The organism is Streptomyces sp. UF-297, assembly GCF_058245575.1.
This window is the reverse complement of the sequence record NZ_JBSIBZ010000050.1, coordinates 1-57,094: the sequence shown is the minus strand read 5'-3', so window position 1 is coordinate 57,094 and position 57,094 is coordinate 1. Positions and strand designations below refer to the sequence as shown.

General features: G+C 71.0%; 50 protein-coding genes (1 of these 50 cut by a window edge). 16 read left to right on the top strand and 34 right to left on the bottom strand.

Translation table 11 applies throughout. The features are described 5' to 3' along the window. The 3 genes from AC4IJH_RS25755 to AC4IJH_RS25745 all read left to right on the top strand — a co-directional run. Positions 1-922, top strand: the 3' portion of a protein-coding gene (locus AC4IJH_RS25755) for a 2-oxoacid:ferredoxin oxidoreductase subunit beta (RefSeq protein ID WP_490854230.1). 188 nt of this gene lie to the left of the window's left edge; 922 of the gene's 1,110 nt are visible here — the last part of the coding sequence; its start codon lies beyond the left edge, outside the window; the stop codon is at positions 920-922. A 216-nt stretch (positions 923-1,138) separates the two neighbouring features. Further along, positions 1,139-2,107 carry an EamA family transporter RarD gene (gene rarD, locus AC4IJH_RS25750; protein ID WP_490854229.1) on the top strand — a complete coding sequence of 323 codons (969 nt, stop codon included), beginning with the start codon at positions 1,139-1,141 and terminating at the stop codon, positions 2,105-2,107. A 223-nt stretch (positions 2,108-2,330) separates the two neighbouring features. Then, entirely contained in the window at positions 2,331-3,710 is a 1,380-nt protein-coding gene (locus AC4IJH_RS25745; RefSeq protein WP_490854228.1) for a M28 family metallopeptidase, read from the top strand. A 158-nt stretch (positions 3,711-3,868) separates the two neighbouring features. Here the strand turns inward: AC4IJH_RS25745 and AC4IJH_RS25740 are convergent, their stop codons facing one another. From AC4IJH_RS25740 to AC4IJH_RS25715, 6 genes are all read right to left on the bottom strand, one after another. Beyond that, positions 3,869-4,804 carry an ABC transporter permease gene (locus tag AC4IJH_RS25740; RefSeq protein ID WP_490854227.1) on the bottom strand — a complete coding sequence of 312 codons (936 nt, stop codon included), beginning with the start codon at positions 4,802-4,804 and terminating at the stop codon, positions 3,869-3,871. Beyond that, positions 4,791-5,879, bottom strand: coding sequence for an ABC transporter ATP-binding protein (locus AC4IJH_RS25735; RefSeq protein WP_490854226.1), 1,089 nt, complete (start codon positions 5,877-5,879; stop codon positions 4,791-4,793). Before AC4IJH_RS25735 ends, AC4IJH_RS25740 begins: the two co-directional genes overlap by 14 nt. A 228-nt stretch (positions 5,880-6,107) precedes the next feature. Next, complete coding sequence (locus AC4IJH_RS25730) at positions 6,108-7,406, bottom strand: LolA family protein (RefSeq protein ID WP_490854225.1); 1,299 nt, start codon at positions 7,404-7,406, stop codon at positions 6,108-6,110. A gap of 398 nt (positions 7,407-7,804) precedes the next feature. Then, positions 7,805-8,818 carry a polyprenyl synthetase family protein gene (locus AC4IJH_RS25725; RefSeq protein WP_490854224.1) on the bottom strand — a complete coding sequence of 338 codons (1,014 nt, stop codon included), beginning with the start codon at positions 8,816-8,818 and terminating at the stop codon, positions 7,805-7,807. 446 nt (positions 8,819-9,264) lie between these two features. Further along, positions 9,265-10,467: an FAD-dependent oxidoreductase gene (locus AC4IJH_RS25720; RefSeq protein ID WP_490854223.1), complete on the bottom strand. Its 1,203-nt coding sequence runs from the start codon at positions 10,465-10,467 to the stop codon at positions 9,265-9,267. Positions 10,468-10,515: 48 nt separating this feature from the next. Continuing rightward, the gene (locus AC4IJH_RS25715) at positions 10,516-11,769 is read right to left on the bottom strand and encodes a carboxylate--amine ligase (RefSeq protein WP_490854222.1); all 1,254 of its coding nucleotides are present in this window, start codon (positions 11,767-11,769) and stop codon (positions 10,516-10,518) included. A 355-nt stretch (positions 11,770-12,124) separates the two neighbouring features. On the opposite strand from AC4IJH_RS25715, the gene fahA reads away from it, so the two are divergent. The 3 genes from fahA to AC4IJH_RS25700 all read left to right on the top strand — a co-directional run bounded on the left by fahA (position 12,125) and on the right by AC4IJH_RS25700 (position 14,706). Then, entirely contained in the window at positions 12,125-13,354 is a 1,230-nt protein-coding gene (gene fahA, locus AC4IJH_RS25710) for a fumarylacetoacetase (protein ID WP_490854221.1), read from the top strand. Positions 13,355-13,366: 12 nt separating this feature from the next. Further along, the gene (locus tag AC4IJH_RS25705; protein WP_490854220.1) at positions 13,367-14,065 is read left to right on the top strand and encodes a GOLPH3/VPS74 family protein; all 699 of its coding nucleotides are present in this window, start codon (positions 13,367-13,369) and stop codon (positions 14,063-14,065) included. 128 nt (positions 14,066-14,193) lie between these two features. Beyond that, positions 14,194-14,706 (top strand): hypothetical protein, encoded by a 513-nt coding sequence (locus AC4IJH_RS25700; RefSeq protein WP_490854219.1) that lies wholly within the window; start codon positions 14,194-14,196, stop codon positions 14,704-14,706. Between the two features lie 99 nt (positions 14,707-14,805). Here the strand turns inward: AC4IJH_RS25700 and nuoN are convergent, their stop codons facing one another. The 14 genes from nuoN to AC4IJH_RS25630 are packed head-to-tail and all read right to left on the bottom strand — an operon-like array spanning position 14,806 to position 30,904. Beyond that, on the bottom strand, positions 14,806-16,422 hold the full coding sequence (gene nuoN / locus AC4IJH_RS25695; protein ID WP_490854239.1) for an NADH-quinone oxidoreductase subunit NuoN: 1,617 nt from the start codon (positions 16,420-16,422) through the stop codon (positions 14,806-14,808). A 50-nt stretch (positions 16,423-16,472) separates the two neighbouring features. Further along, the gene (locus AC4IJH_RS25690; RefSeq protein WP_490854238.1) at positions 16,473-18,098 is read right to left on the bottom strand and encodes an NADH-quinone oxidoreductase subunit M; all 1,626 of its coding nucleotides are present in this window, start codon (positions 18,096-18,098) and stop codon (positions 16,473-16,475) included. A gap of 12 nt (positions 18,099-18,110) precedes the next feature. Beyond that, a complete protein-coding gene (gene nuoL, locus AC4IJH_RS25685; protein ID WP_490854218.1) occupies positions 18,111-19,994 on the bottom strand; it encodes an NADH-quinone oxidoreductase subunit L in 1,884 nt (627 codons plus the stop codon). A 12-nt stretch (positions 19,995-20,006) separates the two neighbouring features. After that, on the bottom strand, positions 20,007-20,306 hold the full coding sequence (nuoK, locus tag AC4IJH_RS25680; protein WP_490854217.1) for an NADH-quinone oxidoreductase subunit NuoK: 300 nt from the start codon (positions 20,304-20,306) through the stop codon (positions 20,007-20,009). Beyond that, the gene (locus AC4IJH_RS25675) at positions 20,303-21,190 is read right to left on the bottom strand and encodes an NADH-quinone oxidoreductase subunit J (RefSeq protein WP_490854216.1); all 888 of its coding nucleotides are present in this window, start codon (positions 21,188-21,190) and stop codon (positions 20,303-20,305) included. Before AC4IJH_RS25675 ends, nuoK begins: the two co-directional genes overlap by 4 nt. After that, a complete protein-coding gene (nuoI, locus tag AC4IJH_RS25670; protein WP_490854215.1) occupies positions 21,190-21,813 on the bottom strand; it encodes an NADH-quinone oxidoreductase subunit NuoI in 624 nt (207 codons plus the stop codon). Before nuoI ends, AC4IJH_RS25675 begins: the two co-directional genes overlap by 1 nt. Further along, positions 21,806-23,185 (bottom strand): NADH-quinone oxidoreductase subunit NuoH, encoded by a 1,380-nt coding sequence (gene nuoH, locus AC4IJH_RS25665; RefSeq protein WP_490854214.1) that lies wholly within the window; start codon positions 23,183-23,185, stop codon positions 21,806-21,808. Before nuoH ends, nuoI begins: the two co-directional genes overlap by 8 nt. Then, positions 23,182-25,698 carry an NADH-quinone oxidoreductase subunit G gene (locus tag AC4IJH_RS25660; RefSeq protein WP_490854213.1) on the bottom strand — a complete coding sequence of 839 codons (2,517 nt, stop codon included), beginning with the start codon at positions 25,696-25,698 and terminating at the stop codon, positions 23,182-23,184. The genes nuoH and AC4IJH_RS25660 overlap by 4 nt, the downstream gene beginning before the upstream one ends. Further along, positions 25,695-27,077, bottom strand: coding sequence for an NADH-quinone oxidoreductase subunit NuoF (gene nuoF, locus AC4IJH_RS25655; protein ID WP_490854212.1), 1,383 nt, complete (start codon positions 27,075-27,077; stop codon positions 25,695-25,697). The genes AC4IJH_RS25660 and nuoF overlap by 4 nt, the downstream gene beginning before the upstream one ends. After that, complete coding sequence (gene nuoE / locus AC4IJH_RS25650; RefSeq protein ID WP_490854237.1) at positions 27,077-27,886, bottom strand: NADH-quinone oxidoreductase subunit NuoE; 810 nt, start codon at positions 27,884-27,886, stop codon at positions 27,077-27,079. The genes nuoF and nuoE overlap by 1 nt, the downstream gene beginning before the upstream one ends. Positions 27,887-27,912: 26 nt before the next feature. Beyond that, the gene (locus tag AC4IJH_RS25645; protein WP_490854211.1) at positions 27,913-29,235 is read right to left on the bottom strand and encodes an NADH-quinone oxidoreductase subunit D; all 1,323 of its coding nucleotides are present in this window, start codon (positions 29,233-29,235) and stop codon (positions 27,913-27,915) included. After that, positions 29,235-29,984 (bottom strand): NADH-quinone oxidoreductase subunit C, encoded by a 750-nt coding sequence (locus AC4IJH_RS25640; protein ID WP_490854210.1) that lies wholly within the window; start codon positions 29,982-29,984, stop codon positions 29,235-29,237. The genes AC4IJH_RS25645 and AC4IJH_RS25640 overlap by 1 nt, the downstream gene beginning before the upstream one ends. Then, entirely contained in the window at positions 29,981-30,535 is a 555-nt protein-coding gene (locus AC4IJH_RS25635) for a NuoB/complex I 20 kDa subunit family protein (protein ID WP_490854209.1), read from the bottom strand. Before AC4IJH_RS25635 ends, AC4IJH_RS25640 begins: the two co-directional genes overlap by 4 nt. 9 nt (positions 30,536-30,544) lie before the next feature. Further along, positions 30,545-30,904: an NADH-quinone oxidoreductase subunit A gene (locus AC4IJH_RS25630; protein WP_030262580.1), complete on the bottom strand. Its 360-nt coding sequence runs from the start codon at positions 30,902-30,904 to the stop codon at positions 30,545-30,547. Positions 30,905-31,743: 839 nt separating this feature from the next. Here AC4IJH_RS25630 and AC4IJH_RS25625 point away from each other — a divergent pair. Next, entirely contained in the window at positions 31,744-32,598 is an 855-nt protein-coding gene (locus AC4IJH_RS25625) for a C40 family peptidase (protein ID WP_490854208.1), read from the top strand. Between the two features lie 86 nt (positions 32,599-32,684). Here the strand turns inward: AC4IJH_RS25625 and AC4IJH_RS25620 are convergent, their stop codons facing one another. Beyond that, a complete protein-coding gene (locus AC4IJH_RS25620) occupies positions 32,685-32,900 on the bottom strand; it encodes a hypothetical protein (RefSeq protein WP_490854207.1) in 216 nt (71 codons plus the stop codon). A gap of 266 nt (positions 32,901-33,166) precedes the next feature. On the opposite strand from AC4IJH_RS25620, the gene AC4IJH_RS25615 reads away from it, so the two are divergent. Next, positions 33,167-33,946 (top strand): alpha/beta fold hydrolase, encoded by a 780-nt coding sequence (locus AC4IJH_RS25615; protein WP_490854206.1) that lies wholly within the window; start codon positions 33,167-33,169, stop codon positions 33,944-33,946. Between the two features lie 421 nt (positions 33,947-34,367). Further along, positions 34,368-35,228 carry a helix-turn-helix domain-containing protein gene (locus AC4IJH_RS25610; RefSeq protein ID WP_490854205.1) on the top strand — a complete coding sequence of 287 codons (861 nt, stop codon included), beginning with the start codon at positions 34,368-34,370 and terminating at the stop codon, positions 35,226-35,228. Positions 35,229-35,265: 37 nt separating this feature from the next. Here the strand turns inward: AC4IJH_RS25610 and AC4IJH_RS25605 are convergent, their stop codons facing one another. From AC4IJH_RS25605 to AC4IJH_RS25595, 3 genes are all read right to left on the bottom strand, one after another. Next, on the bottom strand, positions 35,266-35,490 hold the full coding sequence (locus AC4IJH_RS25605; protein WP_490854204.1) for a DUF397 domain-containing protein: 225 nt from the start codon (positions 35,488-35,490) through the stop codon (positions 35,266-35,268). Between the two features lie 462 nt (positions 35,491-35,952). Then, positions 35,953-37,095 (bottom strand): serine hydrolase domain-containing protein, encoded by a 1,143-nt coding sequence (locus tag AC4IJH_RS25600; RefSeq protein ID WP_490854203.1) that lies wholly within the window; start codon positions 37,093-37,095, stop codon positions 35,953-35,955. A 183-nt stretch (positions 37,096-37,278) separates the two neighbouring features. Beyond that, positions 37,279-38,583 (bottom strand): geranylgeranyl reductase family protein, encoded by a 1,305-nt coding sequence (locus AC4IJH_RS25595; RefSeq protein WP_490854236.1) that lies wholly within the window; start codon positions 38,581-38,583, stop codon positions 37,279-37,281. A 103-nt stretch (positions 38,584-38,686) separates the two neighbouring features. Between AC4IJH_RS25595 and AC4IJH_RS25590 the strand changes: the two genes are divergently transcribed. After that, entirely contained in the window at positions 38,687-39,208 is a 522-nt protein-coding gene (locus AC4IJH_RS25590; protein WP_490854202.1) for a GNAT family N-acetyltransferase, read from the top strand. A gap of 46 nt (positions 39,209-39,254) precedes the next feature. Here AC4IJH_RS25590 and AC4IJH_RS25585 read toward each other — a convergent pair whose 3' ends face one another. From AC4IJH_RS25585 to AC4IJH_RS25570, 4 genes are all read right to left on the bottom strand, one after another. Then, positions 39,255-39,953: a demethylmenaquinone methyltransferase gene (locus AC4IJH_RS25585; RefSeq protein WP_490854201.1), complete on the bottom strand. Its 699-nt coding sequence runs from the start codon at positions 39,951-39,953 to the stop codon at positions 39,255-39,257. Positions 39,954-40,211: 258 nt separating this feature from the next. Then, positions 40,212-40,763, bottom strand: coding sequence for a hypothetical protein (locus AC4IJH_RS25580; RefSeq protein ID WP_490854200.1), 552 nt, complete (start codon positions 40,761-40,763; stop codon positions 40,212-40,214). A 7-nt stretch (positions 40,764-40,770) separates the two neighbouring features. Then, positions 40,771-41,970: a cyclic dehypoxanthinyl futalosine synthase gene (mqnC, locus tag AC4IJH_RS25575; RefSeq protein WP_490854199.1), complete on the bottom strand. Its 1,200-nt coding sequence runs from the start codon at positions 41,968-41,970 to the stop codon at positions 40,771-40,773. Positions 41,971-42,080: 110 nt separating this feature from the next. Next, complete coding sequence (locus AC4IJH_RS25570) at positions 42,081-44,018, bottom strand: serine/threonine-protein kinase (protein WP_490854198.1); 1,938 nt, start codon at positions 44,016-44,018, stop codon at positions 42,081-42,083. A 248-nt stretch (positions 44,019-44,266) separates the two neighbouring features. On the opposite strand from AC4IJH_RS25570, the gene AC4IJH_RS25565 reads away from it, so the two are divergent. Next, a complete protein-coding gene (locus AC4IJH_RS25565; RefSeq protein ID WP_490854197.1) occupies positions 44,267-45,451 on the top strand; it encodes an alpha/beta hydrolase in 1,185 nt (394 codons plus the stop codon). 72 nt (positions 45,452-45,523) lie between these two features. Here the strand turns inward: AC4IJH_RS25565 and AC4IJH_RS25560 are convergent, their stop codons facing one another. Beyond that, positions 45,524-46,426 carry a menaquinone biosynthetic enzyme MqnA/MqnD family protein gene (locus AC4IJH_RS25560; protein WP_490854196.1) on the bottom strand — a complete coding sequence of 301 codons (903 nt, stop codon included), beginning with the start codon at positions 46,424-46,426 and terminating at the stop codon, positions 45,524-45,526. A gap of 249 nt (positions 46,427-46,675) precedes the next feature. Between AC4IJH_RS25560 and AC4IJH_RS25555 the strand changes: the two genes are divergently transcribed. Further along, the gene (locus tag AC4IJH_RS25555) at positions 46,676-46,879 is read left to right on the top strand and encodes a cold-shock protein (RefSeq protein ID WP_003984261.1); all 204 of its coding nucleotides are present in this window, start codon (positions 46,676-46,678) and stop codon (positions 46,877-46,879) included. Positions 46,880-46,979: 100 nt separating this feature from the next. Here AC4IJH_RS25555 and AC4IJH_RS25550 read toward each other — a convergent pair whose 3' ends face one another. Continuing rightward, positions 46,980-48,788: an AMP-dependent synthetase/ligase gene (locus AC4IJH_RS25550; protein ID WP_490854195.1), complete on the bottom strand. Its 1,809-nt coding sequence runs from the start codon at positions 48,786-48,788 to the stop codon at positions 46,980-46,982. 178 nt (positions 48,789-48,966) lie between these two features. On the opposite strand from AC4IJH_RS25550, the gene AC4IJH_RS25545 reads away from it, so the two are divergent. Beyond that, positions 48,967-50,040: an AraC family transcriptional regulator gene (locus tag AC4IJH_RS25545; RefSeq protein ID WP_490854194.1), complete on the top strand. Its 1,074-nt coding sequence runs from the start codon at positions 48,967-48,969 to the stop codon at positions 50,038-50,040. Positions 50,041-50,125: 85 nt separating this feature from the next. Then, positions 50,126-51,322: a lipase family protein gene (locus tag AC4IJH_RS25540; protein WP_490854193.1), complete on the top strand. Its 1,197-nt coding sequence runs from the start codon at positions 50,126-50,128 to the stop codon at positions 51,320-51,322. Between the two features lie 99 nt (positions 51,323-51,421). Here the strand turns inward: AC4IJH_RS25540 and AC4IJH_RS25535 are convergent, their stop codons facing one another. Further along, positions 51,422-51,721 (bottom strand): hypothetical protein, encoded by a 300-nt coding sequence (locus tag AC4IJH_RS25535; RefSeq protein ID WP_490854192.1) that lies wholly within the window; start codon positions 51,719-51,721, stop codon positions 51,422-51,424. A 125-nt stretch (positions 51,722-51,846) separates the two neighbouring features. Next, positions 51,847-53,805: an AMP-dependent synthetase/ligase gene (locus AC4IJH_RS25530; protein WP_490854191.1), complete on the bottom strand. Its 1,959-nt coding sequence runs from the start codon at positions 53,803-53,805 to the stop codon at positions 51,847-51,849. Positions 53,806-54,195: 390 nt separating this feature from the next. Between AC4IJH_RS25530 and AC4IJH_RS25525 the strand changes: the two genes are divergently transcribed. After that, the gene (locus tag AC4IJH_RS25525; RefSeq protein ID WP_490854190.1) at positions 54,196-54,828 is read left to right on the top strand and encodes a hypothetical protein; all 633 of its coding nucleotides are present in this window, start codon (positions 54,196-54,198) and stop codon (positions 54,826-54,828) included. Between the two features lie 105 nt (positions 54,829-54,933). Here the strand turns inward: AC4IJH_RS25525 and AC4IJH_RS25520 are convergent, their stop codons facing one another. Beyond that, on the bottom strand, positions 54,934-55,641 hold the full coding sequence (locus AC4IJH_RS25520; RefSeq protein ID WP_490854189.1) for a TetR/AcrR family transcriptional regulator: 708 nt from the start codon (positions 55,639-55,641) through the stop codon (positions 54,934-54,936). A gap of 147 nt (positions 55,642-55,788) precedes the next feature. Between AC4IJH_RS25520 and AC4IJH_RS25515 the strand changes: the two genes are divergently transcribed. After that, complete coding sequence (locus AC4IJH_RS25515; protein WP_490854188.1) at positions 55,789-56,697, top strand: alpha/beta fold hydrolase; 909 nt, start codon at positions 55,789-55,791, stop codon at positions 56,695-56,697. Between the two features lie 70 nt (positions 56,698-56,767). Here the strand turns inward: AC4IJH_RS25515 and AC4IJH_RS25510 are convergent. After that, positions 56,768-57,094: cation:dicarboxylate symporter family transporter (locus AC4IJH_RS25510; RefSeq protein WP_490854187.1), on the bottom strand; the 327-nt coding region annotated here is incomplete at its 5' end.

Here is a 57,094-nt window from a genome sequence, read left to right as displayed (position 1 = left end):
GAACATCGTCTTCGTCTCCGGGATCGGCTGCTCCAGCCGCTTCCCGTACTACATGAACACCTACGGGATGCACTCCATCCACGGCCGCGCCCCGGCCATCGCCTCGGGACTGGCCTCCTCCCGCCGCGATCTGTCGGTGTGGGTGGTCACCGGCGACGGAGACGCCCTCTCCATCGGCGGCAACCACCTCATCCACGCGCTGCGCCGCAATGTGAACCTCAAGATCCTGCTGTTCAACAACCGGATCTACGGCCTGACCAAGGGCCAGTACTCCCCGACCTCCGAGGTCGGCAAGATCACCAAGTCGACGCCGATGGGCTCGCTGGACGCGCCCTTCAACCCCGTCTCCCTCGCGATCGGCGCCGAGGCGAGCTTTGTGGCCCGGACCGTGGACTCCGACCGCAAGCACCTGACCCAGGTGCTGCGCGAGGCCGCCGCCCACCCCGGCACCGCCCTGGTGGAGATCTACCAGAACTGCAACATCTTCAACGACGGCGCCTTCGAGGTCCTCAAGGACAAGCAGCAGGCCGAGGAGGCCGTCATCCGCCTCGAGCACGGCAAGCCCATCCGCTTCGGCAGGCCCTTCGCCGAGGAGGACGGCGGCGACGGCCTGGGCTCCAAGGGCGTGGTGCGCGATCCGGCCACCGGCGACCTGCGGGTCATCGACGTGACGAAGGAAGGGGCCGCGGCGGTGCTCGTCCACGACGCGCACAATCCCTCCCCCACCACCGCCTTCGCCCTCTCGCGCCTGGCCGACGCCGACACCCTGCACCACACGCCCATCGGCGTGCTGCGCAGCGTGGACCGCCCGGTCTACGACACCGAGATGAGCGACCAGCTGGACGCCGCCATCGAGCACAAGGGCAAGGGCGACCTCGCCACCCTCCTCGCGGGCAACGACACCTGGACCGTGGTCGGGTAGCGGCCCGAGCCGCACCATAAGCCCACGGGCCGCAGCGGGTGCCCGTACGGACGTCGGACGACTTTCCGTACGGGCACCCGTCGGCGTGTGCGCAGGTCATGGGCCCGGTGACGGTGCCGAGGAGTACGTCATGACCGTATATCGATACGCGCATGACAGCCGGGGCCGACCGGCGCTACCTTCGTAGCGTCCACGCACCACCCCGGGAGGGCCACCGTGCAGCCTCAGAGCGAACAGCGCGCAGGACTGGCCTACGGCCTCGCCGCCTACTGCATGTGGGGCCTGCTCCCGCTGTACTGGCACCAGTTGGACTCCGTCGCCCCCGTCGAGATCCTGGCCCACCGCATGCTGTGGTCCCTGCCGGTGGCGCTGGTGATCCTGGCCGTCATGCGCCGCTGGGCCTGGATACGCCCGCTGCTGCGCCAGCCCAAGAGGCTCGCCCTGATCCTGCTGGCCGCCACGGTGATCTCCGGCAACTGGTTCCTCTACATCTGGGCGGTCAACGCCGGGCACGTCCTGGAGGCCTCGCTCGGCTACTTCATCAACCCGCTGGTCAGCATCGCCTTCGGCGTACTGGTGCTGCGCGAGCGGCTGCGGCCCCTGCAGTGGACGGCGGTGGGCGTGGGCGCGGTGGCCGTCGTCGTCATGACGGTCGCCTACGGCAAGGTGCCCTGGATCGCGCTCGGACTGGCGCTGTCCTTCGCCACGTACGGACTGGTCAAGAAGGGCATCAAGCTCGACGGCATCGAGGGCTTCACCGCCGAGACGGTGGTGCAGTTCCTGCCCGCCCTGGGCTTCTTGGTCTTCCTCGGCGCCCGCGGCGAGTCCGGGTTCACCTCCGGCGGCCCCGGCACCGCCCTGCTGCTGGCCGCCTGCGGGCTGGCCACCGCCGTTCCGCTGATCGCCTTCGGCGCGGCCGCGGTACGGCTGCCGCTGACCACGACCGGAATGCTCCAGTACCTGGCCCCGACCTTCCAGTTCGTCCTCGGGCTCGTGGTCTTCCACGAGGAGATGCCGCCCGAGCGGTGGGCCGGCTTCGCGCTGGTGTGGGTGGCGCTGGCGCTGCTGACCTGGGACGCGCTGCGTACCGCGCACCGGGGGCGCGCCGAGCTGGCCGAGGCGGCGGCGCAGGCCTCGCAGAAGCAGGCGGCGGCGCGGGAAGCGGAACCGAAGGCGACGGCGTAGCGGGACCGATGGCGAGGGCGTCCTGGGCGTCTCGACTGCCGTGACCGCTTCGGCCCGCAGGGTCCGAGCGCCGCATTCCGCTCGGCCGTCCGATGAGGGGGACGGTCGATAACCGGCACCACGTGTCCGGTTTCCGTCTTGCCAACGGGGCGTACCGCCCCGACGATCGGCTTCGCGTCACGCTCGATCCGTCCCATTCCCATACGGAATCCGGAGACCCCTCATGTCATCGAACGCCGAAAGACGCACCGCCGAAACCCCCCGAAGATCCTGGTCGCGCCAGGCCGCGACCGCCGCGGCAGCGGCCGGCGCACTGGTCCTGGGACTGCTCGCCGCGGCCCCTGCCGCCTCAGCCACCACCGCTGCCACTCCCCACACCCCGGCAGCAGCCACCCCGACCGTCGCCGCGCCCGACATCCCCGTGGCCAACGTCAAAGCCCATCTGAGCCAGCTCCAGTCGATCGCCTCCGCCAACGGCGGCAACCGCGCCCACGGCCGGGCCGGATACCGCGCCTCGATCGACTTCATCAAGGGCAAGCTGGATGCGGCCGGCTACACCACCACCCTCCAGCAGTTCACCACCAGCGGCGCCACCGGCTGGAACCTCATAGCCGACTGGCCCGGCGGCGACCCCAACCAGGTCCTGATGGCCGGCTCGCACCTGGACTCCGTCAGCGCGGGGCCCGGCATCAACGACAACGGCTCCGGCTCGGCCGGGGTGCTGGAGACCGCGCTCGCCGTGGCCCGCGAGGGCCTCAAGCCCCAAAAGCACCTGCGCTTCGGCTGGTGGGGCGCCGAGGAGCTGGGGATGCGCGGCTCCACGTACTACGTCAACAGCCTTCCCGGCACCGAGCGTTCGAAGATCAGCGGCTATCTGAACTTCGACATGATCGGCTCGCCCAACCCCGGCTACTTCGTCTACGACGACGACCGGGAGCTGGAGGGCGTCTTCAAGAGCTTCTTCGCCGGCAAGAACGTCCCCACCGAGATCGAGACCCAGGGCGACGGGCGCTCCGACCACGCGCCGTTCAAGAACGCCGGGGTGCGCGTCGGCGGCCTGTTCACCGGCGCCGAGGGCCGTAAGACCGCGGCACAGGCGCAGAAGTGGGGCGGCACGGCCGGGCAGGCCTTCGACCGCTGCTACCACTCCTCCTGCGACACCACCGCGAACATCAACGACACCGCCCTGGACCGCAACAGCGACGCCATCGCGCACGCGATCTGGACCGTCGGCGGCACCGGCACCCCGCCGGGCGGCACCGTCTTCGAGAACACCGCCGATGTGCAGATCCCGGACGCGGGCACCGCGGTGACCTCGCCGATCGACGTCACCGGGCGCACCGGCAACGCTCCCGCCACCCTCAAGGTCGGCGTGGACATCAAGCACAGCTACCGCGGGGACCTGGCCATCGACCTGGTCGGGCCGGGCGGGACCACGTACCGGCTGAAGAACTCCAGCGGTTCGGACTCGGCGCCCGACGTGGTCGAGACCTACACCGTGGACGCCTCCAGCCAGCTCGCCAACGGCTCCTGGAAGCTGCGGGTGCAGGACCTGGCCGCGCAGGACAGCGGCTACATCGACAGCTGGAAGCTCACCTTCTGAACGGCGCTGCCGCAAGGCTCAGGTTCTGAGCGCAAGGCTCGGTTTCCGAGCGCAAGGCTCGGTCTCCGAGCGTAGAGCTCGGTTTCCGATCGGCGCTCCCGTAGAGCTCAGCTCCTGAAGCACACGGGTTGCGCAGGTGATCCACGCGACGCGGGGCATCAGGCCGTGATGTCCCGCGTCGTGAACCGCGCCCACGCCGCCGAGCCGAAGACCAGTGCGTACAGCGCCTGCAGGCCCAGATTCCGCTGGATCTGGTCCCAGTAGACGGGGTCGCGCAGCAGGTCGGCGAAGGACAGCCAGTAGTGCGGGAAGAGGTAGGGCTGGATGGCGTGCAGCTGCGGGATGGTGTCCAGGATCTGCACGGTGATCAGCAGGCCGACGGTGGTGGCCATGGCCGCGATGCCGCTGCTGGTGAGCGTGGAGACGAACAGGCCCAGCGCCGCCACGCCGATCAGCGAGAGCGCCACCACGGCGGCGACCCCCAGCGCGCGCAGCAGCCCGTCGCCGAAGGACACGGTCGTACCGGAGAGCAGGGTGACCTCGCCCAGCGGGAAAAGCAGCGCGCCGGTGGCCAGCGCCGAGAGGGCCACGACCAGGGTGCCCAGGGCGCAGAAGACCATGGTGGTGGCGTACTTGACCAGCAGCAGGCGGGTACGGCCCGCGGGCGCCACCAGCAGATAGCGCAGGGTGCCGTTGTGGGCCTCGCCCGCGACCGCGTCGCCCGCGATCACCCCGATCGCCATCGGGAGGAAGAAGGGCAGCGTCGCGGCGAGGGAGGTGAAGACCAGGAAGAGGCCGTTGTTGGTGACCTGGGAGATGAAGGCCGGTCCGCCGCTCGGCCCGCCGCCCCCGCCGTCGTCACCGGTCTCGATCTTTACGGCGATCCCGACCAGGACCGGTACGCCCGCCAGCACGGCCAGCAGCGCGAGGGTGCGCCAGCGCCTGAGGGTGATGGCGATCTCGCTGCGCAGCAGGCCGAGGGACCACAGGGGGCTCGGTTTGGCGCCGCGGCCCGATGCCGCTGCGGGGGCTGCGTCCGCGAGCACCGCGGCCCGTCGCGCATCGGCCTTGGCCCTCGTCTCAGCCCGCGACATCGAAGCCCTCCCCGGTGAGTTGTACGAAGACGTCCTCCAGGGAGGCCTGTTCGGTGCCGAAGGCCCGCACGCGTACGTCCGCGCGGACGAGTGCGGCGTTGAGGTCGGCGAGGTCCGGGGGCGGGGCGGGCGCCGGTGGCGGGGCGGCGGGCGCGGGGAGTTCGCCGGTCACCCGCTCGTCCAGGACGACGAGGTCACTGACGCCGTGCTCCTTCAGGACGCGGACCGCCTCCGCGGTGTCGGGTGTGGTCACGGCCAGCCGGCCGCGGGTGCCGCGGGAGAGGTCGGCGACCGTGCCCTGGGTGATCAGGCGGCCCCTGGCCATCACCGCGGCGTGGGTGCAGACCTGCTCGATCTCGTCCAGGAGGTGGGAGGAGAGGAAGACGGTGGTGCCGTCGGCCGCCAACTCCCTTATCAGCGTGCGGATCTCGCGCATGCCCTGCGGGTCCAGGCCGTTGGTCGGCTCGTCCAGGACCAGCAGGTCGCGGGGCCTGAGCAGGGCGGCGGCCAGGCCGAGGCGCTGCTTCATGCCCAGGGAGTAGGCGCGGGCCTTCTTGCCGGCCGCGGCGGCCAGGCCCACCCGGTCCAGGGCCGTGGCGACCCGCCGGACGCGGGTGCGGGGGTCGGCGGTGGGGTCGGCGGCGTCGTAGCGCAGGAGGTTGTCCCGGCCGTTGAGGAAGCCGTACAGGGCCGGTCCCTCGATGAGGGCGCCGACCCTGGGCAGTACGCGGCGGGCGGCCCGTGGCATCGGCTCGCCCAGCAGCCGGGCGGTGCCCGAGGTCGGCTCGATCAGCCCCATCAGCATGCGGATGGTGGTGGTCTTGCCGGAGCCGTTGGGGCCGAGGAAACCGAAGACGCTGCCGCGCGGGACGCGCAGGTCCAGCTCCGCCACGGCCCGCTGGCCGCCGCGGTAGACCTTGGTCAGGCCGCGGGTCTCGATGACGTGGTCGGCCGGCCTACTGCCGCCTGCGGTGCCGCCTGCGGTGCCGCCTGCGGCAGGGGCACCGGGCGTGCGGTCCCCGCTCCCCGCTCCCCCGGCGGCGCGCTCCCGGTCCTCGGCGGACGGCTCTCCCATCGGGTCCCCCAGATTCGCTCGTATACGGGCGCTCCCACTCGTGTACGGACAGTCTCGCTCGTATACGGGCGCTCCCGCTCGCTTACGGGCACTCCCGCTCGGCTACGGGCGCGGACGCGCCGCGGAGCCCAGGCGGCCGGGGCGCCGGACGGGCCGGTGGTTCCTGCCCGTCCGGCGCCCGTGGACCGGTGGCGGTGCGGCACCCCGGCGGGCGCCGCACGGCGTCGGCTACTTGGCGGTGCCGGCCGCGTTCGCCGCGTTGATCAGCGACTGCTTGTCGACGGCGCCGACGTAGACCGTGCCGTCGTCCGTGAGCAGGGCGTTGACCAGGCGGGTGCTGAAGACACGGCCGGAGCCGAAGCGGCCTTCGACCGCGTCGCCGAAGCTGTCCAGGAGCTTCTCCGCCTCGGGGGGCAGGCTCTCCTGGCCGCCCTTGCCCTTGGCCGGGGAGCCGCCGGTCAGGCCGGCCGCGCCGGTGCCCTTGACCGTGGCGATGGAGGTCCAGCCCTCGCCGATGACCTTCATGCCGGAGCCCGCAAGGCCCGCGCCGCCGAGGAAGTCCCGGCCCTTGGAGCCGTCGTGCCCCTTGCCGGAGCCTTGCGTGCGCAGCTCGTCGCCCTCGACGACCTTGGCGCCCTTGGGCGGGGTGAAGGCGAAGGTGCCCGCGTCGGGCTTGGCGAAGTCCACGGAGGTGAAGCCCACGTCGATCGCGGCCGCGCCACCGCTCTTGGGGGTGAGGGTGAACTTCAGCGGGACGCCGTTCTGGGCGTCCACGGCGATACGGATCGCACCGACGGTCGAGCCGGACTGCTTGGGCTTGACGGTGAGCTGGTAGGCGTCGCGGCCGGCGACCTTGGCCGTGCCGTCGACGGCGACCGAGGTGGTGTCGCCCGCGGCGTCCAGGGCCTTCTTGGCGAGCTCCTGCGGGGTGGCGTTCTTCAGGTCCTGGGGCAGCTGCTTCTTGGAGTCCTTGGCGCCCTTGCCCGCGTCGGCCGGGGCCTTGGCGTGGAAGACGGTGTTGCTGCCGCTGTCGTAGCCCCACACCTCGCCGCCGTTGTGGATGAGGCTGTACTCGGCGGACTTCTCGACCAGGGAGATCCGCTGCTTGTCCGGGCCGTCGGCGGCCACCCGCAGGGTGTGCGTACCGGAGGCCAGCTCCATCAGCTTGTCCTGGGGCGCGGTGGCGCCCGAGCCCTTGCCGCCGCCGTGGCCCTTGCCGTCCCCGCCGCCGAACATGCCCGCTCCGGCGCCGCCGGGCAGGGAGGGCAGGCCCAGGTCGGTGCTGACCTTGACCGTGCCGGACAGCTGCTCGACCTTGGAATCAGCGATCTTGGCTATGAGGTCCTGTGCAGAGATCTTCGGCAGATCGGGGTCCGAGGAGCCGGCGAACGCCGGGACGAGCCCGATCGTCGCCGCCGCCACCCCCGCCACCGCGACCGGGACCGCATACCGCGCCACCTTGCGGTGCTTGGCGGGGCGCCCTCCGTCCCATTCGTCGGTGACCTGTGTCGGTTGGTTCCGTGGCATGTGCCCTACCTCCGTCGTAGGCGGCGGTCTCAACGCATCGCACTCGTCCACCCCTCGGGCTCATTGTGACCCGATCCGCCGTGGCGTGGTGCTAGTAATCCCACCAAATCGGCCGGGAAAGCGCGTCAGCCCGCGGGAGCAACCTTCTCTCCTGCTACGGGATGATCCCCGCGCGCCGCATGGGGGAGCGCATACAGCCAGAGGCTGAGGCTCCCCTAGGGAATACCTGCCGAAGGTCATAGGCGGGCCACAGGGGCCCGCGGAAGGGCCCGCTCAGGGGCGGTGCGGGGCACCGGCCGGGCCGGTGGGCGGCGTACGCCCGGCCGGGGCGTGGGCCGGGGCCTCCCAGGCATGGACCGAGCCTTCTCGGCCCGGCCGGGGGCGTGGAGCGAGCCTTCTCAGCCCGCCCGGTGCACCACCGCGTCGCACAGCCCCTCCAGGGCCGACTTGGCCATGCAGGAGGGCAGCGGCGCCAGGGTGGCCCTGGCCTCCTCCGCGTAGCGCACGGTGTCCCTGCGGGCCTGCTCCAGCGCCGGGTGGGCGCGCAGGCGGGCCAGCGCCTGGGCGTGCCGGTCGTCGTCGGTCAGGTCGGAGGCGAGCAGCTCGCACAGCGCCCGGTCCTCGGCGGTGGCCGAACCGGCCTCCGCCAGCGCTCTCAGGTGCAGGACCGGCAGGGTGGGGATGCCCTCGCGCAGGTCCGTGCCCGGCGTCTTGCCGGACTCGTGGGAGTCGCTGGCGATGTCCAGGACGTCGTCGGCGAGCTGGAAGGCGGTGCCCAGGCGCTCGCCGTACTGCGTGAGGATGTTGACGATGGACTCGTCGGCGCCGGACATCATCGCGCCGAAGCGGCCCGCCACGGCGATCAGCGAGCCGGTCTTGCCCGCGATGACGTCGAGGTAGTGCTCGATGGGGTCGCGGCCGTCGCGCGGTCCTGCGGTCTCCAGGATCTGGCCGGTGACCAGGCGCTCGAAGGCCTCGGCCTGGATACGGACCGCCTCGGGCCCCAGGTCGGCGAGGATGTGCGAGGCGCGGGCGAAGAGGAAGTCGCCGGTCAGGACGGCGACGGAGTTGCCCCAGCGGGCGTTGGCGCTCTCCACGCCGCGGCGCACATCGGCCTCGTCCATGACGTCGTCGTGGTAGAGCGTGGCCAGGTGCGTCAGCTCGACGACGACGGCCGAGGGCACGACGCCCGGCGCGTGCGGATCGCCGAACTGCGCGGCCAGCATCACCAGAAGCGGCCGGAACCGCTTGCCGCCCGCGCGTACGAGATGCTGCGCGGCCTCGGTAATGAACGGCACGTCGCTTTTGGTGGCCTCCAGCAGGCCCTCCTCGACAGCCGCCAACCCGGCCTGGACATCGGCCTCAAGAGCCTGGTCCCGCACGCTCAGCCCGAAGGGCCCGACGACGGTCACGAGGGGTACTCCTGTCTGCTGACGATCAAACGGATTGTCGATCTGTCGCTGTCTCCACCATTGGCCAGCGTATCCGGTCGGACTTCGATCACTGTGAGCGCCCGCCCTCTCACGGCTCGGCAAGCGGCCCCGAAGGCCGTCCCATACGTTCCGGATCTCCTATTGATCATGATTTGCGGGGGCGAACCGGAGCGGCCGGGACCGGGATCGGATCAGCCGACGCCAGGCAGGGCGTACCGGATATCAATGACATAACGGCGATAAATCGCAGCAGGAACCGGCGAATCGGCGCAGCGCGCGGACCCGACGCGCCATCGGGTCCGCGCGCGGTGCGCGCAGTGTGCAGAGAGCCGTCCGCCGCGTCCGGGGCCCGTACCGATTCCGCTTACGGATCCGGCCACCTCGTCCGGAAGTCGCATCCAGGCGCCGACGACGGCCCCCGCCGCTCAGCCGTGCGCCCTGGCGAGAGCCCGGGCCAGCCGCGGAGAGGCGAACTCCGTGCCGCACACGAAGCGCATGACCGGGCCGAAACTCGCCGCGGCCGGCAGGCCCGTGAAATACAGGCCCGGCACCGAGGAGCCGAAGCCGGCGTCCAGGCGGGGCCCGCCGCCGCTCACCGCGACCTCCGTGCGCAGCCCCTGGCCCAGGAAGTCCATCGCCGCGAGGTCGACGCGGTAGCCGGTGGCGGCCAGCACATGGTCGGCGGCCAGCTCGCCGCCCTTGCCGTCCGGGCCGCGCAGCGACAGCACCGGACGCCCGTCCGCCAGCCGCGCCCCGGCGATCCGCTGCCCCTGGCTGACGCGGACCCGGTCCGTGAAGCGCTCGCGCAGCCACCACGCGCCGAGCGGCCCCAGCACCCGCTTGACGAAGTACCGGCGGGCCGGCGCGGGCAGGGAGCGGAAGGCCTGGGCGTAGTGGGTGAAGGCGTACAGGGACCAGGCGTTGCCGAAGGGCGTGGCCGGGCGCAGGCGCGGCTGGCGGTCGGGGGGAGCGCCGAAGCGCACCGCCGTGCGCCCGCGCGCCACGATCCGTACGGAAGCCGCTCCCGCCTCCGCGAGCAGCACCGCGCTCTCCAGCGCCGACTGCCCGGCGCCGACGACGAGCACCTCACGGCCCGCGAAGCCGGACAGGTCGCGGTGCTGGGAGCTGTGCGAGACGGGCCCGGTGGGGGACGGCCCGTCCGGCACGGCAGCGGCCAGCTCACCCGGAAGGTGGGCGAAACCGCTCAGCCCCGTGGCGACGACGACCGCTCGCGCCCGGAACTGTTCGCCGCTGTCCAGCTTCAGCTCGAAGCCGCCCTCGCGCCGGTCCACGGACACCACCCGCACCTGCTCCAGGTCGGGCACCAGCTTGTCCTGGAACCACTGTCCGTAGCGCACGAAGGTCTCCACCGGGACGATGTCCCAGTCGGTCTCGTAGCGCCGCTCCCCCACCGCGTCGCAGAAATCCACGAGCCGGCTGCCCGGGTGCGGGGCATCCAGATTCGACGCCACGGGCGTCGATTTGAGCAGCATGCCCGCGGGCATGTGCTCGCGCCAGCTGACCATCGGCCTGCCGAAGACCCGTACGGGCAGCCCGCGCGCCCGTAGATGGGCTGCCGTCGACAGGCCGTACGGACCGGCCCCGATGACTGCTACTGGAGTGTTCACTGGCCCCTCCCCAGAGTGGTGCGATCACATGCACACGGCCGCGGAGCCTCACCCGCGGCCGCGGGTGCGCCGTCCGGCGCGCCACAGTTGCAGCAGATGCCTGGCACCCGGCCGCACGAACCGGACGAGCATGGTGAAGAACGGTTTGAGGTCATCGCCCGCCAGCCAGGCGAGTTCGGTGTCCGTGGCGCGGCGCGGCGCGTGCGGAGTGGTGTAGCCGCTGCGGCGGTAGGCGAGCAGGGCGGGCAGGTCGATGTTCTCCACGACGAAGCGGTGCCCGGGGCGCTGTTCGGCCTCGGGCACCTTGCGCCCGGTCAGATGCAGATGCTGGGCGCGTACGACGTCCACGCCCGCCTCGTTCTCGAAGAGCCGGAACTGGGCGCCCATCCGCGGGTTGAAGTCCAGGAGTTTGTAGCGCCCGTCGCGGCGGTCGAAGCGCCAGTCCAGATCGACGGTGCCGCTGAAACCGATGCGCTTGATGAACTGGGCGGTCATATCGGCCAGTTCGGGGTTGTCGACGACGTACGCGCAGGCCGTCATGCCCGCGTGCGGGGGCCAGGAGCGCACCTTGACGCCGGTGAACATCGCCAGCGCCGCGCCGTCCGCGTCGAAGTAGGCGTGCACGATCCAGTCCTCGGCCTCCTCCCGGGGCAGATACTCCTGAAGGATCACCCCGGGCCGCGGGCCCCAGTCCCTTGCCAGGTCCAGGAGTTGGTCCGGACCCGCTATACGCGTCGTACCGCCGACCGCGGGGCGGTGGCGGCGCTGGAAGGCCTCGCGGTTCTTGGCGACCACCGGGAAGGAGGCCCGCGCGGCGAAGTGCTCGATGTCCTCGTAGGACCGCGGGAACGCGGCGGCGGGGGACGGCACGCCGTGCTCCACGCACAGCTCGTGCAGCCCCTGCTTACTTGCCAGCCGGCGGGGCAACTGCGGTGCGGTGCGCGGGAAGAGAAAGAACTCCTGCAGCACATCGGCCTGCTCGGCGATCAGTACGGCGGCCTCTTCGTCGGTGGGTATCAGCACCGTCGGACGCCCTATGCGCCGGCCGATGCGCAGCAGGCCCTCCAGCAGCTGCCCGGGATCCTCCCGGCCCGTGGTCGGCCACACGAAGCGGCCGTGCAGATAGCGCGAGGCGGCGGCGGGGGTGAATCTGTCCTCGGTGATGGCGTACACGGGCACGCCCAGGCGGCCCAGGCTGCGGATCGCGCCGACGCCGCCGTGATGCAGCGGGTAATTCCCGATCTTCACGATCAGCGCCGGAACGGACCGGTCGACCGTGAGCAGAGCGCTACTGCGAGCCACCTGTCCCCCCAACGGCAACGGCCCCACCCCGGCCGTGCCCCGCAAGGACGCTAGGCCCGAATTACGGGGCGCGGCAAGGCTTTTCCGGACATTACGAACTCTTTAGGCACCTGCCGCTGCTCTTTGCCGCGGCCCGCCCCTGCGGTGCGTTGCCCACATGAGGGGAGGTTGCGACAACGGGGGGGCCGTTGAAACCCTTTGGGGGCACTGCGGGCGGGTAACGCGCGCTTGGGGGGCCTCCCCTCCCCCACCCCCTCCCCACCCCCTGGACGTAATCTGATCGGTGAGCCCACCGGCTCGCAGGACTGCCGTGTTTTCCCGTGTCACCTGCGACGACGAATGCGAGGAGCTGTCCATGCCCGAGCAGAGCCCGGAGCTGAGCCCGCTCGACCTGCCCGAAGGCGACCCCTTCGGTCCGTACAACCTCCCTTACGGTGTCTTCAGCACGGCCGACGCGCCGGAGCGGCGCCGTATCGCCGTGCGCTACGGCGGATACGCACTGGACCTGAGCGCGCTGGCCACCACCTCCGGCTCCCCGCACGCCGAACTGCTCGCCGCGCCCACCCTCAACCCCCTTATGGCAGCGGGCCGCGAGACCTGGCAGGCCGTACGCGAGGCCGTACGCGGCGCGGTGGACACCGCGCTGGCCGACCCCGTGCACCGCACCACCCTCGAGGCGCTGATGCACCCGCTGGACGCGGTGCGCCTGCATCTGCCCTTCGAGGTGGCGGACTACGTCGACTTCTACGCCAGTGAGCACCACGCCACCAACGTCGGCCGGATCTTCCGCCCGGACAGCGCCGCGCTGCCCGCCAACTGGAAGCATCTGCCGATCGGTTACCACGGCCGCTCCGGCACCGTGGTCGTCTCCGGAACGCCGGTGGTACGGCCCAACGGCCAGCGCAAGTCTCCATCGGATTCCGCTCCTTGCTTCGGCCCCTCGCTCCGTCTGGACATCGAGGCGGAGGTCGGGTTCGTGGTGGGGGTGCCTTCATCTGTTCCTACACCGGTCGGGCTGGAGGGGTTCCGCTCGCACGTCTTCGGTGTGTGCCTGCTCAACGACTGGTCCGCGCGCGACGTCCAGGCCTGGGAGTACGTGCCGCTGGGCCCGTTCCTCGGCAAGTCCTTCGCCACCTCCGTCTCCGCGTGGATCACCCCGCTCGACGCGCTGGAGCAGGCCCGCACCGCCCCGCCCGCCCGTGACGTCCCGCTGCTGCCCTACCTCGACGACGCCGCCTGCGAGCCCGGCGGCTACGACCTGCGCATCCAGGTCGACATCAACGGCGAGACCGTCTCCAACCCGCCCTTCTCCGCGATGTACTGGACCGCCGCCCAGCAGCTGGCCCACATGACGGTCAACGGCGCCACGCTGCGCACCGGCGACCTCTACGGCTCCGGGACGGTCTCGGGCCCTGAGCCCGACCAGCTCGGCTGCCTGCTGGAACTCACCGGCGGCAAGGGCCCGTACCTGGAGGACGGCGACGAGGTGACCCTCACCGCCTGGGCGCCGGGCCCGCAGGGCTCCCGTATCGGCCTGGGCGAGGTCACCGGCCGCATCCTGCCCGCCGTCCCGCCCGCCTCCTGAGGCGGTGGCCGCGTGAAGAGCGGGCCCGGGCGGCCCTGGGCGGCAAACGGGCCGGGCTCCGAGGCCCTGACGCTCCCCGAGGAACTGCTCGCGCTCGCCCTGGACCGCGAGCGCGGCCGGCAGCTGGGCAGCGGCAGCTACCTCCGGTACGGGGTGGCCGGCGCGGCGCTGGCGGAGCTGGAGCTGGCCGGGCGGATCGCCGGGGAGCGCGGCGGGCGGATCGTGGTACTCAGCCCGCTGCCGGTGGGCGATGCGGTGCTGGACGCCGCCCTGGCCGCCCTCCCGGGCCCCGGCAAGGGCCGCGGCCCCAAGGCCCAGCGCTGGGTGCGCGGCCCGGGCCGGGTCGTACTGGAGCGCTGCTGGGAGCGGCTGGAGGAGCGCGGCGCGGTGCGCCGGGAGGTCCGCCGCGCGCTGGGAATCTTCCGCTACGTACGCCACCCTGCCGGGCCGGTGGACCTCACCGGCCCGGCCCGGGCCCGCTTCAAGGCCGCGCTGGAGGCCGGGCTGCCGGACCGGCGCTCGCGCGCGCTGGCGGCGCTGGTCTCGGCGGCCGACCTCGCGCCCCGGCTGCTGCCCGGCCGCCCCCAGTGGCCCGCACGCCGCGGTCTGCGGCGCCTGGTGGGCCAGGAGTGGACCGCGCTGGCCGTACGGCGGGCCGTCCAGCAGGACAAGAGCGCGGGGTCCGGGGGCGACGGTGGCGGCGGGGACTGACCCCGGCGTCGCACAGACACCCCACCGCACCCCCTCAACCATCCCATAACGCCCATAAGTTCATCACTTTCGCGCCATGGCCTGCTGCTAGCCTCACCTCTCCCTGTCCCACTACGGAGGAGACGTACGTGCGCAAGGCAGCGCAGATCGCCGGGGCGGCCGCCATGGCCGCGTTGTTGCTCAGTGCCTGTGGAAGCGGCGGCGGCAGCGGCGAGGGCAACGCCAAGGACGGGGGCAGCACCGCGCCGAGCGCACCGCAGTCGGCCCCCGCGGGCGACGGCAAGCCCGCGAGCGCAGTGGAAGGCGCCTGGGAGACCAAGGCGGACGGGGAGCGGCTGATCCTCGTCGTCATGAAGGGCACCGCGAGCCTGAGCGAGGGCCACAAGACGGCCTGTATCGGCAAGGTGCAGGAGCTGGGCGGGGTGACGGCCGCCGCCTTCAAGTGCACCAAGGGCGGCACCACCCGCACCATGGGCACCCTCAAGCCCGCGGCCGACGGCTCGTCGCTGACGGTGAAGTGGAAGGACGGCCCGACCGACACCTTCACCAAGTCCACCGACGGCAAGGTGAAGCTGCCCGATCTGCCCCAGCTGCCCTCCGGCATACCGTCGGATCTGCCGACCGTCCCCGGCACCAACTGAGCCGCGCGGTAGGCCTTTTCGCGGCACACGACGCACCGATGCCCGGCGCCTGAGAAGGCACCGGGCATCGTCGTACGCAGGCATCGCTGCCCGTACGGGCTACCGCACGAAGACCCCCGCCTGGCCCGCCAGGTCCAGGAAGTACTGCGGCGCCAGACCCAGGACGAGCGTGACCGCGACACCGACCGCGATGGCGGTCATCGTCAGCGGGCTGGGCACGGCGACGGAGGGGCCGTCCGCCTTGGGCTCGCTGAAGAACATCAGCACGATCACCCGGATGTAGAAGAACGCGGCGATCGCCGAGGAGATCACACCGATCACGACCAGCCAGCCCGCGCCGCTCTCCGCCGCCGCCTTGAACACCGCGAACTTCCCCGCGAACCCGGAGGTCAGCGGAATGCCCGCGAAGGCCAGCAGGAAGATCGCGAAGACCGCGGCCACCAGCGGCGAACGGCGGCCCAGACCCGCCCACTTGGACAGATGGGTGGCCTCGCCACCCGCGTCGCGCACCAGGGTGACCACCGCGAAGGCGCCGAGCGTCACGAAGGAGTACGCGCCCAGGTAGAACAGCACCGAGGAGACGCCGTCCTCACTGGTGGCGATGACACCGGCGAGGATGAACCCGGCGTGCGCGATGGAGGAGTAGGCCAGCAGGCGCTTGATGTCGGTCTGGGTGATGGCCACGATCGCGCCGCCCAGCATCGTGACGATCGCCACGCCCCACATCACCGGGCGCCAGTCCCAGCGCATCCCGGGCAGGACCACATACAGCAGGCGCAGCAGCGCGCCGAAGGCGGCGACCTTGGTGGCGGCGGCCATGAAGCCGGTGACCGGGGTCGGTGCGCCCTGGTAGACGTCGGGCGTCCACATGTGGAAGGGCACCGCGCCGACCTTGAAGAGCAGGCCCATCAGCACGAGCGCGGCGCCGATCAGCAGCAGCGCGTCGTTGCCCATGGTGTTGGCCAGCGCCGGGTCGATCTGCTTGGCGCCGTCGCCGATGACCTGGGCGATGCCGGAGTAGGTGACGGTGCCGGCGTAGCCGTACAGCAGGGCGATGCCGAAGAGCAGGAAGGCCGAGGAGAAGGCGCCGAGCAGGAAGTACTTCACGGCCGCTTCCTGGGACAGCAGCCGCTGGCGGCGGGCCAGGGCGCACAGGATGTACAGCGGGAGGGAGAAGACCTCCAGGGCGATGAAGAGGGTCAGCAGGTCGTTGGCGGCGGGGAAGACGAGCATGCCGCCGACCGCGAAGAGCGCGATCGGGAAGACCTCGGTGGTGGTGAACCCGGCCTTCACGGCGGCCTGTTCGGCGGCTCCGCCCGGTACGGCGGCGGCCTGGGCGGCGAAGGAGTCCACCCTCTTGCCGTGTGCCGCCGGGTCCAGCCTGCGCTCGGCGAAGGTGAAGACGGCGACCAGCGCGACCAGCAGGATCGTGCCCTGCAGGAAGAGCGCGGGGCCGTCGACGGCGATCGCGCCCATCGCGGCGATCTGCGCCTTGGTGGTGCCCGAGCCGCCGGCCGCGAGGCCGATGACGGCGGCGAAGGCGGCGGCCAGGGCCAGGACCGAGAGCAGCACCTGGGCGTAGTAGCGGCTGCGGCGCGGCAGGACGGCTTCGAGGATGATGCCGAGGACGGCGGCGCCCAGCACGATCAGTGTCGGTGACAGCGCGGCGTACTCGATGTGCGGCGCCGGGATCTTGCCGGGCTCCTCGGCCGCCATCGAGGCGCCGGGGAGCGCTGTCAGCAGACTGTGGACATGTGCCACGGAACTCACTTCGCGGCCTCCGCATCTCGCACGGGAACGTCAGGCTTGGGGTCCTGCTGGTCGACCACGGACAGGGTGTGGTCCACCGCCGGGTTCACGAGGTCGGTGAGCGGCTTGGGGGAGACGCCCAGGAAGATCAGCAGGGCGATCAGCGGGGCGACGACGGCCAGTTCGCGGGCCTTGAGGTCGGGCATGGTGCGCACCTCGGCCTTGACCGGTCCGGTCATGGTGCGCTGGTAGAGCACCAGGACGTACAGCGCGGCCAGCACGATGCCGACGGTGGCGATGATGCCGATGACCGGGTAGCGGCTGAACGTGCCGACCAGGACCAGGAATTCACTGACGAAGGGCGCGAGTCCCGGCAGGGAGAGGGTGGCCAGCGAGCCGACCAGGAACGTCCCGGCCAGGACGGGGGCGACCTTCTGCACGCCGCCGTAGTCGGCGATCAGGCGCGAGCCGCGCCGCGAGATGAGGAATCCGGCCACCAGCATCAGCGCGGCCGTCGAGATGCCGTGGTTGACCATGTAGAGCGTCGCGCCGCCCTGGCCCTGGCTGGTCATCGCGAAGATGCCCATGATGATGAAGCCGAAGTGGGAGATGGAGGCGTAGGCGATCAGGCGCTTGATGTCCCGCTGGCCGACCGCGAGCAGCGCGCCGTAGATGATGGAGATCAGGGCCAGTACGAGGATGACGGGCGTGGCCCACTTGGACGCCTCCGGGAACAGCTGGAGGCAGAAGCGCAGCATGGCGAAGGTGCCGACCTTGTCCACCACTGCCGTGATCAGTACGGCGACCGGTGCGGTGGCCTCGCCCATGGCGTTGGGCAGCCAGGTGTGCAGCGGCCACAGCGGCGCCTTGACCGCGAAGGCGAAGAAGAAGCCGAGGAAGAGCAGGCGCTCGGTGGTGGTGGCCATGGTCAGCTCGCCGCTGGCGCGGGCCTGGGCGATCTCCTGGAGGGAGAAGTTGCCGGCGACGACGTACAGACCGATGACGGCGGCCAGCATGATCAGGCCGCCGACGAGGTTGTAGAGCAGGAACTTCACGGCCGCGTACGAGCGCTGGGCCGCGGCGGCCTGTTCGCCCTGGGCGTGCGCCCGGTCCCCGAAGCCGCCGATGAGGAAGTACATCGGGATGAGCATGGCTTCGAAGAGGATGTAGAAGAGGAAGACGTCGGTGGCCTCGAAGGAGAGCACCACCATCGCCTCGACCATCAGGATCAGCGCGAAGAAGCCCTGGGTGGGGCGCCAACTGTAGTGGCGGTTGGGCTTCCCCGCGGCGGAGCCGCTATCAGACGCGGCTTCCAGGGGGTCGGCGTCGTGCCAGCCCGCGAGGATCACGAACGGGATCAGCAGCGCGGTCAGCGCGATCAGCGCGACCCCGATGCCGTCCACGCCGAGTTCGTAGCGGACCCCGAAGTCCTTGATCCAGGCGTGGGATTCGGTGAGTTGGTAGGGGTCCTTGGCGCCGGGGTCGAAGCGGACGGCGACCAGGACGGCCAGGACGAGGGTGGCCAGGGAGAAGAGCAGCGCCAGCCATTTGGCCGCGGTGCGCCGGGCCGCGGGCACGGCCGCGGTGACGATCGCGCCGAGCGCCGGGACCGCGGCGGTGACCGTCAGCAGGGGAAAGGACATATCCGCCATGGGTCAGACACCCCTCATCAGCAGGGTCGCGGCGATCAGTACGGCCGCACCGCCCACCATCTGGACCGCGTACGAGCGGGCGAAGCCGTTCTGGAAGCGGCGCAGCCGGCCGGAGAGGCCGCCGACGGAGGCCGCGGTGCCGTTGACCGCGCCGTCCACCAGGGAGTGGTCGAGGTAGACCAGGGTGCGGGTCAGGTGCTCGCCGCCGCGTACCAGGACGACGTGGTTGAAGTCGTCCTGGAGCAGGTCGCGGCGGGCGGCCCGGGTGAGCAGGGAGCCGCGCGGGGCGGTGACGGGCACCGGCTTGCGGCCGTATTGGAGCCAGGCCAGCGCGACGCCGATGACCAGCACCACGATGGTGGACGCGGTGACGGTGGTGGCGCTGAGCGGGGAGTGGCCGTGGTCGAAGGAGGTGACCGGCTCCAGCCACTTCACGAACGCCTCGTTGACGCTGAACAGCCCGCCGGCGAAGACCGATCCGAAGGCCAGCACGACCATGGGGATGGTCATGGACTTGGGCGACTCGTGCGGGTGTGTCGTCTTCTCGTCCCAGCGCTTCTCGCCGAAGAAGGTCATCAGCATCACCCGCGTCATGTAGTACGCGGTGATCGCGGCGCCCAGCAGGGCCGCGCCGCCCAGGATCCAGCCCTCGGTGCCGCCCTTGGCGAAGGCCGCCTCGATGATCTTGTCCTTGGAGAAGAAGCCGGACAGGCCGGGGAAGCCGATGATCGCCAGATAGCCGAGGCCGAAGGTGACGAAGGTGACGGGCATGTACCTGCGCAGCCCGCCGTAACGGCGCATGTCCACCTCGTCGTTCATGCCGTGCATCACGGATCCGGCGCCGAGGAAGAGGCCCGCCTTGAAGAAGCCGTGGGTGACCAGGTGCATGATGGCGAAGGCGTAGCCGATCGGGCCCAGGCCCGCGGCCAGGATCATGTAGCCGATCTGCGACATCGTCGATCCGGCCAGGGCCTTTTTGATGTCGTCCTTGGCGCAACCGACGATCGCACCGAACAGGAGGGTGACGGCACCGACCACGACCACCGCGGTCTGGGCGTCCGGGGCGCCGTTGAAGATCGCTCCGGAGCGGGTGATCAGGTAGACGCCCGCGGTGACCATCGTGGCCGCGTGGATCAGGGCCGAGACGGGGGTCGGGCCCTCCATCGCGTCCCCGAGCCAGGACTGCAGCGGCACCTGGGCGGACTTGCCGCAGGCGGCCAGCAGCAGCATCAGTCCGATCGCGGTGAGCTTGCCCTCGCTGGTCTCACCCGCGGCGCCGAGCACCGGCCCGAAGGCGAAGGTCCCGAACGTCGTGAACATCAGCATGATCGCGATGGACAGGCCGATGTCGCCGACGCGGTTGACCAGGAACGCCTTCTTGGCGGCGGTGGCCGCGCTGGGCTTGTGCTGCCAGAAGCCGATCAGGAGGTAGGAGGCCAGGCCCACGCCCTCCCATCCGACGTACAGCAGAAGGTAGTTGTCGGCGATGACGAGCAGCAGCATCGCCGCGAGGAAGAGGTTGAGGTAGCCGAAGAAGCGGCGGCGCCGCTCGTCGTGCTCCATGTAGCCGATCGAATAGATGTGGATCAGCGATCCGACACCGGTGATCAGCAGGACGAAGGTCATCGACAACTGGTCGAGCTGGAAGGCGACATCGGCTTGGAAGCCGCCGACGGGGATCCAGCTGAACAGGTGCTGGTGCATGGCGCGGTCCTCGGCGCCCCGGCCCGCCATCTCCACCAGGAGCGGTACGGCGATGCCGAAGGAGGCCACCGCCAGCAGGGTGCCGATCCAGTGCCCCGCGCGGTCCAGTCTCTTTCCGCCGCACAGCAGGAGGGCCGCTCCCAGAAGCGGTGCCGCGACGAGCAGCGCGATCAAGTTCTCCACTTTGCTGGCCCCTTACAGCTTCATCAGGCTGGCGTCGTCGACCGAGGCCGTATGGCGGGTGCGGAAGATCGACACGATGATCGCCAGGCCGACCACGACCTCGGCGGCCGCGACGACCATCGTGAAGAACGCGATGATCTGGCCGTCGAGGTTGCCGTGCATCCGCGAGAACGCCACGAAGGCCAGGTTGCAGGCGTTGAGCATCAGCTCGATGCACATGAACACCACGATGGCGTTCCGCCTGATCAGCACCCCTGCCGCGCCGATGGTGAACAACAGGGCGGCCAGGTAGAGGTAGTTGACGGGACTCATCGCTTGGCTTCCTCTCCGCGCTCGCCGCGCTGTGGCGCATCTGCTTGCGGCCCGGCCCCCTCGCCGCGCTCCAGCCACCGCTCGGAGCGCTGCTCCAGCGCCTTGAGCTCGGCCAGTGCCTCACCGGAGACATCCCGGATCTGACCGCGCTCGCGCAGCGTCGGGTTGACGGTCAGCTCGGAGGGCGTGCCGTCCGGCAGCAGGCCGGGGATGTCGACCGCGTTGTGCCGGGCGTAGACGCCCGGGGCGGGGAGCGGGGTGACTTGCCTGCCCTCGCGTACGCGCTGCTCGGCCTGCTCGCGCTGCGTCTTGGCGCGCTCGGTGCGCTCCTTGTGGGTGAGCACCATCGCACCGACGGCCGCGGTGATCAGCAGCGCGCCGGTGATCTCGAAGGCGAAGACGTACTTGGTGAAGATCAGTGCCGCCAGGCCCTGCACGTTGCCGCCGGCATTGGCCTCGCCGAGCCCGTTGAACTGCTTGAGGGAGGCGTTGCCGAGGCCGGCGATCAGCAGGATGCCGAAGCCGAGCCCGCATGTCGCGGCCAGCCAGCGCTGGCCCTTGAGGGTCTCCTTGAGGGAGTCGGCCGCGGTGACGCCGACGAGCATCACGACGAAGAGGAACAGCATCATGATCGCGCCGGTGTAGACGACGACCTGTACGACGCCCAGGAAGTACGCGCCGTTGGCCAGGTAGAACACCGCAAGGATGATCATGGTGCCGGCCAGGGAGAGCGCGCTGTGCACCGCCCGCTTCATCAGGATCGTGCACAGCGCCCCGATGACGGCGACGATGCCCAGGATCCAGAACTGCACGGCCTCGCCGGTGGAGGTCTGGGAGGCAGCGGCGGCAAGGGAGTTGGCGGCCGCGGCGGCCGGGGAGGTCATCACCGGGCCACCTCCTTCGCGGCCGGTTCGTCCTCACCGGAGGCGGCGGCCGTCTGCCGGGGTTCCTCGGGCCGCTCCCCCTTGCTGACGGCGACCTGCCGCTCGGTGCCCGGCGCGGCCTCGGTGACCAGGCCGCTGTAGTAGTCCTTCTCCGTCATGCCCGGATAGATGGCGTGCGGGGAGTCGACCATGCTCTCCTCCAGCCCCGCGAGCAGCTCCTCCTTGGTGTAGATGAGCGATTCGCGGGTGCGGTCGGCGAGTTCGTACTCGTTGGTCATGGTCAGGGCGCGGGTCGGGCAGGCCTCCACGCACAGGCCGCACAGAATGCAGCGCAGGTAGTTGATCTGGTAGACGCGGCCGTAGCGCTCCCCGGGGGAGTAGCGCTCCTCTTCGGTGTTGTCCGCGCCCTCGACGTAGATGGCGTCCGCCGGGCAGGCCCAGGCGCACAGCTCGCAGCCGACGCACTTCTCCAGGCCGTCCGGATGCCGGTTGAGCTGATGGCGCCCGTGGAAGCGGGGCGCGGTCGGCTTCTTCTCCTCCGGATACTGCTCGGTGAGCCGCTTCTTGAACATGGCCTTGAAGGTCACGCCGAAGCCGGCCACCGGGTTTTGGAAGTCAGGCACCGTCGCCCCCCTTTCCACTCATTGCGTCACTCGCAGTATCGACGCCACCACTGACAATCAACTCCCGCTCCCCGCGCGGCCGTCGGCGCGGCACCGGCGGCAGGCTCTGTCCGGGCAGCGGCGGTACGGGGAAGCCGCCGGCCATCGGGTCGAAGCCGGGCTCGGGCGCGGCCTTGTCCTGTGCCTTCTCGCTGCGCCGGAAGAAGTCCGCGACCAGCGAGATCAGCAGCAGCGCGACGGCCGCGCCGCCGACGTAGAGCACGATCTGCTGGAAGTCGTAGCCCTCGTTCTTCAGGGCCCGCACCGTGGCCACCAGCATCAGCCAGGTCAGCGAGACGGGGATGAGGATCTTCCAGCCCAGCCGCATGAACTGGTCGTAGCGCACCCGTGGGAGCGTGCCGCGCAGCCAGATGAAGAAGAACAGCAGCAGCTGCACCTTGATCACGAACCACAGGAGCGGCCACCAGCCGTGGTTGGCGCCCGCCCAGAACTCGCTGATCGGGTACGGGGCGCGCCAGCCGCCCAGGAAGAGGGTGACCGCGACCGCCGAGACGGTGACCATGTTGATGTACTCGGCGAGCATGAACATCGCGAACTTGATCGAGGAGTACTCGGTGTTGAAGCCGCCGACCAGGTCGCCCTCGGACTCCGGCATGTCGAACGGCGCCCGGTTGGTCTCGCCCACCATCGCGACGATGTAGATGATGAAGGACACCGGCAGCAGCAGGACGTACCACTTGTCCGCTTGCGCCTCCACGATGGTGGAGGTGGACATCGACCCGGAGTACAGGAAGACCGCCGCGAAGGACAGGCCCATCGCGATCTCGTAGGAGATCATCTGCGCGCACGAGCGCAGCCCGCCCAGCAGCGGGTAGGTCGAGCCCGAGGACCAGCCGGCCAGCACGATGCCGTAGATGCCGACCGAGGCCGTGGCCAGGATGTAGAGGATGCCGATCGGCAGGTCGGTGAGCTGCATCGGGGTACGGACACCGAAGATCGAGATCTCGTTGCCGGCCGGCCCGAAGGGGATCACCGCGATCGCCATGAACGCCGGGATGGCGGCGACGATCGGCGCGAGGACGTAGACCGCCTTGTCCGCGCGCTTGACGACCAGGTCCTCCTTGAGCATCAGCTTGATGCCGTCGGCCAGGGACTGCAGCATGCCCCAGGGACCGTGCCGGTTGGGGCCGATGCGCAGCTGCATCCAGGCGACGACCTTGCGCTCCCACACGATGGAGAACAGCACGGTCAGCATGAGGAAGGCGAAGCAGAAGATCGCCTTGATGATGATGAGCCACCACGGGTCGCGGCCGAACATCGACAGGTCTTCCTGTGCCAGTACGGCGTTGCCCGCCGCCAGTTGGCGCATCATGCGTCCACCTCCTTGGCGGCGTCCGGCGCGGTGGGGGCGCCGGGGGCGGCCGAGATCTTCACCAGTTCCCCGGGGCGCGCGCCGGTGTCGGCCACGACGCCGCCGCCCACCGAGTTCAGCGGCAGCCACACCACCCGGTCGGGCATCGGCGTGACCTTCAGCGGCAGGTGTACGGACCCGGCGGGGCCGCTCACCGCGAGCAGGTCGCCGTCCTTGACGCCGCTCTCGTCGGCGGTGGCCTGCGAGAGGCGGGCCACGGCCGCGTGCCGGGTGCCGGCCAGGGCCTCGTCGCCGTCCTGGAGGCGCCCCTGGTCCAGCAGCAGCCGGTGTCCGGCGAGCACCGCCTCGCCCGGCTCCGGGCGGGGCAGCGCGCGCCCCCGCTCCACGGGGTCGGTGGCGTGCGGCCCGTCCCAGGCGCCGAGCCGGTCCATCTCGCGGCGTACCGCCCGTACGTCGGGCAGCGCCAGGTGGGCGTCCATGGCGTCGGCGAGCATGTGCAGCACCCGCGCGTCCGGCAGCAGGTGCCGCCGGGTCATCTGGTCGGGCTTGAGCGCGGCCTCGAACAGCCGCGCCCGGCCTTCCCAGTTGAGGAAGGTCCCGGGCTTCTCGGCGACGGCGGCCACCGGCAGCACCACATCGGCGCGCGCGGTGACCGCGGTCGGCCGCATCTCCAGGCTGAGCAGGAAGCCCACCTCGTCCAGGGCGGTCAGGGCCCGCGCCGGGTCCGGCAGGTCGGCCGGGTCGACGCCCGCCACCACCAGCGCCCGCAGCTCTCCGGTGGCCGCGGCCTGGACGATCTGGCCGGTGTCGCGCCCGTAGCGGTGCGGGAGTTCGGCCACCCCCCAGGCGGCGGCGACCTCCTCGCGGGCCCGCGGGTCGGTGGCCGGGCGGCCGCCGGGCAGCAGCGCGGGCAGCGCCCCGGCCTCCACGGCGCCGCGCTCACCGGCCCTGCGCGCGATCCACACCAGGCGGGCGCCGGTGGCCGTGGCGGCGCGCACGGCGGCGGTCAGCGCCCCGGGCACGGCGGCCAGCCGCTCACCGACGACGATCACCGCGCCCTCCTGGCGCAGTGCCTCGGCCGCCTTCTGTCCCTCGCCCTGAAGCCCGGTGCCGCCGCCCAGCGCGTCCAGCCACTCCGTCTCGGTACCCGGCGCGGCCGGCAGCAGCACGCCCCGGGCCTTCTCCAGGCCGCGCGTGGCGTACGGGGCGATGCCGAAGACCTGCTGCCCGTGCTTGCGGTGGGCCTTGCGCAGCCGCAGGAAGACGCCGGGGGCCTCCTCCTCGGCCTCGATGCCGGCCAGGAGGACGGCGGGCGCCTTCTCCAACGAGGAGTACGTCACCCCGCTGCCGTCCAGGTCCCGTCCGCGCCCGGCCACCCGCGCGGCCAGGAAGTCGGCCTCCTCCGCGCTGTGCACCCGCGCCCGGAAGTCGATGTCGTTGGTGTCCAGGGCGATCCGGGCGAACTTGGCGTAGGCGTAGGAGTCCTCGACGGTGAGCCGGCCGCCGGTGAGCACGCCCGCCCGGCCGCGGGCGTCCGCGAGCCCCCGGGCCGCGGCCTCAAGCGCCTCGGGCCAGCTGGCCGGCTCCAGTTCGCCGGTCTCGGCGTTGCGCACCAGAGGGGTCTCCAGGCGGTCGCGCTGCTGGGCGTAGCGGAAGGCGAACCGGCCCTTGTCGCAGATCCACTCCTCGTTGACCTCGGGGTCGTCGGCCGCCAGCCGCCGCATGACCTTGCCGCGCCGGTGGTCCGTACGCGTCGCACAGCCGCCCGCGCAGTGCTCGCACACCGACGGGGAGGAGACCAGGTCGAAGGGGCGGGAGCGGAAGCGGTAGGCGGCGGAGGTCAGCGCGCCCACCGGGCAGATCTGGATGGTGTTGCCGGAGAAGTACGACTCGAAGGGGTCGCCCTCGCCGGTGCCGACCTGCTGGAGGGCGCCCCGCTCGATCAGCTCGATCATCGGGTCGCCGGCGACCTGGTTGGAGAAGCGGGTGCAGCGCGCGCACAGCACGCACCGCTCGCGGTCCAGCAGCACCTGCTTCGAGATCGGCACCGGCTTTTCGTAGGTGCGCTTCTTCCCCTCGAAACGCGAATCGGCCTGCCCGGCGGACATGGCCTGGTTCTGCAGCGGGCACTCGCCGCCCTTGTCGCAGACCGGGCAGTCCAGCGGGTGGTTGATCAGCAGCAGTTCCATCACGCCGCGCTGCGCCTTGTCGGCGACCGGCGAGGTGAGCTGGGACTTGACGACCATGCCGTCGGTGCAGGTGATGGTGCACGAGGCCATGGGCTTGCGCTGGCCCTCGATCTCGACGATGCACTGGCGGCAGGCGCCGGCCGGGTCCAGCAGCGGGTGGTCGCAGAACCGGGGGATCTCGATGCCCAGCAGCTCGGCGGCCCGGATGACCAGCGTGCCTTTGGGGACGCTGATCTCGATGCCGTCGATGGTCAGGGTGACGAGGTCCTCCGGCGGGAGTGCCGCCTCTCCGCCTCCGGAGGGTGCGTTGGTGGTGATCGTCACGCGTTCACCTCCAGGTGAGCGTCGTTGTCGGCCCACAGGGTCGACTTGGCGGGGTCGAAGGGGCAGCGCTTGCCGGTGATGTGCTGCTCGTACTCCTCGCGGAAGTACTTCAGCGAGGAGAAGATGGGGGACGCGGCGCCGTCGCCCAGCGCGCAGAAGGACTTGCCGTTGATGTTGTCGGCGATGTCGCTGAGCTTGTCCAGGTCGTCCATGCGGCCCTTGCCTGCCTCGATGTCGCGCAGCAACTGCACCAGCCAGTAGGTGCCTTCGCGGCACGGGGTGCACTTTCCGCAGGACTCGTGGGCGTAGAACTCCGTCCAGCGCGTGACCGCGCGCACCACACAGGTGGTCTCGTCGAAGCACTGCAGCGCCTTGGTGCCCAGCATCGAGCCGGCCGCGCCCACGGCCTCGTAGTCCAGCGGCACGTCCAGGTGCTCGTCGGTGAACATCGGCGTGGAGGAGCCGCCGGGCGTCCAGAACTTCAGCCGGTGCCCGGCGCGCATGCCGCCGCTCATGTCCAGCAGCTGGCGCAGGGTGATGCCCAACGGGCCTTCGTACTGGCCGGGGTTGGTGACATGGCCGGAGAGGGAGTACAGCGTGAAGCCCGGGGACTTCTCGCTGCCCATCGAACGGAACCAGTCCTTGCCCTTGTTGAGGATCGCGGGAACCGACGCGATGGATTCGACGTTGTTCACCACAGTGGGGCAGGCGTAAAGGCCCGCCACCGCGGGGAAGGGAGGACGCAGCCGGGGCTGTCCGCGACGCCCCTCCAGGGAGTCCAGCAGCGCGGTCTCCTCGCCGCAGATGTACGCGCCCGCGCCCGCGTGCACGGTGACGTCCAGGTCCAGGCCCGAGCCGAGGATGTCGTGGCCGAGGTAGCCCGCCTCGTACGCCTCCCGTACGGCCTCGTGCAACCGCCGCAGTACGGGCACGACTTCACCGCGCAGATAGATGAAGGCGTGGTTCGAGCGGATCGCGTGGCACGCGATCACGATGCCCTCGATGAGCGAGTGCGGATTGGCGAACAGAAGGGGGATGTCCTTGCAGGTGCCCGGCTCCGACTCGTCGGCGTTGACGACGAGATAGTGCGGCTTGCCGTCGCCCTGCGGAATGAACTGCCACTTCATGCCGGTGGGGAAGCCCGCGCCGCCGCGGCCGCGCAGACCGGAGTCCTTGACGTACGCGATGACGTCGTCGGGAGCCATCGCGAGGGCCTTGCGCATGCCCTGGTAGCCGTCGTGGCGCCGGTAGGTCTCCAGCGTCCAGGAGCCCGGCTGGTCCCAGAAGGCGGACAGCACCGGCGCGAGGATCTTCTCCGGGCTGCCCTCGCCCCCGGCTCCGGGCCGGGAGGCGCCCCCCTGTTCGGTCGCCATCGTCATCACTCCCCCTCCTTGGACACGGGACCGGACGGGTGGTCGGGGTCGGAGGCGGCCGTCTTGTGCGGCGCGTCATGGGAGCTGGGGTGCCCCGGCGGCGGCTCGTCCGCCGGATAGCCGGAGGTGCGCGGAGCCACGATCCGGCCCGGCGCCGCCTCCCCCTTGGCCAGCCTCAGCCCGATCAGCGAGGCGGGCCCGGCGCCGCCGGTGGCCTCCACCGCGCCGGGCCGCTCGTCGGGGAAGCCCGCCAGGATGCGGGCGGTCTCCTTGTACGTGCACAGCGGCGCGCCCCGGGTCGGCTCGGCGCCCCGGCCGGAGCGCAGGTCGTCCACCAGGCGCTTGGCGCTGTCGGGCGTCTGGTTGTCGAAGAACTCCCAGTTGACCATCACCACGGGCGCGAAGTCGCAGGCCGCGTTGCACTCGATGTGTTCGAGGGTGACCTTGCCGTCCTCGGTCGTCTCTCCGTTGCCGACGCCCAGGTGCTCCTTGAGCGTCTCGAAGATGGCGTCGCCGCCCATCACCGCGCACAGCGTGTTGGTGCACACCCCGACCTGGTAGTCGCCGCCGGGCCCGCGGCGGTACATGGTGTAGAAGGTCGCCACCGCCGTGACCTCGGCGGTGGTCAGCCCCAGCTGCTCGGCGCAGAAGCGGATGCCGGTGCGGGTGACATGCCCCTCCTCGGCCTGGACGAGGTGCAGCAGCGGCAGCAGCGCGGAGCGCGAGCCGGGGTAGCGGCCGATCACCTCCTTGGCGTCCGCCTCCAGCCGGGCCCGTACATCGGCCGGATAGTCCGGGGCGGGGAGCTGGGGCATGCCCAGGCTCGTCACGGATACGTCTGTCACCGGTCGACGCCTCCCATCACGGGATCGATGGATGCGACGGCGACGATGACGTCGGCGACCTGGCCGCCCTCGCACATCGCCGCCATGGCCTGCAAGTTGGTGAAGGACGGGTCGCGGAAGTGGACGCGGTAGGGGCGGGTGCCGCCGTCGCTGACCATGTGCACGCCCAGCTCGCCCTTGGGCGACTCCACGGCCGTGTACGCCTGTCCGGGCGGGACCCGGAATCCCTCCGTCACCAGCTTGAAGTGGTGGATCAAGGCCTCCATCGAGGTACCCATGATCTTCTTGATGTGGTCCAGGGAGTTGCCCAGCCCGTCCGGGCCCAGCGCCAGTTGGGCGGGCCAGGCGATCTTCTTGTCCGCCACCATCACCGGGCCCGGCTCCAGCCGGTCCAGGCACTGCTCGATGATGCGCAGCGACTGGCGCATCTCCTCCAGCCGGATCAGGAAGCGGCCGTAGGCGTCGCAGGTGTCGGCGGTGGGCACCTCGAAGTCGTAGTTCTCGTAGCCGCAGTACGGCTGGGACTTGCGCAGGTCGTGCGGCAGTCCGGCGGAGCGCAGTACGGGCCCGGTGGCGCCGGTGGCCATGCACCCGGCCAGGTCCAGATAGCCGATGTCGACCATGCGGGCCTTGAAGACGGGGTTGCCGGTGGCGAGCTTGTCGTACTCGGGGAGGTTCTTGCGCATCTTCTTCACGAACTCGCGGACCTGGTCCACCGCCCCCGGCGGCAGGTCCTGGGCGAGCCCGCCGGGCCGGATATAGGCGTGGTTCATCCGCAGCCCGGTGATCAACTCATAGATGTCCAGGATCAGTTCGCGGTCCCGGAATCCGTAGATCATGATGGTGGTGGCGCCCAGCTCCATGCCGCCGGTGGCGATGCACACCAGGTGCGAGGAGAGCCGGTTGAGCTCCATCAGCAGCACGCGGATGACCGAGGCCCGGTCGGGGACCTGCTCCTCGATGCCGAGCAGCTTCTCCACGCCCAGGCAGTACGCCGTCTCGTTGAAGAACGGCGTCAGATAGTCCATGCGGGTGACGAAGGTCGTGCCCTGCGTCCACGTACGGAATTCGAGGTTCTTCTCGATTCCGGTGTGCAGATAGCCGATTCCGCAGCGGGCCTCGGTGACGGTCTCACCGTCGATCTCCAGGATGAGCCGGAGCACGCCGTGCGTGGAGGGGTGCTGCGGGCCCATGTTGACGACGATCCGCTCGTCGTCGGTACGGGCGGCGGCCGCCGCCACCTCGTCCCAGTCGCCGCCGGTGACCGTATAGACCGTGCCCTCGGTCGTATCGCGGGGAGTTGCGTGGGATGCAGTCATCAGCTGTACGACCTCCGCTGGTCGGGAGCCGGGATCTGGGCGCCCTTGTACTCGACGGGGATGCCGCCGAGCGGGTAGTCCTTGCGCTGCGGGAAGCCCTGCCAGTCGTCGGGCATCATGATCCGGGTGAGCGCGGGGTGGCCGTCGAAAATGAGGCCGAAGAAGTCGTAGACCTCGCGCTCGTGCCAGTCGTTGGTCGGGTAGATGTCCACGATCGAGGGCAGGTGCGGGTCGGCGTCGGGCGCCGAGACCTCCAGCCGGATCAGCCGGTTGTGGGTGATCGAGCGCAGGTGGTAGACCGCGTGCAGCTCGCGCCCCTTGTCGCCGGGGAAGTGCACCCCGCTCACGCCCGTGCACAGCTCGAAGCGCAGCGCCGGGTCGTCCCGCAGGATCCTGGCGGTCGCCGGCAGGAACTCACGCTCGATGTGGAAGGTCAGCTCCGCGCGGTCCACGACCGTCTTCGCGATGACGTTCTCGGGGACCAGCCCCGCCTCGTCCAGGGCTCCTTCGAGCTCGTCGGCGACCTCGTCGAACCATCCGCCGTACGGCCGCGAGGCGGCACCCGGCAGGCGTACGGTGCGCACCAGCCCGCCGTAGCCGGAGGTGTCACCGCCGTTGTCGGCGCCGAACATGCCGCGCTGGACGCGGACTTCCTCGCCGCCGTCACCGCGCTGCCCTGGCAGATTCTGGGCGTTGAGGTCTTTTTCGGGGTTGACGCCGTTGGACGCCCCGGTGGAGTTGCCGTTCACCGCAGCAGCCCCTTCATCTCGATCGTCGGGAGCGCCTTGAGCGCCGCTTCCTCCGCCTCGCGGGCCGCCTGCCTGGCATTCACCCCGAGCTTGGTCTCCTGGATCTTCTGGTGCAGTTTGAGAATGGCGTCCATCAGCATTTCCGGCCGCGGCGGACAGCCCGGCAGATAGATGTCCACCGGCACGATGTGGTCCACGCCCTGGACGATCGCGTAGTTGTTGAACATCCCGCCCGACGAGGCGCAAACACCCATGGAGATGACCCACTTGGGGTTCGGCATCTGGTCGTAGACCTGCCGCAGTACGGGCGCCATCTTCTGGCTCACCCGGCCCGCCACGATCATCAGGTCCGCCTGCCGCGGCGAGCCGCGGAAGACCTCCATGCCAAAGCGCGCGAGGTCGTAGCGGCCCGCGCCGGTGGTCATCATCTCGATGGCGCAGCAGGCCAGGCCGAAGGTGGCGGGGAAGACCGATGACTTGCGCACCCAGCCAGCGGCCTGTTCGACGGTGGTCAGCAAAAAGCCGCTGGGCAGCTTCTCTTCAAGTCCCATTGGTGGCCCCTAGTCCCATTCCAGGCCGCCGCGGCGCCAGACATAGGCGTAGGCGACGAAGACGGTGAGCGCGAAGAGGAGCATCTCCACGAGCCCGAACAGCCCCAGGGCGTCGAAGGTGACGGCCCAGGGGTAGAGGAAGACGATCTCGATGTCGAAGACGATGAAGAGCATCGCCGTCAGGTAGTACTTGATCGGGAAGCGGCCGCCGCCGGAGGGCTGTGGGGTCGGCTCGATTCCGCATTCGTACGCCTCGAGCTTGGCCCGGTTGTAGCGCCTGGGTCCGACAAGAGTGGCCATGACGACGGAGAAGATCGCAAAGCCTGCCCCGAGGGCTCCCAGTACGAGGATGGGCGCGTAAGCGTTCACCGTCCTCGCTCCCTTCAGTCGACGATGACTGGATGGCGGTCCGCCCGGACCCGCTTGCCGCCTCATGGAGATCGTGCGTATGTGAGGCAGTTCACAAGCCCGAGCCGCCTGCATCCTATGCCCGACGGTCTGTGATCTGCGACACGGGGTACAACAACGCCTTTGTGATCTCCACCACCTGACGAAGGATCATGAAGTCGGATCAGCGGTGATCTTCATACGCGAAGCGGCCGAGTGATCACGAGTGGTGACAATTGGCGGTGTTACCCCTGGTCAGCGCCGGGCCGCCTCTATCAAGAGATGGCACGTACAAGCAAATTGGCCCTGAACGCCGTCAACTGGTATGTCGCGTACGCCCGCAGGCGTGACGCGGGCGCGGAGGAAAAGGGGCGGCGGCGAGCGGGGGTCACCCGAAGATCCCTTCCGGCGGTCTCGAAGATCGTCGGCGCGTGCTCTCGTTCACGAGCTGCGGACGATCTTCGGGAGCGGAAAACGGACGATCTTCGCACCCATCGCGCCGACCCTCCGCGTCACGGGCGTCGCGGCCTGGTCACAGGAACATAACGGGCATACAGAAGTGAGCTATCCCACGCGACTTCACGCGATAAATGCTTGACCGCCGGGCAGCCTTGGCGTGGCGGATGTGAAGGTGATAAGCACGCCCGAGGACCTCGCCGGGCGGTAAATCCCATGCGTAGGAACATGATCGCCAATCCGGGGCGGCGCGAACTCCGGTCGCCTGTCGGCCGAAAGTCCGGTTTTTTCAGCGCGTACGCGTCAAGTGTGGCGCAGAACACCTTTGTTGGCAGCAACCTGTGGCTCCTGATAGCCGTGTTGCTATGTCCCCGAACGCACACATACCCAGCCACCGGAAGCCCCGCCGTTCCGCGTCCTCGCGGGCACTGCGTGCAGGGGTCACCGGTGGCATCCTCACCCTCGCGGTGACCGGCGCGGCGGTTCCGGCCAACGCTGCCGACAAGCCCGTCGCCGAGACCCAGGAGATGCCCACCATCTCCCCCGCCGCCCTGGAGACGGCGCTCGCGCAGACCGTCGACACCACGCAGCAGGCTGCCCTCGGCTACGAGGTCAAGGCCGCAGCGGACGCCGCGGGCTCGCAGGCCGCCAAGGACGCCGAGAAGAACAAGGCCGACGCCGAGCGCAAGGCCGAGGCCGAGAAGAAGGCCGAGGAGGCCCGCAAGGCCAAGGCCAAGGAGAAGGAGCAGGCCGAGGCCCGCGCCTCCCGCTCCTCGGAGCGCTCGACGCTGAGCACCAACTCCGCGCCGTCCTCCGCCGGCTCCTCCGACTCCGGCTCTTCCTCTTCCTCCTCCAGCGCCGCCACCGGCAGCACCGCGCAGCTCGTCAGCTTCCTGCGCGCGCAGCTGGGCAAGGCGTACGTCCTCGGTGCCTCCGGCAACGGCGCTTACGACTGCTCCAGCCTGGTCCAGGCGGCCTACCGCCAGATCGGCATCGACCTGCCGCGCACCTCGCAGCCGCAGTCGACCGCCGGCACCCAGGTCGGCCTCGGCAACCTGCAGGTCGGCGACATCCTCTACTGGGGCAGCGCGGGCAGCGCCTACCACGTCGGCGTCTACGTCGGCGGCGGCAAGTTCATCGGCGCCCAGAACCCGAGCACCGGCATCGTCGAGCGTCCGCTGAGCTACAGCCAGCCGACCGGCGCGGTGCGCGTCCTCTAAGGGACACCTCGCTCACCGCAAGGGCCGTCGCTCCCACCGCTCGGGGGCGACGGCCCTTCGGCATGCCCAGGGCCCCGCTGCGGCCCTCACCCGGGCCTGACCACGGCCTTGCCCTCCTCGCCCGCCGTCCGGGGGTCCGGCGCGCGGTCGGCCTCGGAGGGATAGCAGCAGGTGGAGCAGTACCAGCAGTGCTCGTAGGGGTACGACACGTCCCACCACATCGGCTGCCCACAGGCCCGGCACACCGGCGGAAGCTGAACTCTGCGCCCGCCCTGGCGGACCACGACTTCCTGCTGAACCATCACCCCGGCACCGTCTCGCGCCGCTGCCGTCCCCGCCCGCGTATCGCGGCCCACATCACCCTTACGAGGCGGTGGGCCACAAGAAGAGCCGAACCCTCCCCCGCCGAATCCCGCCGGGGGACGATGGGCGGGCGCAGCCCCAACGGCGGCCGATCGCCCCGAAGTTGCCCAGGGCCTTGAATCGCCCGCACGGGGAGTTCCTACGGTGCCGGTGATGGCGGGTGCGCGACGCCCGGAACGTCTCGAGCACACGAAGGAGAACACTCATGACCGACTTCGTACTGGTATCGGGTGGAATGACCGGTGGATGGATCTGGCGTGACGTGGCCGAGGGGCTGCGGGCGGGCGGGCACCGCGCGTACCCGGTGACCCTCACCGGCATGGGCGACCGCCGCCACCTGGCCGGGCCCGAGACGAACCTGGACACCCACGTCGAGGACATCGTCCAGGTCCTGGACAACGAGCAGCTCTCGGACGTCGTGCTCGTCGGCCACTGCTACGGCATCTTCCCCACCCTCGCCGCCGCCGACCGGCGCCCGGAGCGGATCGCCCACCTCGTCTACCTGGACGCGCCGCTGCCCGTCGACGGCGAATCCGTCCTGGGCATGACCCCCGACGAGGAGATGAAGGAGCGGATGCTGCGCCGGGCCGAGGAGTCGGGCAAGGGACGTCTCGTCCCCCCGCCGCCGCTGGACGACTCGCAGTGGGGCAGCCTTGAGGGCATCGCGGAGCAGGAGCGAGAGCGCCTGTCCCTGCTCGCCGCCCCGCAGCCGCTCGGCACCCTGGAACAGCCGCTGCGGCTGACCGGCTCGCACGCCGAACTGCCCTCGACCGGCATCTGCTGCACCGCGAACGGCATGACCGTCGAGGTGGTGCGGTCCCTGGTCGCCACCAGCGACGACCCCAGGTTCCGGCGCCTGGCCGACCCCCGCGTCGGCCTCTTCGACCTCGCCACGGGCCACTGGCCCATGCTGTCGTGCCCCCAGGAGCTGACGGAACTCCTGGTACGCGCGGCGGCGGGCGAGGGGGAACGGCTGACCGTCTGAGCGAATCACCGGGCGTTTACGGAATAGCCCATTCGGTAGATCGGCCCCCTCGCCGGAAGATTCCCTTTCCCGGAACAAAGGCCCCATAGAAACACCCTGACGACCAGGCATAACAGACGTCTCGTCCCTACCTGTCCCCTTCTCGCAGAAGGTGCAGGTAGGGCTTGTCTTATGCCCATGGGCGATAGATGCTAGATGCCATGTGGCAAACCACCATCGGGCTGTTTGCGTGAGGGCAGATGCCAAGGCTGCAGTTAGGAGTAACGCGATGCGCCTACCCGCAGTTGGACCCCTGCCGGACAGCTTGGCCACCAGCAGAGAGCAGGCAAGGTGCCAGACCGCTGTTTGGAGTCGTGCAAGAAGTGCGCGGGCCGTCAGCTTACTGCCCGGCACTACCAGCTGCGTGAAGATGGAGGACCACATGCCCCAGGAGGAACCCGTATTCCAGCGAGCGCGCCTGCGCGATCGCTTGCGCAAGGCACGGGAGAGCGCCGGCCTGAAGCAACGCCAGGTGGCCGAGCAACTAGAGTGGTCGCCGTCGAAAGTAATTCGAATTGAGGCGGGAACTGTCGGTGTGTCCGTAACGGACGTACGGGTGCTTCTGGCGCACTACGGAGTCACGGATCCCGAACAGATCCAGGCGCTCACCGACATGGCCCGCGCGGCCCGGCAGCCACCGTGGTGGGCCACCTACCGCGCGTTGATCGGCCAGGACTTCCAGACCTATCTCGGCTACGAGGGATCCGCCTCCATCATTCGAAACTTTGAGCCCAATCTGGTGCCCGGACTGCTCCAGACCGAGGAGTACGCGCAAGCGGTGCTCAAGGGACTCAAGGTCGGCGAGGAAAGGGCGGAGCAGCTGATCCAGCTGCGTATGGAGCGCCAGGACCGCCTGATGAACCCGGACGGCCCCGAGCTCTTCTTCATCCTCGACGAAGCCGCCGTCCGCCGCGCCGTCGGCACACCGGCGACCATGGAGCGGCAGTACCAGAAGCTGCTGACCGTCAGCGAGTTGACCAATGTGCGGGTGCTGGCCGTCCCCTTCACGGCCGGCATCTACCGACGCTTCCAGTCACCGTACGTGATCTTCGAGTTCCCGAACGAAGAGGACGAACTGGTCGCGTATCTGGAGAACCCGGACGGCTCGCTGATCTTCAGTGAAAAGGCTCTCGGGCGTGATGCGCAGCGGCGGCCGACCGACTATCTCGACGACTTCTGGGAGGTCGAGAAGGGCGTGGCAAAGGACATTACCCAAGAATTCCTCTTCGGCGAACAACAGTGAAGCGGGTGAACTCGGTGGACCGCATGACCTTGCATCCTCAGGGCTCTGGCCGCAGGCGCGAGATTTCCCCGCCGAGTTCACTCACGAACGACTGCCACGCGCCGGAACCGAACGTAATCCATGGGCCGTTCGGGTCCTTGGAATCCCTTACGACGATGGAATCCCGTGCGGTGGCGCAACCGACAACAGCCACCTCAACACAGTTACCCGTCCCCGTGGCCGAGCTCTTCCACCACCGTAAATCGGCACCCTCGAGGCGCATGCGACCCCCATGGATCTGCGATCTCGGGAAAGTTCCTTCAATTGCCGGGCATCCTCGACAGTATGGCTGAGCACCCTTGGCACTGCCAAGGGTGCTACCAACGATTCGACGCCAAAGTTCAAACGGGAGGATGGAAAGAAGAGACATAAGCGAAAGGGAGCCGCACGGCCGAGCCGGCAAGCATCCGGCCGGGGGCTCCCCAGCGCCAAGCATCCCGGTCTGCATCTCCGAAAGGACGCTCTGCCATGGAGTTTACCGGCTCTCCCGCCGAGAGCCACACCAAAGACGCACCCAAGACCAAGGTCTGGAAGGGCTGGGTCCGCACCGCGGGCATCAGCGTATTCAAGGGAATTTGCACGGCTACTGGGGCAGGAGTGGTTTCCCTGCTGATCTGGTGGGTGCAGAACAGGTAGCGCTACCGGGCCGGCTCGCGACAGGAGCGTCACGAGCGGGCCCCACGCGTCAATCGGCCAGGCACTCCCGTACCGACGCGACGAGGCGGTTGGCGCGGGCATCGCCGTGGCCGATCATGCGGTTGGCGACATAGGAGAAGCCGACGCCGAACTCGTCGTCTCCGAAGGCGAACTGGCCGCCCGCGCCGTCATTGCCGAAGCTGCGCTCGCCCAGCAGGGGGCGGAAGGCGGCCGCATCGAGCAGGAAGCCCGATCCCCAGCGCGCGGGCGAGTCCATGCCCGACCAGGTCGGCCCGGCCGACTGCTCGCGCAGGGCGTCGGTGAGGGTGTCCGCGCTCAGCAGCCGCCGCGAGCCGTCGACTCCGGTTGCGGCCGCGGCGTACAGCGTGGCCAGGCCGCGCGCGGTGGAGACGGCGCCCGCCGCGGGGATCTCGGCGCACAGCAGCGCGGGGTCGTTGAAGCCGTGCGGCTCCTCCAGCCCGGGGAAGGCGAGCGCGCCGTTCATCGTCACCATGCGGGTGATCATCGACTCGGGGCCGGGCATCGGGGGCCGTCCCTCGGCCTCCACGAGCCGTGCCAGCTGCGGGAGTTCGGCCTCGGGCAGGCCGATCCAGGTGCGCAGGCCCAGGTCGTCGGCGACGGCCTTGCGGAAGTACGCGCCCGGGGTGAGCCCGGTGATGCGCCGGATCACCTCGCCGAGGAGGAAGCCGAAGACATGGGCGTGGTACTCGTACGCCTCGCCCGGTGTCCACAGCGGTTCCTGCTCCTCGATCGCGCGGGCCACGGGGGCCCAGTCGGCGATCTCCTCGAAGCTGAGCGTGCGGTCCAGGACGGGGAGCCCGGCGCGGTGCGCCAGCACCATGCGCGCAGTGATCGTCTCCTTGCCGGCGCGCGCGAACTCGGGCCAGTAGCGGCTCACCGGGGCGTCCAGGTCCAGCCGCCCCTCCTGCGCGAGGAGGTGGGTGCAGATGCTGACCAGGCCCTTGGCGCAGGAGAAGACGGGGACGAGGGTGTCCCGCTCCCACGCGCGGCCGGTGCGCGCGTCGGCGGTACCGCCCCACAGGTCCACGGCCTTGCGCCCGTCGACGAACACGGCGACGGCGGCGCCCAGTTCACCGAATTCCTCGAAGTTGCGCGCGAAGGTGTCCGCGACCGCCCCGTACCGTTCGTCGGCCCACCCGTTGTGCTGCACCGTGACTCACCCTTTGCCTAGCGCGTCGCCCGTACGGGGCGTGGACCCCGTCGGCCGTTGACCGGTCCACGCTATGGGCCCGCGCCCGCCGCCACCAGCGAATATGTGCAGGCCAGGGCGGGCGGGCAAAAACCGCGTCCACAGCCTGTGGACACTTTTCCGCTCCGCCCGGCCGGGATGCGGCTACGCCTTCGGGGCCACCTTCGAGAGTCCGTTGATGATGCGGTCCATCGCGTCCCCGCCCGTGGGGTCGGTGAGGTTGGCGAGCATCTTGAGGGTGAAACGCATCAACAGGGGGTGGGTCAGGCCGCGTTGGGTGGCGATCTTCATGACCTTGGGGTTGCCGATGAGCTTCACGAAGGCACGGCCCATGGAGTAGTAGCCGCCGTAGGTGTCCTTGAGGACCTTCGGGTAGCGCTGCAGGGCCAGCTCGCGCTGCTGGTACGTGGCGCGGGCGTGGGCCTGGACGATGACCTCGGCGGCGATGGCGCCGGACTCCATGGCGTACGCGATGCCCTCGCCGTTGAAGGGGTTGACCAGCCCGCCCGCGTCGCCGACGAGCAACAGGCCGCGGGTGTAGTGCGGCTGGCGGTTGAAGGCCATGGGCAGGGCGGCGCCGCGGATGGGGCCGGTCATGTTCTCGGGGGTGTAGCCCCAGTCGGCGGGCATCGAGGCGCACCAGGCCTTGAGGATCTCCCGCCAGTCCAGCTCCTTGAAGGAGTGGGAGGTGTTCAGCACGCCCAGGCCCACGTTGGACGTACCGTCGCCCATGCCGAAGATCCAGCCGTAGCCGGGCAGCAGGCGGTCCTGCGCGCCGCGCCGGTCCCACAGTTCGAGCCAGGACTCCAGGTAGTCGTCGTCGTGGCGGGGCGAGGTGAAGTACGTGCGGACCGCGACGCCCATGGGGCGGTCCTCGCGGCGGTGCAGGCCCATCGCCAGGGACAGCCGGGTGGAGTTGCCGTCGGCGGCCACGACGAGCGGGGCGTGGAAGGTGACGGGGCGCTTCTCCTCGCCGAGCTTGGCGTGCACGCCCTCGATGCGCCCGGTGAGGTCGTTGACGATCGGCGCGCCGACGTTGCAGCGCTCATGCAGCCGGGCGCCGGCCTTCTGGGCCTGGCGGGCCAGCTGCTCGTCGAAGTCGTCGCGCTTGCGCACGAGTCCGTAGTCCGGGAAGGAGGCCAGCTCGGGCCAGTCGAGCTGGAGGCGGACGCCGCCGCCGATGATGCGCAGTCCCTTGTTGCGCAGCCAGCCCGCTTCCTCGGAGATGTCGATGCCCATGGAGACCAGCTGCTTGGTGGCGCGCGGGGTCAGGCCGTCGCCGCAGACCTTCTCGCGCGGGAAGGCGGTCTTCTCCAGAAGGAGCACGTCCAGGCCGGACTTGGCCAGGTGATAGGCGGTCGCCGAGCCGGCGGGGCCCGCCCCGACGACGATCACGTCGGCGCTGTGCTCGGTGTGCGCGCGGCTGGACTCGGTCTCGGGCTCCGTCACGGTCACGGCTGGGTCTCCCGGAACTAGATATCTGGGTGCCGACCGGCACTGGTTGCGTGCAGTCTATGGGGGCGTATGTGATCAGAACCTGAAGGGTTGGTCCATGAACGAATCGCTCTCCACCGCCGGCCTGACGCTCCGTGTCCCGACCGAAGAGGACGCGCTGCACTGGCACCGCGTGTTCGACCACCCCGAGGTGATGGAGTTCCACGGCGGGTCGGCGGCCGAGCTGTCGGTGTACGAGGAGCTGACCGCTCGCCAGCGCAGACACCACGCCGAACGGGGCTTCTGTCTCTACTCCATGCTCGATCCCGAGGCCGAGGGCGAAAGCGTCATGGGGTTCACGGGCGCGCAGCCCTGGCCCTATGAGTGGGGCCCGGCGGGCGAGATAGAGATCGGCTGGCGGCTGGGCAGGGCGCATTGGGGCAAGGGGTACGCGACGCGGGCCGCGCAGGCCGCGCTGGATGCCGTACGGGCCGCCGGCGTACGCCACGTGGTGGCGATGGTGGACGCCCGCAACGCGCGCTCGATCGCGGTCACCCAGCGCCTGGGCATGGAGCTGGACCGAACGCTGCAGTCTCCGGCCACGAAGGTGACGGCGCACTGCTACCGGCTGGAGCTGTGAGGCACGAGCCGTGACGGGGGCGCCCGCGGGCGGGCGCCCCTCTTTCTCACCGCTCGGGCTTGGTCCCCCGGTGCAGCGCCACGACCCCGCCCGTCAGATTGCGCCAGGCCACGTCCCGCCAGCCCGCCTTCTGCAGCAGCGCGGCCAGCGCCGGCTGGTCGGGCCAGGCGCGGATGGACTCGGCGAGGTAGACGTAGGCGTCCGGGTTGCTGCTCACCGCGCGCGCCACGGGCGGCAGCGCGCGCATGAGGTACTCGGTGTAGACCGTGCGAAACGGCGCCCAGGTCGGGCTGCTGAACTCGCAGATCACGACCCGGCCGCCGGGCTTGGTGACGCGGTACAGCTCGGCGAGCGCGGCGTCGGTGTCCTGGACGTTGCGCAGCCCGAAGGAGATGGTGACGGCGTCGAAGGAGGCGTCGGCGAAGGGGAGTCGGGTGGCGTCACCGGCGGTCAGCGGCAGCCAGGGGTGGCGCTTCTTGCCCTCGCGCAGCATCCCGACGGAGAAGTCGCACGGCACGACGTAGGCGCCGGTGCGGGTGAAGGGCAGCGAGGAGGTGCCGGTGCCGGCCGCGAGGTCGAGCACGCGCTCGGCCGGGCGGGGATCGATGGCGGCGTTGACCGCCTTGCGCCACAGCCGTGCCTGCCCCAGGGACAGCACGTCGTTGGTGAGGTCGTACCGGGCCGCCACGTCGTCGAACATCGCGGCGACTTCGTGCGGCTGCTTGTCCAGGGATGCTCGGGTCACCCGGCCATTGTCGCCTACCGTCCCCGAGGTGTTTGGACGGGGACGGCCCGATGCCCCCCTCTTGGCATTCGGGCGGTCCATCGGTGCTGCTGCATTGCCTGGGCACTGCTTGCTTCGCATCGTGAGCGGCCGAACCGGCCGTCCCCGCACAGAAGATCCTGCCGGGCGGAAGGAGCCGTTCCGTTGGCGTTGACGCCGCCCTGACGTGGGACGTTGTCGCCTTGACGGATCGTTGACGGGCGGCGCCGACGCGGCAGGTCAGCGCCGCCGGAAGACCAGTCGGCCGTCCAGCGCCGTGGCCAGGCAGCTGCCGTCGCCGGCCAGGACCGCGAAGTCGGCGGGGCCGGAGGCGGCCAGGGTGAGGGGCCGGGGTGCGGGCAGGACGCGGATGCCCGAGCGCTGGACGGCCGTACGTACCGACGGGCGGGCGAAGGAGCCGCACAGGGCGGTCGTGCCCGTCGACAGCAGGCGCTGCACCCCGCGGCGCGCGCTGGCGCCCCAGCGGGTGTCGGTCATGGCGAGGGCGGCCAGGGCCTCGCCGGTCAGGGGCTCGGTGCCCAGCTCGGCGGCCTCGCGGGGGTCGGGGTGGTAGGCGGCTTCCAAGTAGGCCGCGCCGTCGGGCTCGCAGCGCCCCGGGGTCATCACGCCGTCCCACTCCCGTACGCGGGCCCGCTCGCCGTGCTGCGCGTACAGCTGCTCGTACGGGCCGATGGCCTGGATGCGGGCGCCCGAGACGAGGACCGCGTGCCCCGCGGTCGGCTCACCGCCCTCGGTGAGCCGGACCCCGTGCACGCGGTGAAGTGTCAGCACCGACGGCTCAGTTGGCGTCGATGAGCTTGAGTTCGGGGTGGGCCGTGCCGCCCTCGATGGCGGTGGAGGACAGGTGCGAGACCACGCGCTCGTCGACCGGGTCGTCGGCCGGGTCGTCGTGCACGAGGAGGTGCTCGTAGGTCGTGGCGCGCTGCGCCGGGACCCGGCCCGCCTTGCGGATCAGGTCGATGATCTCCATGCGGTTGGAGCGGTGCTTGGCGCCCGCCGAGGAGACGACGTTCTCCTCCAGCATGATCGAGCCCAGGTCGTCCGCGCCGTAGTGGAGCGAGAGCTGGCCGACCTCCTTGCCCGTGGTCAGCCAGGAGCCCTGGATGTGGGCGACGTTGTCCAGGAAGAGGCGCGCGATGGCGATCATGCGCAGGTACTCGAAGAGGGTGGCCTGGGTGCGGCCCTTCAAGTGGTTGTTCTCGGGCTGGTAGGTGTACGGGATGAAGGCGCGGAAGCCGCCCGTACGGTCCTGGACGTCCCGGATCATGCGCAGGTGCTCGATGCGCTCGGCGTTGGTCTCGCCCGTGCCCATGAGCATGGTGGAGGTGGACTCCACGCCCAGCTTGTGCGCCGCCTCCATGATCTCCAGCCAGCGCTCGCCGGACTCCTTCAGCGGCGCGATCGCCTTGCGGGGGCGCTCGGGCAGCAGCTCGGCGCCGGCGCCCGCGAAGGAGTCCAGACCGGCGGCGTGGATGCGCTGGATCGCCTCCTCGACGGAGACCTTGGAGATCCGGGCCATGTGCTCGACCTCGGAGGCGCCGAGGGAGTGGATGACCAGCTGCGGGAAGGCCTGCTTGATCGCCGAGAAGTGCTTCTCGTAGTACTCCACGCCGTAGTCGGGGTGGTGGCCGCCCTGGAACATGATCTGGGTGCCGCCCAGCTCGACGGTCTCCGCGCAGCGGCGCAGGATGTCGTCCAGGTTGCGGGTCCAGCCCTTGGCGGTGTCCTTGGGCGCGGCGTAGAACGCGCAGAACTTGCAGGCCGTCACGCACACATTGGTGTAGTTGATGTTGCGCTCGATGATGTACGTGGCGATGTGCTCGGTGCCGGCGTAGCGGCGGCGGCGCACGGCGTCGGCGGCGGCGCCGAGCGCGTGCAGCGGCGCGGAGCGGTACAGGTCCAGCGCTTCTTCGGGCGTGATCCGCCCACCGTCGGCGGCACGGTCGAGTACGGACTGAAGGTCGGCGTTCTCGGTCACCGGGCGTCCCTTCGGAGGCGGGCATAACGACCGATCCAGCCTACGCCAGCCACCGGAGGCGACCGGCGGCGGCCGGTCGCGCCACGGCGCGGGCCGTGTGCCCCGGGGGCTCAGCCGCCGCCCTTGGTGAGCGTGGCGGCCGGCTTGCCGCCCGCCGCGTCGTCCGAGGTGAAGCTGAGCCTGCCGTCCTTGCCCGCGGTGTACGTCACCCGGGCCTTGGTGCCCGTACAGCCGGGCCCCTGCTTGCCGTCGGAGCGCTCCTCCAGGATCAGCCGGGTGCCGGTGGCGGAGACCAGCTTGGCCTTGGCCGTGCACTGCAGCAGCGAGGCGTCGTAGGTGGTGTGCACCACGTAGTCGCCCTTGCCGCCGGGTGTGATGGTGCTGGTCATCGTGCCGTTGGGGAAGTCGCCGTTCTCGGACATGCGGACCGTGCCGCTCCAGGAGCCCAGGAACGCCTTGGGCACCAGGGAGGCCTGCGCCGGGCCGGACGCGGAGGGGGTGGCCCGGTCCCCGGCGGGCGGACGGGCGGCGCCGGAGTCGCCGCGGCCGCCGTCGCCGGGCAGCAGGTTGAAGACGAAGACGGCGGAGGTGGCGGCGGCCAGCACTCCGGCGACGGACAGCACGAGGGTGCAACTCACCCTGCGGGGGCGGCCCTTGGCGCCGTCGACTCCCTTGCCTCCCTTGGTCGTGAAGCCGCCGACGAGGCCGATGCGGCGCTCCTTGGGAGCGTCGGAGGGAGCTGCGGTGGCGGGCGAGGGCAGCGCCGGGGCGGTCGGCATGCCGGGGGCGTCCGAGACGGCGGGCACACCTGGCGCGGGTGCGTGTCCGGCCGTGGGCCACGGGGCGGGGGTGCCGGGTCTGCCGGATGTCTGACCGGGCGCTCGGCCGGGCACGTGGGCGGGTACCTGGCCGGGCACGTGGGCGGGTCCGGAGGCCGGGGGCGGTCCCTGGCCCGGGATACGGTCGTGGGCCGGCCCGTTGCCGCCCGATCCGTTGCCGGTGTCGAACGGTACGAGGCCGGAGGCGGCCGCGTACGAAGGGTCGGGCGGGCCGAAACCACCCGCAGGTGTGGTGTGCGGCGGGGCCGAGGCGGCCGGGCCGCCGGGCGCGAGGGCCGCCGCGTCCAGGTTCAGCAGCTCGACCGCCTGGCGGCCGACCTGCTCGAGCAGCGGTCCCGGCAGCCATCCGGCGCGCACGAGCCCGGCCGCGCCCGGGCCTGCGTCAGCGGCGCCCTCGGCGGACCGCTCCCCCGCCAGCCGCGCGGCCAGGGCCTGCGGGGCGGGCCGCTCGGCGGGGGTCTTGGACAGGCAGTCCTCGGCCAGCTCGCGCAGGTCGCCCGTCAGGGAGGGGCCCAGCTCCGGCGGTTCGTGGACGACCTTGTAGAGCAGGGCCGCCGAGCTGTCGCCGGAGAACGGGCCCGCGCCGGTGGCCGCGAAGGCCAGCACGGCGCCCAGCGAGAAGACGTCCGAGGCGCCGCCCGCCCCCTTGCCCAGGATCTGCTCGGGCGACATATAGCCCGGCGAGCCGATGGAGACGCCGGAGGAGGTGAGCGAGGCGGTGCCGTCCATGGCGCGGGCGATCCCGAAGTCGATCAGCAGCGGGCCGTCGACGGTCAGCAGGACGTTGGAGGGCTTGACGTCGCGGTGGACCAGACCGAGCGCGTGCACGGCGGCCAGCGCCTCGGCCAGCCCCGCGCCCAGCGCGCGTACGGTGTGCGCGGGCAGCGGGCCGTACGCGGCGACGGCCTGGCTCAGCGAGGGGCCCGCGACATAGCCCGTGGCGACCCAGGGCACCGGCGCGTCCGGGTCCGCGTCCAGTACGGGCGCGGTCCAGGCGCCGCCCACCCTGCGCGCGGCCGCCACCTCGCGCCGGAAGCGGGCCCGGAACTCCTCATCGGCGGCGAAGTGCGCGTGCACGGCCTTGACCGCGACCGTACGGCCGCCCTGGCTGCGCCCCAGATAGACGCGGCCCATGCCACCGGCGCCGAGCCGGCCCAGCAGTCGGTATGCCCCGATGACCTGGGGATCATCCACTCCCAGCGGCTGCATAGCGCGCCTCCCCCCGAGATCCCTGATCCCTCTGTGCCCCCTCTTGCCCGTCGCGGCCCCCGGTCATGCGGCAGCGGCGAAGAACCGGGCGGGCGGCGGTGCACAGCTTATGACCCAGGTCATGCCCGCCCGAGGGGCCCGAGGGAAACCAACGGGCGGCTTTACGCATCAAAGTAGGAAGAAGTTGTCCATCCCTGTCCTTCGGGGCAGCTGTCCCACGGGGCAGCGCGACCATCCGGAGTATCTCTGTGCAGCACTATTCCGGGGACCAGCCCCCGTACGGCAATGGCGGGGGCCAGCTGCCGTACGGGAATGCCGGGGGCCCGCCCCCTGCCCCGCCCGGCAGCGGTTACGGTCCCAGCAGCGAGTACGGCACGCCCCGTCGGAAGGCCAAGAAGAAACGGCTGTTTCTCATAGGCGGCCTCATCGTGGCCCTGGGGCTGGCCTCCATACCCGTACTGAACTACTTCGACGTCTTCTCCGACAACGGGGACCCGATCTCCTTCAGCCGGCCCGGCGGCCAGGACGGCGCCGCCGATGGCACGGCGTCGGGGGCCGGGAACTCCGGTGTGCTGATGCCGACGGGGCCGGACGCGGGCTTCAAGGTCGCCAACACCCTGGACGACGGCACGAAGATCGGCGTGACCACCCTGGCGGGGAAGAAGTCCGGTTTCACCGGCAAGGTCTGGGTGTGGGCGCCCAAGGAGTACTACGAGGACAAGTACGCCAAGAGCGGCTTCCCCGTCCTCATCGCGCTGCCGGGCGGCCCCGGCTACCCCAACAACTACTGGATGGGCACCGACCTGAAGCTGCAGAGCAGCATCAGCCAGTGGGCCAAGGAGGGCAAGAGCCTGCCCTTCATCGTCGTCATGCCGGTCCTGAACCCGGACGCCAAGTTCTACTACGACGGCAGTGACATCCCCGGCCAGCCCAAGATGGGCACCTGGATGACCGAGGACGTGCCCGACCTGGTCAAGGCCAATTTCCGTACCTACACCTCGCGCGACGGCTGGGCCTTCATGGGCTCCTCCTCCGGCGGCTTCGTGGGCCTGAAGTCCGTGCTGAAGCACCCGGACAAATTCAAGGCGGTCATCGCCAGCGGACCGGAGACCCGGCCGGACTCCCCGCTGTGGCGGGGCCACCAGAAGGAAATGGACGCCAACAATCCGGAGCGCTTCGCGAAGGAACTCTCGCAGAAGCCGAACGGGCCGGACGTCTATATCGCATTCCAGATCGGCACGAAGGAAAAGGGCCAGGACAAGCTCGAAAAGTTCATGAAGAATTTCGGCAAGGGTCCGGTCCACACCAAGCTGAACGTCATCCAGGGCGGCGGGCACAACGCCCGCAGCTACGTGCCGGGGATGGGCGACGGACCCGATTCACCGATCGAGTGGATCAGCAAGCAGATGCTGGGGCCGAAGGCGTCGTCCTAGCCGCACGGGGCGCGTGCGGGCAGGGGGGCGCTGCCGGGCCGCCCCGCCCGGCAGTCCCGCCCGTCGGTGGTCTCAGCCCTCGAGCAGATCCACCCGTACGTCCGCCGGGAAACCGGTCGTGGGGCCGACCCGGCGGGCGAACTCGGTGACTCCGCGCAGCTGGTCGGGGCCGAAGCGGAAGTCGAGCGTGGTGAAGTAGCGCTCCAGGACCTGCTCGTCGAAGCTCTCCCAGCGCGCGGCCTGCTCGGCGACCTTGGTGACCTCCTCCAGCGACAGGTCGCGGGAGGCCAGGAAGGCCTCGTGCACCTTCTGTACGACCAGCGGCTCGCGCTCCAGGTAGTCGCGGCGGGCCGCCCAGACGGCGAAGACGAACGGCAGTCCCGTCCAGTCCTTCCACATCTGCCCCAGGTCGTGGACCTGGAGGCCGAGGCGGGGGCCGTCGTGCAGGTTCGCGCGCAGCGCGGCGTCGCCGATCAGCACCGCCGCGTCCGCCTCCTGCATCATCACGCCCAGGTCGGGCGGGCAGGTGTAGTACTCCGGCGTGACACCGATCCGCTCGGCCAGCAGCAGCTGGGCCAGGCGCACGGAGGTGCGCGAGGTGGATCCGAGGGCGATGCGCGCCCCGTCCAGCTGCTCCAGCGGCTTCTGCGAGACGATCACGCAGGACATCACGGGGCCGTCGCAGCCGACCGCGATGTCGGGGAAGGCGACGAGCTGGTCGGCGTGCTTGAGGAACTCCACGAGCGTGATGGGGCCGATGTCCAGGTCGCCGCGGATCAGGTGCTCGTTGAGCTTGTCCGGGGTGTCCTTGGTGAGCTCCAGGTCGAGCAGGGTGCCCGTACGGGCCAGGCCCCAGTACAGGGGCATGCAGTTCAGGAACTGGATGTGGCCCACCCGCGGCCGACTGCGACGGTGGTCGGCGGGGGGCCCGGCGAGGGCTCCGGCGGGGGCGTCTCCAACGGTAGATTTGTCCACATGTGGAGGCTAGACCCGGTCTTCTGTAAACGCTGCAGCGGGGCAGTCTATGGCCGGTATGCAGCCCAACTAAACGTGATCTTTGGCTCTTCCGCGCCGCGAGCGCACCGTGCTAGGCTCAGCGCAAGTTGCAGTTTGGTTTCCCTTGCAGTACAGAGCCTGCGGAGCATGTGACCCGCAGGCTTTTGTAGTTTTCAGACTTGTTTGCAGGTTCTGGAGCAGGGCAACCCTTTGGCCCAAGGAGGGCTTATGGCTACCGGAACCGTGAAGTGGTTCAACGCTGAAAAGGGCTTCGGCTTCATCGCCCAGGACGGCGGCGGCCCGGATGTCTTCGTTCACTACTCCGCGATCAACGCCTCTGGCTTCCGCTCCCTGGAGGAGAACCAGCAGGTGAACTTCGACGTCACGCAGGGCCCGAAGGGCCCGCAGGCGGAGAACGTCACCCCGGTCTAAGTTGCCCGGGCCGACCGATCGCGGTCGCATCTAGCAGTACCCAAGGAGCCCCCACTTCGGTGGGGGCTCCTGCCTTTTGTGCTCGCCGCCGGGGCGCAGGTCACCCGTACAGGGCGTCGATTTCTGCCGCGTAGCGGGTGGTGACGGTGGTGCGGCGGAGTTTGAGGGTGGGGGTCAGGGTGCCGGATTCGACGGTGAGGTCGGTGGGCAGGACGGTGAAGGCCCGGATGCGGGCGGGGCGGGCGGACTGGTTGTTGGCCTCGTCGACCGCTTGCTGGATGAGGGTGCGGACGGCCGGGTGGCGGGAGGGGTCCGGGCCCAGGTCGGTGCCGGTGCGGGCGGCCCAGGCGGCGATCTCCTCGGCGTCCAGGGTGATGAGGGCGACCGGGTAGGGGCGGCGGTCGCCGACCATGACGGCGCGGGAGACGTACCGGGACTGCTGGATGGCGAATTCGACGAGGGAGGGGGTGAGGTTCTTGCCCGAGGAGGTGATGATCAGCTCCTTCTTGCGGCCGGTGATGGTGAGGTAGCCGTCCTCGTCCAGGGCGCCCAGGTCGCCGGTGTGCAGCCAGCCCTCGGCGTCCAGCGCCGCCGCGGTGGCCTGTGCGTCGTGGTGGTAGCCCGGGAAGACGGTCGCGCCGCGGGCCAGCACCTCGCCGTCCTCGGCGATCTTCACCTCGCAGCCGTCCACCGCCCGCCCCACCGTCCCGTACCGCACCGCTCCCGGGTGGTTGAGGGTGATCAGCCCCGCCGACTCGGTCATGCCGTAGCCCTCGTAGAGGGCGATGCCGCAGGCCCGCAGGAAGTCCAGCGTCTGGGGCGCGATGGGCGCGGCTCCGGTGAGGGCCCAGCGCAGCCGGCCGCCGAAGGCGGCGCGTACCGGCGCGTACAGGGCCTGTTCGGCCGCCTCGTACCGCTCTTGCAGCTCGCCGGACGGCTCCTGGCCGCGGGCGCGCAGATCGGCGGCCTCGACCCCGGTGCGCACCGCCGCCTCGAAGCGCTCCCGGCCGCCCTCGGCGGACTCCGCGAGCGCGCGCACGGCGGCGTGGACCTTCTCGAAGAGGCGGGGCACGGAAGGCAGATGGGTGGGCCGTACCTCTGCCAGCTCCGCGATCACATTCTCGATCTTCCCGCCGTAGTAGGACAGCGTGCCGCCCAGCAGCAGCGCCTTCAGCTCGATGAGCTGGGCCAGCAGATGGGCCAGCGGCAGATAGAGGTAGGTGACATCGCCGGGCCCGCCCTCGATGAGGGAAGCGGTGCTGTCCTGTACGGCGGCGAGGTTGGCGTGGGTGAGGCGGCACCCCTTGGGCATCCCCGTGGTGCCGGAGGTGTAGACGATGGAGGCCACATCGCCGGGCGCCACCGACCGGGCGCGGGCGGCGAGTTCGGGCAGCGGCGCGGGATCGGGCAGCCGGTACAGGTCCAGGGCTGCCCCGTAGACCTCGCCGGCCTCGGCTGCCTCGCCGGTCTCGGCCATCTCGTCGGCCTCGGCGAGCAGCACGACATGGCGCAGCGCGGGCAGCCGGTCGCGGACCCGGCGCACGCGGTCCGCCTGCGCGCGGCCCTCGCAGATCACCACGCGGGCCCCCGAGTCGCCCAGCACCCAGGCCAGTTCCTCCTGCCCGGCCGTCGGATAGACCGGCACCACCACCGCGCCCGCCGCCAGCGCCCCGAAGTGCGCATGGGTCCACTCCGGGCGCGTCTCGGACAGGATCGCGACCCGGTCCCCCGCCCGCAGGCCCACCGCCCCCATCAGGCCCCGGGCCACCTGCCGTACCACGTCCCGCAGTTGGGCATAGGAGCACTCGCCCCAGCCCTCGCCCTGTCTGAAGCGCAGCGCGGGCAGATCCCCGAAGCGCTCGGCGGTCCACTCCGTGAACTGAGCGAGGGTGTCGGGCCGGTGCTGCATCGCGCCTCCTGGAAGCGGAATCTCGCTTGCGCGTACGGGCGTCCGCGTACGGGAACGCCCGTACACCCGCTCCGCACGCCCCGTCCGTACGACGCTAAGGACAGCCGCTGACCGCCGGGGATGACGAGAACGGTCACCCCCACTGACCTCTTCGCTCACTGCGGCTACGGTGTGGGGCATGGGCAGGTCGACGATCGCGGTGCACCACGTGCGGGCCGCGCTGGGCGGCGTGCGGCGGCTCGGCATCGACACCGCGCCCCTGCTCCAGGCCGCGCAGATCCCCCCGCTGCTGGTGGGGGACGCCCGGGCCCGGGTCACCGCCGAGCAGTTCACGCTGCTGGTCAAGGAGTTGCACCGGGTCACGGGGGACGAGTTCCTGGGGCTGGGTCCCGCGCCCAGCCGGCGCGGCACCTTCGCGATGATGTGCCACACCTGCCTGGCCTGCCGGGACCTGGGCACCGCCCTGCGGCGCGCGGCGCGCTTCTACGGCCTCTTCCCCGGCGGCCCCGAGATGCGGCTGACGGTCCAGGGCGGCGGCGAGGCCGTCTTCTCCATCGGCAACGACCTGCGCGCCCACGACGAGGGCGCCTTCCTGTCGGAGTGCGTGCTGATCATCTGGCACCGGCTCTCCAACTGGCTGATCGGGCGCCGTATCCCGCTGCGCTGGGCGGAGTTCGCCTATCCGGCGCCGCCGCACGCCCGCGAGTACGACACCCTCTTCGGCTGCCCGGTGCGCTTCGGCGCCGCGCGCACCGGCGCCGGGCTGGACGCCCACTGGCTGGCCGCGCCGGTCGTACGCGACGAGGCGGCGCTGGCGGACCTGCTGCGGCGCGCGCCCGCCGGGCTGCTCAGCCGCCGCGAGTACGGCACGACCGTGGCCGAGCAGGTGCGGCGCGCCCTCTCCCAGTCCCTGCGCAGCTCCGGCCCCGCCCGGCTGCCGGAGGCCGCCGAGGTCGCGGCCCGGCTGGCGGTGAGCCCGGCGACGCTGCGCCGCCGCCTCCAGGAGGAGGGCACCTCCTACCAGCGGCTGAAAGACACCGTACGGCGGGACGCGGCGATCACCTCACTGGTGTCGGGGCGCGAGCCGATCGCCGAACTCGCCGCGCGGCTGGGCTTCTCCGAGGACACCGCCTTCCACCGGGCCTTTCGGCGCTGGACGGGCACCACGCCCGGCGCGTACCGGCTGCGCGAGGCCCCGCAGCCCGCGTCCGGGCCCCGGGAGCGTCCGGGCCCCCGCGGTCAGCAAAGCTGAGCATCGCGGTCAGCTCAGATCTTACTGGCGGGTCACTAACGTCCCTCCAACTAGTCCCGCACCATCGGACAGTTGGGAGAGCCCTATGCATCCACTGCGCACCCGCACCCTGCGCCGCACCGCCCTCGCCGCCACCGCCGCACTGGCGCTGGGCCTCGGCCTGACGGGCACCACCGCGAGCGCCGGGGTCGCCCCCGCCCCGGACGCCGCCACGAGCCCCGGCGACATCGTCACGTCCGCGCCGACCTCCTTCCACCCGCTGCCCGGCCAGCCCACCAACACCAAGGCCTGGCACATCGAGTACCGCTCCAGCACCGCCAAGGGCGCCCCGAACGTCGTCTCCGGCACGGTCATCGTCCCCAACGACGGCAAGCAGAGCCCGCGCCCCCTGGTCACCTACGCCGTGGGTACGGTCGGCCTCGCGGACTCCTGCGCGCCCTCGGCCGGATTCCCGTACGGCACCACCGTCGAGGCCACCCTCATCAACCAGGTCGTGCAGCGCGGCTGGGCCGTGGCCGTCACCGACTACGAGGGCCTGGGCACCCCGGGCGACCACACCTACACCGTCGGCAAGGCCGAGGGCCAGGCCGTCCTGGACGCGGCGCGGGCCGCCCAACGCCTGCCCGGCGCCGAGAAGTTGGGCATCACCAAGGACAGCCCGGTGGGCATCATGGGCTACTCGCAGGGCGGCCAGGCCTCCAGCTGGGCCGCCGAGCTGCACGCCTCCTACGCGCCCGAGCTGAAGGTGAAGGGCACCGCGACCGGCGGCGTCCCCGCCGACCTGCTCAAGGTCGCGGACTTCAACAACGGCAACATCGGCGCGGGCCTGATCCTGATGGCCGCCACCGGCCAGGACGCCGCCTTCCCCGAGCTGAAGCTGGAGAAGTACCTCAACGACAAGGGCCGTTCCTACGTCGACTTCATGAAGAAGAACTGCGTGGCCATAGACGTGGTCGCGGGCCTGTTCAAGAAGATCTCGGACGTCACGGTCAAGAACCCCCTGGACGAGGCGGACTGGCAGCGCACACTGCGCGCCTCCAACCTGGGCGCGGGCAAGCCGGACGCGCCGGTCTACCTCTACCACGGGACGCTGGACGAGCTGATCCCGTACGAGAGCGGCGAGAAGCTGCGCGCGGACTGGTGCGCCAGGGGCGTGAGCGTGCAGTGGAAGTCCTACCCGGGGCTCGCGCACATCGGCGGGGTGACGGTGGGCGCGCTGCCGGCCGCCGACTGGCTGGGCGAGCGCTTCGCGGGCCGCCCGGCCACCGGCAACTGCCGCTGATCCACCGCGACTTCACCGCGCACAACGAAGGAGCCCCGTACCACCTCCCCCACAGAGGCGGCACGGGGCTCCGGCCTGGCGCGGCCCGCTCGCGCGGGGTCAGTGGTCGTCCCAGTGCCCCGCGTGGGCCGCGTGGCGGTGACCGTCGTGGAGGTAGTCCACGTGGTCGCCGTGGCGCACCTGCTCGTGGCCGCAGCCCTCGCCGTGCTCGTGGCCGTGGCCGGCGTGCTCGGTGTGCGCGGCGGGCTCGCACTCGTCCCAGTGCTCGCCGTGCGCGCGGTGCAGATGGCCGTCGTGCGCGTAGTCGGTGTGGTCGCCGTGCTCGACGGGCCGGTGTCCGCAGTCGGGACCGTGCTCGTGGGCGTGGGGCGCGTGCTCCTGATGGACGGCGGTGGTCATGTCGTCACTCCCTGTGGTTCCGCGGGATACGGGGGATGGATCTGACATCGCCAGCCTAACGATTATGACCCTTTTGCCCCACTATTTCGTACGGAGCCCACCCGGCCGCCCACGCTGCGTGATGCTCACCCCCGCCCGTACAGCGCCGCGATCTCACCCGCGAAGTCGCGGGCGATGGCGACCCGCTTGAGTTTCAGCGAGGGCGTGAGGTGCCCGGACTCCTCGGTGAAGTCCACCGGCAACACGCTGAAACGGCGGATCGCCTCCGCCCGCGAGACCAGTGTGTTGGCGTCGTCCACGGCACGCTGGAGATCCGCCAGGAGTCGGTCATCTCGCACCAGTTGCCCCAGCGGCACATCCTGCTTCTTGTGCATCTGGCGCCAGTGCGCGAGCCCGTCCGGCTCCAGCGTGATCAGCGCGGCGACATAGGGGCGGTCGTCGCCCACCACGACGCACTGGCCGACCAGCGGGTGCGCGCGCAGCCGGTCCTCCAGCGGCGCGGGCGCGAGATTCTTGCCGCCCGCGGTCACGATGATCTCCTTCTTGCGGCCGGTGATGGTGAGATAGCCGTCCTCGTCCAGGGCCCCCAGGTCGCCGGTGGCAAACCAGCCGCCGGCCGCGGCGGGCACGGCGGCGGCCCGGCCCGCGTCCCAGTAGCCGGTGAAGACATGGCCGCCGCGCAGCAGCACTTCGCCGTCCTCGGCGATGCGGACCGCGCCGCCCGGCAGCGGCCAGCCCACCGTCCCGATACGGGGTTTCAGCGGCGGGGTGAGGGTGGCGGCGGCGGTGGTCTCGGTCAGCCCGTACCCCTCGAAGACCTCGATCCCCGCGCCGGCGTAGAAGGCGGCGAGGCGGTGACCGAGCGCCGAGCCGCCGCAGATGACGTAGCGCACCCGGCCGCCGAGCGCGGCGCGGATACGGCGGTAGACCAGCGGGTCGTACAGGCCGCGGGCCGCCCGCAGCCCGAGCCCCGGACCGCCGCCGCGCCCGTGCTCCTTGGCCTCCACCGCCTCGCCGTAGCGCCGGGCGATGCGCGCCGCCCGGTCGAAGGAGGCGGCCCGGCCCATCTTCTCGGCCGTCGCCCGGCCGGTGTTGAAGACCTTCTCCAGGACGTAGGGGATCGCCAGCAGGAAGGTGGGCCTGAAGGCCGCGAGGTCGGCGAGCAGGTCCTCGGTCCGGATGCTGGGCGCGTGCCCCAGGCGGACCCGGGCGCGCAGGCAGCCGACCGCGACCATCCGCCCGAAGACGTGCGAGAGCGGCAGGAACAGCAGGGTGGAGGCGGGGTCCTGGCTGACCGACCTGAACACCGGGTGCAGCAGCTCGATCGCGTTGTCCACCTCGGCGAAGAAGTTGCCGTGGGTCAGCACACAGCCCTTGGGGCGGCCCGTGGTGCCGGAGGTGTAGATCAGCGTGGCGATGTCGTGCGGGCCCACCTCCGCGCGGCGCCCGGCGACCGCCTCGTCCGGCAGCTCCCGGCCCGCCGAGACGATGTGCGAGACGGCGCCGGTGTCCAGCTGCCACAGGTGCGCCAGGCCCGGCAGCCGGTCCCGTACGCCGCTGACCAGGCGGGCCTGGTCGACGTCCTCGACCACGCAGGCGGCGGCGCCGGAGTCGTGCAGGATCCACTGCGCCTGGTGGGCGGAGGAGGTGGGGTAGAGGGGGACGGTGACCAGCCCGGCCGCCCAGGCCGCGAAGTCGATGAGCGTCCACTCGTACGTCGTACGAGCCATGATCGCCAGGCGGTCGCCGGGGCGCAGGCCGTGCGCGATCAGTCCCTTGGCCACCGCCCGCACCTCGCCGGCGAACTCCGCGCAGGTCACGTCCCGCCACTCGCCGCCCGGTCCGCTCTTGGCCTTGCGGGCCAACACGGCCTCGTGCGGGGCCTGTTCGGCGTTGTCGAAGGGTATGTCGCCGAGCGAGCCGGTGGCGGCGGGCGGCGCCAGCGGCGGTACGGCCGCCTCCCGGACGACGCCGCCCACCACGGTCTTGACCGGCTCCACGAGGGCGGGGGCGACCGAAGCCGCCGGGGCGGCGCGATCCGCGGGGGCCGCGGAGGCTGCGGAGGCACTTCCTCGATCGGACACTGGCGGCTCCTCATCCGTGCATCGGCGGCGCGATCTCGGTGCGGGTGCGGTGCTGCGGTGCGCTGTTCCTCGGGGTCAACTTCCTGACCAGACAGTAACCTTACTGCGAAGTAAATTTACGCGAGGCCGGGAAATCGGCCAATGCCCGCGCCGCCCTCGGCGCCTCCCCCTTGGCCCCTCCGGCGTCCGCCGCCGGCAGTCCTTACGGCCGGTCCCGCTCTGCCTGTTTTCCCGATACCTGCGGCATCGCGCCCGAAATTGCGTGGTGTGCACCGGGTCGCCGAGGGGGCGACCGAGGCAGCGGGCCGTACCCGACGCGTACGGACCACCGCACCCGTAGCGCCGGGCGCACACCGCGCCCCGCGCACGTCGAGAAGGACACCGCACACCATGAAGCTCTCCCGCGCCCCCCTGCGCGCCGCCGTCGCCGCCGCCGTCATCGCCGGTACGGCCGCCGCCTTCGCCGCGGACTCCGGCCCCTCCCCCGCGCCCACCACCGCGTCCGCCGCGGCCAACGGCACCAACGCGAACGCCCAGAGCTGGAACGCCTCCGGCAAGGCCGACCCCGGCCCGGCGTACACCGTGACGCTGGGCAACGGCGCGCTGGCCACCGTCCAGCAGGTCGGCGGGATGTACACCGCGAAGATCCAGGTCAAGAACCAGGTGATCGCCACCCTCGGCTCGACCCACCCGACCGTCACCCACGACGGCGTGCGCTACACGCTCCACCCGCGGGACGGCAAGGTCGGCATCGCGTACCTGAACACGAAGCACGACAAGAAGCACGACAAGAGGCAGGAGGAGAAGCGGGACGGGAAGCGGGACACCGCGGGCGGCAAGCACCGCCAGGGCGACAAGGGAACCGCCCTCGACGGCAGGAGGACGCCCAAGGGCGGGGTCGCGGCGGGCGAGGCCGAGGAGTCCGGCGGCAGCCCGGCGCTGATCGCCGGGGGCGCTGCCGCCGCCGCGGGCCTGGCCGGCACCGGCCTGCTCGTGGCCCGCCGCCGCAACGGCCGAAGCTGAGGCGCACCAACTCCAGGCGGAAAACGGTGAATCGGCCGGTCCGGAAGCTGCCCGGACCGGCCGATTCACCGCAGGTACGGCAGCAGGCGCCGCCCGCCGCCCCGCTCATCCGCCGGGCGCCCACCGCTCCCCGGCCATCAGCCGCTCCAGCCCGGCCCAGGCGAAGTTCATCAGCGTCGCCGCGGTCTCCTTCACCGCAGGCGCGTCGCCCGCGGCGGCCCCGGCCACGTCGAACTCCGCGCCCCCTTCGGCCCCTTGCGCCTCTTGTGCCGTACGGACATTGACCCACTCCGCCAGCGACTCGGCGGCGCCCACCAGCGCATGCGCCAGTCCCGCCACCTCGCGGTCGGCCAACTCCCGGTCGCAGCCCGCCTCCTGGGCCCCGGCGGCGATCATCAGCGTCACGAAGTCGACGATCTCCGCGCGCATCGCCGCCACTTCGCGGGCGAACGGCTCACCCTGCGTACGCGCCTGCTGGTGCAGCACCGCCCAGCCCGCCGGATGCGCCGCCGTATGCGCGAAGAATCCTTTCAGCCCGCTCCACAGCTGCCGGTCGGCCGACGCCCCCGGCTCCACGGCCGCGCGTACGGCCGCCACCAGCGCCTGGCGCTCCCGCCGGATGACCGAACTGAACAGCTCCTCCTTGGAGTTCAGGTAGAGATACACCAGCGGCTTGGAGACCCCCGCCAGCTCGGCGATCTCGTCCATCGAAGCGGCCCGGTAGCCGCGCCGCGCGAAGGTCACCACGGCGGCGTCGAGCATCTGCTGCTCCCGCACCGCCCGCGGCATCCGCTTGCCCTTCACAGCACCCACCCCAAATGTCCTTCCACCCCGCCCCTTTACCGCAAAGTAAGTTTACGTTCCGCCGCCGTCCCCGCGGTCGCCCTTGACGGCACATCGGCCATGCGAGACGATACGTCTCGTCGCACAGAATCACCGATCCCGCCGGAGGCCCGCACCATGCACCAGCCCGCAGCTCGGCAGCCCGTCACCGAGCGATTCGTCCAGGCCGCCCCCGGTGTCCGCCTGTGGACCGAGGAGCGCGGCGCCCCGGACGCACCCCCGCTGCTGCTCGTCATGGGGGCCACCGCGTCCGGCCTGGCCTGGCCCGAGGAGCTGGTACGCGCACTCGCCGCCCACCACCGCGTCATCCGCTACGACCACCGCGACACCGGCCGCTCCACCTGGCCCTTCGACGAGATGCCGTACCCCCTCACGGACTTGGCCGAGGACGCCGTCACCGTCATGGACGCGCTGGAGGTCCCGCAGGCCCACCTGGTCGGGCTGTCCCTGGGCGGGCTGCTCACCCAGATCGTGCTGTCCGACCACCCCGACCGCGTCCTCAGCGCCACCCTCGTCAGCACCGGGTCGGCCAGCGGCGCCCCACTGATACGCGCGGACGGCACCGAGATCCCGGTGCCGGAGCTGCCCCAACCGGACGCCGGCGTCGTGGAGTTCCTCTCCCGCCCCTTCGAGGACCAGGGCCCCGAGGCGGAGATCGAGCGCCGGGTCGAGATGTGGCGGCAACTGAACGGCACCGCCCTGCCCTTCGACCCCGGCTACTTCCGCGACTACGAGCGGGCGATCATCGAGCACACCGGCCACCACACGCCGTCCACCGCGCACGCCCGCGCCGACTACTCCGGCATGGAGCGCACCGAGCAGCTGGCCCGTACACAGGTGCCGGTGCTGGTCGTCTCGCCGCCGTGCGACCCGCTCTTCCCGCCCCCGCACCCCGAGCACATGGTCCAGACGATCAACAACGCCCGGCTGGTGGAGATCCCGGGCATGGGCCACGCCCTGCCGCGCGAGGTCCTCGCGCCGCTGGCGGACGCGGTGCTGCACCACACCGGGGCCCTGGCGTCCTGAGAGGGGCCGGACACGACGGTGGCCCCCGCGACGAGCGTCGCGGGGGCACCGTTGCGCAAGGGGCCGGGGATCAGCCGCCCACGCCCGCCGGGGCCGGCAGCGAGGGCTTCTTGTCCGCCTGCTCGACCACGTCGCCGTCCAGCTCGATGCCGCCGGCGTTGGCGTACGCCTCGCGGTCCAGGATCTTCTCCCGGGCCGAGACGAGGATCGGGATGACGGACTGGCCGGCCACGTTGGTGGCGGTGCGCATCATGTCCACGATCGGGTCGATGGCCATCAGCAGGCCCACACCGGCCAGCGGCAGGCCCAGCGTCGACAGCGTCAGGGTGAGCATGACGGTGGCGCCGGTCAGGCCCGCGGTGGCGGCCGAGCCGATCACCGAGACGAAGGCGATGAG

Coding starts and splice junctions, on each gene's coding strand:
- AC4IJH_RS25745 (WP_490854228.1), top strand. CDS start 2,331: ATGTCATCGAACGCCGAAAGACGCACCGCCGAAACCCCCCGAAGATCC.
- AC4IJH_RS25740 (WP_490854227.1), bottom strand. CDS start 4,804: ATGTCGCGGGCTGAGACGAGGGCCAAGGCCGATGCGCGACGGGCCGCG.
- AC4IJH_RS25735 (WP_490854226.1), bottom strand. CDS start 5,879: ATGGGAGAGCCGTCCGCCGAGGACCGGGAGCGCGCCGCCGGGGGAGCG.
- AC4IJH_RS25730 (WP_490854225.1), bottom strand. CDS start 7,406: ATGCCACGGAACCAACCGACACAGGTCACCGACGAATGGGACGGAGGG.
- fahA (WP_490854221.1), top strand. CDS start 12,125: ATGCCCGAGCAGAGCCCGGAGCTGAGCCCGCTCGACCTGCCCGAAGGC.
- nuoN (WP_490854239.1), bottom strand. CDS start 16,422: ATGGCGGCCGAGGAGCCCGGCAAGATCCCGGCGCCGCACATCGAGTAC.
- AC4IJH_RS25690 (WP_490854238.1), bottom strand. CDS start 18,098: ATGTCCTTTCCCCTGCTGACGGTCACCGCCGCGGTCCCGGCGCTCGGC.
- nuoK (WP_490854217.1), bottom strand. CDS start 20,306: ATGAGTCCCGTCAACTACCTCTACCTGGCCGCCCTGTTGTTCACCATC.
- AC4IJH_RS25675 (WP_490854216.1), bottom strand. CDS start 21,190: ATGACCTCCCCGGCCGCCGCGGCCGCCAACTCCCTTGCCGCCGCTGCC.
- nuoH (WP_490854214.1), bottom strand. CDS start 23,185: ATGATGCGCCAACTGGCGGCGGGCAACGCCGTACTGGCACAGGAAGAC.
- nuoF (WP_490854212.1), bottom strand. CDS start 27,077: ATGACGATGGCGACCGAACAGGGGGGCGCCTCCCGGCCCGGAGCCGGG.
- nuoE (WP_490854237.1), bottom strand. CDS start 27,886: ATGCCCCAGCTCCCCGCCCCGGACTATCCGGCCGATGTACGGGCCCGG.
- AC4IJH_RS25645 (WP_490854211.1), bottom strand. CDS start 29,235: ATGACTGCATCCCACGCAACTCCCCGCGATACGACCGAGGGCACGGTC.
- AC4IJH_RS25635 (WP_490854209.1), bottom strand. CDS start 30,535: ATGGGACTTGAAGAGAAGCTGCCCAGCGGCTTTTTGCTGACCACCGTC.
- AC4IJH_RS25625 (WP_490854208.1), top strand. CDS start 31,744: ATGTCCCCGAACGCACACATACCCAGCCACCGGAAGCCCCGCCGTTCC.
- AC4IJH_RS25620 (WP_490854207.1), bottom strand. CDS start 32,900: ATGGTTCAGCAGGAAGTCGTGGTCCGCCAGGGCGGGCGCAGAGTTCAG.
- AC4IJH_RS25615 (WP_490854206.1), top strand. CDS start 33,167: ATGACCGACTTCGTACTGGTATCGGGTGGAATGACCGGTGGATGGATC.
- AC4IJH_RS25610 (WP_490854205.1), top strand. CDS start 34,368: ATGCCCCAGGAGGAACCCGTATTCCAGCGAGCGCGCCTGCGCGATCGC.
- AC4IJH_RS25605 (WP_490854204.1), bottom strand. CDS start 35,490: ATGCGCCTCGAGGGTGCCGATTTACGGTGGTGGAAGAGCTCGGCCACG.
- AC4IJH_RS25590 (WP_490854202.1), top strand. CDS start 38,687: ATGAACGAATCGCTCTCCACCGCCGGCCTGACGCTCCGTGTCCCGACC.
- AC4IJH_RS25570 (WP_490854198.1), bottom strand. CDS start 44,018: ATGCAGCCGCTGGGAGTGGATGATCCCCAGGTCATCGGGGCATACCGA.
- AC4IJH_RS25555 (WP_003984261.1), top strand. CDS start 46,676: ATGGCTACCGGAACCGTGAAGTGGTTCAACGCTGAAAAGGGCTTCGGC.
- AC4IJH_RS25550 (WP_490854195.1), bottom strand. CDS start 48,788: ATGCAGCACCGGCCCGACACCCTCGCTCAGTTCACGGAGTGGACCGCC.
- AC4IJH_RS25545 (WP_490854194.1), top strand. CDS start 48,967: ATGGGCAGGTCGACGATCGCGGTGCACCACGTGCGGGCCGCGCTGGGC.
- AC4IJH_RS25540 (WP_490854193.1), top strand. CDS start 50,126: ATGCATCCACTGCGCACCCGCACCCTGCGCCGCACCGCCCTCGCCGCC.
- AC4IJH_RS25535 (WP_490854192.1), bottom strand. CDS start 51,721: ATGACCACCGCCGTCCATCAGGAGCACGCGCCCCACGCCCACGAGCAC.
- AC4IJH_RS25525 (WP_490854190.1), top strand. CDS start 54,196: ATGAAGCTCTCCCGCGCCCCCCTGCGCGCCGCCGTCGCCGCCGCCGTC.
- AC4IJH_RS25515 (WP_490854188.1), top strand. CDS start 55,789: ATGCACCAGCCCGCAGCTCGGCAGCCCGTCACCGAGCGATTCGTCCAG.